52 protein-coding genes and 5 pseudogenes (2 of these 57 running past the window's edge) are annotated in these 55,380 nt (G+C 70.2%); 26 read left to right on the top strand and 31 right to left on the bottom strand.

The features are described 5' to 3' along the window. Window positions 1-256 carry the end of a cytochrome P450 gene (locus IPZ69_RS01075; RefSeq protein WP_235451680.1) on the top strand. Its footprint begins 950 nt before the window's first position, so only the last 256 of its 1,206 coding nucleotides appear in the window; its start codon lies beyond the left edge, outside the window; the stop codon is at window positions 254-256. Window positions 257-292: 36 nt separating this feature from the next. Here IPZ69_RS01075 and IPZ69_RS01070 read toward each other — a convergent pair whose 3' ends face one another. The 4 genes and pseudogenes from IPZ69_RS01070 to IPZ69_RS01055 form a co-directional block, all read right to left on the bottom strand. Next, the gene (locus IPZ69_RS01070) at window positions 293-1,762 is read right to left on the bottom strand and encodes a lectin (RefSeq protein WP_235451679.1); all 1,470 of its coding nucleotides are present in this window, start codon (window positions 1,760-1,762) and stop codon (window positions 293-295) included. A 103-nt stretch (window positions 1,763-1,865) separates the two neighbouring features. Further along, window positions 1,866-2,288 (bottom strand): annotated as a pseudogene (locus tag IPZ69_RS01065) (NPCBM/NEW2 domain-containing protein); the annotation flags it as partial. 36 nt (window positions 2,289-2,324) lie between these two features. After that, window positions 2,325-3,998 (bottom strand): annotated as a pseudogene (locus tag IPZ69_RS01060) (NPCBM/NEW2 domain-containing protein); the annotation flags it as partial. Window positions 3,999-4,192: 194 nt separating this feature from the next. Then, complete coding sequence (locus IPZ69_RS01055; protein WP_235451678.1) at window positions 4,193-4,618, bottom strand: DUF4345 domain-containing protein; 426 nt, start codon at window positions 4,616-4,618, stop codon at window positions 4,193-4,195. Between the two features lie 80 nt (window positions 4,619-4,698). Here IPZ69_RS01055 and IPZ69_RS01050 point away from each other — a divergent pair, with 80 nt between their 5' ends. Continuing rightward, entirely contained in the window at window positions 4,699-5,307 is a 609-nt protein-coding gene (locus IPZ69_RS01050; protein ID WP_235451677.1) for a TetR/AcrR family transcriptional regulator, read from the top strand. Window positions 5,308-5,500: 193 nt separating this feature from the next. Next, window positions 5,501-7,381 carry a propionyl-CoA synthetase gene (locus IPZ69_RS01045; RefSeq protein WP_235451676.1) on the top strand — a complete coding sequence of 627 codons (1,881 nt, stop codon included), beginning with the start codon at window positions 5,501-5,503 and terminating at the stop codon, window positions 7,379-7,381. Between the two features lie 47 nt (window positions 7,382-7,428). On the opposite strand, the gene sbnA is transcribed toward IPZ69_RS01045, so the two are convergent. Continuing rightward, window positions 7,429-8,406 carry a 2,3-diaminopropionate biosynthesis protein SbnA gene (gene sbnA, locus IPZ69_RS01040; protein WP_235451675.1) on the bottom strand — a complete coding sequence of 326 codons (978 nt, stop codon included), beginning with the start codon at window positions 8,404-8,406 and terminating at the stop codon, window positions 7,429-7,431. Window positions 8,407-8,728: 322 nt separating this feature from the next. On the opposite strand from sbnA, the gene IPZ69_RS01035 reads away from it, so the two are divergent. The 4 genes from IPZ69_RS01035 to sbnB all read left to right on the top strand — a co-directional run bounded on the left by IPZ69_RS01035 (window position 8,729) and on the right by sbnB (window position 16,135). Then, on the top strand, window positions 8,729-11,272 hold the full coding sequence (locus tag IPZ69_RS01035; protein WP_308407414.1) for a Pls/PosA family non-ribosomal peptide synthetase: 2,544 nt from the start codon (window positions 8,729-8,731) through the stop codon (window positions 11,270-11,272). Between the two features lie 71 nt (window positions 11,273-11,343). Next, on the top strand, window positions 11,344-13,959 hold the full coding sequence (locus IPZ69_RS01025; protein ID WP_235451674.1) for a non-ribosomal peptide synthetase: 2,616 nt from the start codon (window positions 11,344-11,346) through the stop codon (window positions 13,957-13,959). Between the two features lie 41 nt (window positions 13,960-14,000). Then, the gene (locus tag IPZ69_RS01020; protein WP_235451673.1) at window positions 14,001-15,005 is read left to right on the top strand and encodes a TauD/TfdA family dioxygenase; all 1,005 of its coding nucleotides are present in this window, start codon (window positions 14,001-14,003) and stop codon (window positions 15,003-15,005) included. A gap of 32 nt (window positions 15,006-15,037) precedes the next feature. Further along, window positions 15,038-16,135 (top strand): 2,3-diaminopropionate biosynthesis protein SbnB, encoded by a 1,098-nt coding sequence (gene sbnB / locus IPZ69_RS01015; protein WP_374292517.1) that lies wholly within the window; start codon window positions 15,038-15,040, stop codon window positions 16,133-16,135. Here sbnB and IPZ69_RS01010 read toward each other — a convergent pair. After that, on the bottom strand, window positions 16,047-16,529 hold the full coding sequence (locus IPZ69_RS01010) for a WapI family immunity protein (RefSeq protein WP_235451671.1): 483 nt from the start codon (window positions 16,527-16,529) through the stop codon (window positions 16,047-16,049). The genes sbnB and IPZ69_RS01010 overlap by 89 nt on opposite strands. Before the next feature lie 139 nt (window positions 16,530-16,668). Between IPZ69_RS01010 and IPZ69_RS01005 the strand changes: the two genes are divergently transcribed. After that, window positions 16,669-17,202 carry a MepB family protein gene (locus IPZ69_RS01005; RefSeq protein WP_235451670.1) on the top strand — a complete coding sequence of 178 codons (534 nt, stop codon included), beginning with the start codon at window positions 16,669-16,671 and terminating at the stop codon, window positions 17,200-17,202. 29 nt (window positions 17,203-17,231) lie between these two features. On the opposite strand, the gene IPZ69_RS01000 is transcribed toward IPZ69_RS01005, so the two are convergent. Continuing rightward, window positions 17,232-18,239 (bottom strand): NADP-dependent oxidoreductase, encoded by a 1,008-nt coding sequence (locus IPZ69_RS01000; protein ID WP_235451669.1) that lies wholly within the window; start codon window positions 18,237-18,239, stop codon window positions 17,232-17,234. Window positions 18,240-18,478: 239 nt separating this feature from the next. Here IPZ69_RS01000 and IPZ69_RS00995 point away from each other — a divergent pair, with 239 nt between their 5' ends. Together IPZ69_RS00995 and IPZ69_RS00990 are read left to right on the top strand one after the other, a co-directional pair. Continuing rightward, window positions 18,479-19,048: a DUF485 domain-containing protein gene (locus IPZ69_RS00995; RefSeq protein WP_235451668.1), complete on the top strand. Its 570-nt coding sequence runs from the start codon at window positions 18,479-18,481 to the stop codon at window positions 19,046-19,048. Continuing rightward, window positions 19,045-20,661, top strand: a complete 1,617-nt coding sequence (locus tag IPZ69_RS00990; RefSeq protein ID WP_235451667.1) for a sodium/solute symporter — start codon at window positions 19,045-19,047, stop codon at window positions 20,659-20,661. Before IPZ69_RS00995 ends, IPZ69_RS00990 begins: the two co-directional genes overlap by 4 nt. A 19-nt stretch (window positions 20,662-20,680) precedes the next feature. Here IPZ69_RS00990 and IPZ69_RS00985 read toward each other — a convergent pair whose 3' ends face one another. Further along, on the bottom strand, window positions 20,681-21,250 hold the full coding sequence (locus IPZ69_RS00985; RefSeq protein WP_235451666.1) for a maleylpyruvate isomerase: 570 nt from the start codon (window positions 21,248-21,250) through the stop codon (window positions 20,681-20,683). 251 nt (window positions 21,251-21,501) lie between these two features. Here IPZ69_RS00985 and IPZ69_RS00980 point away from each other — a divergent pair, with 251 nt between their 5' ends. Further along, a complete protein-coding gene (locus IPZ69_RS00980; protein WP_235451665.1) occupies window positions 21,502-21,951 on the top strand; it encodes an SRPBCC family protein in 450 nt (149 codons plus the stop codon). 61 nt (window positions 21,952-22,012) lie between these two features. Further along, a complete protein-coding gene (locus tag IPZ69_RS00975) occupies window positions 22,013-22,867 on the top strand; it encodes a GNAT family N-acetyltransferase (protein ID WP_235451664.1) in 855 nt (284 codons plus the stop codon). A gap of 33 nt (window positions 22,868-22,900) precedes the next feature. Here IPZ69_RS00975 and IPZ69_RS00970 read toward each other — a convergent pair whose 3' ends face one another. Together IPZ69_RS00970 and IPZ69_RS00965 are read right to left on the bottom strand one after the other, a co-directional pair. Continuing rightward, window positions 22,901-23,944: a PP2C family protein-serine/threonine phosphatase gene (locus tag IPZ69_RS00970; RefSeq protein WP_235451663.1), complete on the bottom strand. Its 1,044-nt coding sequence runs from the start codon at window positions 23,942-23,944 to the stop codon at window positions 22,901-22,903. Window positions 23,945-24,072: 128 nt separating this feature from the next. Beyond that, window positions 24,073-26,499: a SpoIIE family protein phosphatase gene (locus IPZ69_RS00965; protein WP_235451662.1), complete on the bottom strand. Its 2,427-nt coding sequence runs from the start codon at window positions 26,497-26,499 to the stop codon at window positions 24,073-24,075. A 306-nt stretch (window positions 26,500-26,805) separates the two neighbouring features. On the opposite strand from IPZ69_RS00965, the gene IPZ69_RS00960 reads away from it, so the two are divergent. Together IPZ69_RS00960 and IPZ69_RS00955 are read left to right on the top strand one after the other, a co-directional pair. Next, window positions 26,806-27,126 (top strand): DUF5959 family protein, encoded by a 321-nt coding sequence (locus IPZ69_RS00960; RefSeq protein ID WP_235451661.1) that lies wholly within the window; start codon window positions 26,806-26,808, stop codon window positions 27,124-27,126. A 153-nt stretch (window positions 27,127-27,279) separates the two neighbouring features. Next, window positions 27,280-28,470: a hypothetical protein gene (locus IPZ69_RS00955; protein WP_235451660.1), complete on the top strand. Its 1,191-nt coding sequence runs from the start codon at window positions 27,280-27,282 to the stop codon at window positions 28,468-28,470. 13 nt (window positions 28,471-28,483) lie between these two features. Here IPZ69_RS00955 and IPZ69_RS00950 read toward each other — a convergent pair whose 3' ends face one another. Genes IPZ69_RS00950 through IPZ69_RS47315 form a run of 3 tightly spaced genes read right to left on the bottom strand, consistent with a single transcriptional unit; the run spans window position 28,484 to window position 29,926 of the window. Then, window positions 28,484-29,263, bottom strand: a complete 780-nt coding sequence (locus IPZ69_RS00950) for a class I SAM-dependent methyltransferase (protein WP_235451659.1) — start codon at window positions 29,261-29,263, stop codon at window positions 28,484-28,486. A 9-nt stretch (window positions 29,264-29,272) separates the two neighbouring features. Next, entirely contained in the window at window positions 29,273-29,569 is a 297-nt protein-coding gene (locus IPZ69_RS47320) for a hypothetical protein (RefSeq protein ID WP_308407412.1), read from the bottom strand. Continuing rightward, complete coding sequence (locus tag IPZ69_RS47315) at window positions 29,570-29,926, bottom strand: isochorismatase family protein (protein ID WP_308407411.1); 357 nt, start codon at window positions 29,924-29,926, stop codon at window positions 29,570-29,572. Between the two features lie 161 nt (window positions 29,927-30,087). On the opposite strand from IPZ69_RS47315, the gene IPZ69_RS00940 reads away from it, so the two are divergent. Further along, complete coding sequence (locus IPZ69_RS00940; protein WP_235451658.1) at window positions 30,088-30,534, top strand: MarR family winged helix-turn-helix transcriptional regulator; 447 nt, start codon at window positions 30,088-30,090, stop codon at window positions 30,532-30,534. 109 nt (window positions 30,535-30,643) lie between these two features. Here the strand turns inward: IPZ69_RS00940 and IPZ69_RS00935 are convergent, their stop codons facing one another. Beyond that, window positions 30,644-32,269 carry a sigma-70 family RNA polymerase sigma factor gene (locus IPZ69_RS00935; RefSeq protein WP_235451657.1) on the bottom strand — a complete coding sequence of 542 codons (1,626 nt, stop codon included), beginning with the start codon at window positions 32,267-32,269 and terminating at the stop codon, window positions 30,644-30,646. Window positions 32,270-32,662: 393 nt separating this feature from the next. After that, window positions 32,663-33,148 (bottom strand): carboxymuconolactone decarboxylase family protein, encoded by a 486-nt coding sequence (locus IPZ69_RS00930; RefSeq protein WP_235451696.1) that lies wholly within the window; start codon window positions 33,146-33,148, stop codon window positions 32,663-32,665. Between the two features lie 207 nt (window positions 33,149-33,355). On the opposite strand from IPZ69_RS00930, the gene IPZ69_RS00925 reads away from it, so the two are divergent. The 3 genes from IPZ69_RS00925 to IPZ69_RS00915 all read left to right on the top strand — a co-directional run bounded on the left by IPZ69_RS00925 (window position 33,356) and on the right by IPZ69_RS00915 (window position 35,681). Continuing rightward, window positions 33,356-34,288: an RNA polymerase sigma-70 factor gene (locus IPZ69_RS00925; protein ID WP_235451695.1), complete on the top strand. Its 933-nt coding sequence runs from the start codon at window positions 33,356-33,358 to the stop codon at window positions 34,286-34,288. A gap of 121 nt (window positions 34,289-34,409) precedes the next feature. Next, a complete protein-coding gene (locus tag IPZ69_RS00920) occupies window positions 34,410-34,895 on the top strand; it encodes an iron chaperone (protein ID WP_235451656.1) in 486 nt (161 codons plus the stop codon). A 132-nt stretch (window positions 34,896-35,027) separates the two neighbouring features. Continuing rightward, window positions 35,028-35,681: a DUF6518 family protein gene (locus IPZ69_RS00915; RefSeq protein WP_235451655.1), complete on the top strand. Its 654-nt coding sequence runs from the start codon at window positions 35,028-35,030 to the stop codon at window positions 35,679-35,681. An 81-nt stretch (window positions 35,682-35,762) separates the two neighbouring features. Here IPZ69_RS00915 and IPZ69_RS00910 read toward each other — a convergent pair whose 3' ends face one another. Further along, the gene (locus IPZ69_RS00910; RefSeq protein WP_235451654.1) at window positions 35,763-36,707 is read right to left on the bottom strand and encodes an AraC family transcriptional regulator; all 945 of its coding nucleotides are present in this window, start codon (window positions 36,705-36,707) and stop codon (window positions 35,763-35,765) included. 127 nt (window positions 36,708-36,834) lie between these two features. On the opposite strand from IPZ69_RS00910, the gene IPZ69_RS00905 reads away from it, so the two are divergent. Then, complete coding sequence (locus IPZ69_RS00905; RefSeq protein WP_235451653.1) at window positions 36,835-37,611, top strand: MBL fold metallo-hydrolase; 777 nt, start codon at window positions 36,835-36,837, stop codon at window positions 37,609-37,611. 40 nt (window positions 37,612-37,651) lie between these two features. Here the strand turns inward: IPZ69_RS00905 and IPZ69_RS00900 are convergent, their stop codons facing one another. From IPZ69_RS00900 to IPZ69_RS00880, 5 genes and pseudogenes are all read right to left on the bottom strand, one after another. Continuing rightward, a complete protein-coding gene (locus tag IPZ69_RS00900; RefSeq protein ID WP_235451652.1) occupies window positions 37,652-38,692 on the bottom strand; it encodes a polyprenyl synthetase family protein in 1,041 nt (346 codons plus the stop codon). Between the two features lie 333 nt (window positions 38,693-39,025). Next, window positions 39,026-39,787, bottom strand: a complete 762-nt coding sequence (locus tag IPZ69_RS00895; protein WP_235451651.1) for a metallophosphoesterase family protein — start codon at window positions 39,785-39,787, stop codon at window positions 39,026-39,028. Window positions 39,788-39,808: 21 nt separating this feature from the next. After that, entirely contained in the window at window positions 39,809-41,833 is a 2,025-nt protein-coding gene (locus tag IPZ69_RS00890) for a HelD family protein (RefSeq protein WP_235451694.1), read from the bottom strand. 159 nt (window positions 41,834-41,992) lie between these two features. Beyond that, a pseudogene (locus IPZ69_RS47665) lies at window positions 41,993-42,515 on the bottom strand (PP2C family protein-serine/threonine phosphatase). A 20-nt stretch (window positions 42,516-42,535) separates the two neighbouring features. Then, complete coding sequence (locus tag IPZ69_RS00880) at window positions 42,536-43,000, bottom strand: PAS domain-containing protein (protein ID WP_235451650.1); 465 nt, start codon at window positions 42,998-43,000, stop codon at window positions 42,536-42,538. A gap of 210 nt (window positions 43,001-43,210) precedes the next feature. On the opposite strand from IPZ69_RS00880, the gene IPZ69_RS00875 reads away from it, so the two are divergent. Beyond that, the gene (locus tag IPZ69_RS00875; RefSeq protein WP_308407409.1) at window positions 43,211-43,993 is read left to right on the top strand and encodes a serine/threonine-protein phosphatase; all 783 of its coding nucleotides are present in this window, start codon (window positions 43,211-43,213) and stop codon (window positions 43,991-43,993) included. A gap of 168 nt (window positions 43,994-44,161) precedes the next feature. On the opposite strand, the pseudogene IPZ69_RS00870 reads toward IPZ69_RS00875, so the two are convergent. Beyond that, window positions 44,162-45,196 (bottom strand): annotated as a pseudogene (locus IPZ69_RS00870) (MFS transporter); the annotation flags it as partial. Next, window positions 45,193-45,783 (bottom strand): helix-turn-helix domain-containing protein, encoded by a 591-nt coding sequence (locus tag IPZ69_RS00865; protein WP_235451649.1) that lies wholly within the window; start codon window positions 45,781-45,783, stop codon window positions 45,193-45,195. The gene IPZ69_RS00865 and the pseudogene IPZ69_RS00870, both read right to left, overlap by 4 nt. Between IPZ69_RS00865 and IPZ69_RS00860 the strand changes: the two genes are divergently transcribed. Together IPZ69_RS00860 and IPZ69_RS00855 are read left to right on the top strand one after the other, a co-directional pair. Continuing rightward, complete coding sequence (locus IPZ69_RS00860) at window positions 45,782-46,303, top strand: GNAT family N-acetyltransferase (protein WP_235451693.1); 522 nt, start codon at window positions 45,782-45,784, stop codon at window positions 46,301-46,303. The genes IPZ69_RS00865 and IPZ69_RS00860 overlap by 2 nt on opposite strands. Before the next feature lie 73 nt (window positions 46,304-46,376). Further along, window positions 46,377-46,643 (top strand): annotated as a pseudogene (locus IPZ69_RS00855) (hypothetical protein); the annotation flags it as partial. A 64-nt stretch (window positions 46,644-46,707) separates the two neighbouring features. Here the strand turns inward: IPZ69_RS00855 and IPZ69_RS00850 are convergent. Genes IPZ69_RS00850 through IPZ69_RS00835 form a run of 4 tightly spaced genes read right to left on the bottom strand, consistent with a single transcriptional unit; the run spans window position 46,708 to window position 49,726 of the window. Further along, window positions 46,708-47,733, bottom strand: a complete 1,026-nt coding sequence (locus IPZ69_RS00850) for an alcohol dehydrogenase catalytic domain-containing protein (RefSeq protein ID WP_235451648.1) — start codon at window positions 47,731-47,733, stop codon at window positions 46,708-46,710. A 2-nt stretch (window positions 47,734-47,735) separates the two neighbouring features. Next, window positions 47,736-48,158 (bottom strand): nuclear transport factor 2 family protein, encoded by a 423-nt coding sequence (locus IPZ69_RS00845; RefSeq protein ID WP_235451647.1) that lies wholly within the window; start codon window positions 48,156-48,158, stop codon window positions 47,736-47,738. Window positions 48,159-48,215: 57 nt separating this feature from the next. Then, window positions 48,216-49,118 carry an MBL fold metallo-hydrolase gene (locus IPZ69_RS00840; RefSeq protein ID WP_235451646.1) on the bottom strand — a complete coding sequence of 301 codons (903 nt, stop codon included), beginning with the start codon at window positions 49,116-49,118 and terminating at the stop codon, window positions 48,216-48,218. 56 nt (window positions 49,119-49,174) lie between these two features. Beyond that, window positions 49,175-49,726: a TetR/AcrR family transcriptional regulator gene (locus tag IPZ69_RS00835; protein WP_235451645.1), complete on the bottom strand. Its 552-nt coding sequence runs from the start codon at window positions 49,724-49,726 to the stop codon at window positions 49,175-49,177. A gap of 259 nt (window positions 49,727-49,985) precedes the next feature. On the opposite strand from IPZ69_RS00835, the gene IPZ69_RS00830 reads away from it, so the two are divergent. After that, entirely contained in the window at window positions 49,986-51,074 is a 1,089-nt protein-coding gene (locus IPZ69_RS00830; protein ID WP_235451644.1) for an MFS transporter, read from the top strand. Window positions 51,075-51,087: 13 nt separating this feature from the next. Here the strand turns inward: IPZ69_RS00830 and IPZ69_RS00825 are convergent, their stop codons facing one another. Beyond that, complete coding sequence (locus IPZ69_RS00825) at window positions 51,088-51,924, bottom strand: oxidoreductase (RefSeq protein ID WP_235451643.1); 837 nt, start codon at window positions 51,922-51,924, stop codon at window positions 51,088-51,090. Between the two features lie 169 nt (window positions 51,925-52,093). Between IPZ69_RS00825 and IPZ69_RS00820 the strand changes: the two genes are divergently transcribed. Further along, window positions 52,094-52,768 carry a TetR/AcrR family transcriptional regulator gene (locus IPZ69_RS00820; RefSeq protein WP_235451642.1) on the top strand — a complete coding sequence of 225 codons (675 nt, stop codon included), beginning with the start codon at window positions 52,094-52,096 and terminating at the stop codon, window positions 52,766-52,768. Between the two features lie 48 nt (window positions 52,769-52,816). On the opposite strand, the gene IPZ69_RS00815 is transcribed toward IPZ69_RS00820, so the two are convergent. Continuing rightward, on the bottom strand, window positions 52,817-53,164 hold the full coding sequence (locus IPZ69_RS00815; RefSeq protein WP_235451641.1) for a thioredoxin family protein: 348 nt from the start codon (window positions 53,162-53,164) through the stop codon (window positions 52,817-52,819). A gap of 91 nt (window positions 53,165-53,255) precedes the next feature. Then, window positions 53,256-53,549 carry a hypothetical protein gene (locus IPZ69_RS00810; RefSeq protein ID WP_235451640.1) on the bottom strand — a complete coding sequence of 98 codons (294 nt, stop codon included), beginning with the start codon at window positions 53,547-53,549 and terminating at the stop codon, window positions 53,256-53,258. Window positions 53,550-53,770: 221 nt separating this feature from the next. On the opposite strand from IPZ69_RS00810, the gene IPZ69_RS00805 reads away from it, so the two are divergent. After that, window positions 53,771-54,337 (top strand): hypothetical protein, encoded by a 567-nt coding sequence (locus tag IPZ69_RS00805; protein ID WP_235451639.1) that lies wholly within the window; start codon window positions 53,771-53,773, stop codon window positions 54,335-54,337. Between the two features lie 318 nt (window positions 54,338-54,655). Then, on the top strand, window positions 54,656-55,153 hold the full coding sequence (locus IPZ69_RS00800; protein WP_308407408.1) for a low affinity iron permease family protein: 498 nt from the start codon (window positions 54,656-54,658) through the stop codon (window positions 55,151-55,153). Window positions 55,154-55,217: 64 nt separating this feature from the next. Here IPZ69_RS00800 and IPZ69_RS00795 read toward each other — a convergent pair whose 3' ends face one another. Next, window positions 55,218-55,380, bottom strand: partial view of a hemerythrin domain-containing protein gene (locus IPZ69_RS00795; protein WP_235451638.1) — the end only. Its footprint extends 401 nt past the window's final position; only the last 163 of its 564 coding nucleotides appear in the window; its start codon lies beyond the right edge, outside the window; it ends in the stop codon at window positions 55,218-55,220.

Here is a 55,380-nt window from a genome sequence, read left to right as displayed (position 1 = left end):
GGCCAACCGTGACCCCCGGCGGTTCGACGAGCCCGACCGGTTCGACCCCACCCGTCCGGACAACGAGCACCTCGGCTTCTGCAGCGGTATCCACCTGTGCTTCGGCGCCCCGCTCGCCCGCCTCGAAGCGGAGACCGCGCTCGGTGCGCTGCTGCCCCACCTGAGCACGGCCCGCCTGGTCCAGGATCCGCCGCCCTACCGGCAGAACGCCATGCTCCGCGGCCCCCGCCATCTGCCGGTCCAGCTCCAGCTGTGACACCGCGGGCGGCGGGGGATTCCCCCGCCGCCCCGCTCAGCGCAGGTGCCACTGCTGGTTGGCTCCGCCGTGACAGGGCCAGATCACCAGCTGGGTCCCGTCCGCCGTCGATGCCCCCGGAACGTCCAGGCACTTGCCGGACTGCTCCGAGACCAGCCGGCCCCCCGCACCCTGGGTCCAACGCTGGTTCGCGCCGCCGGTGCACGTCCACAGTTCCACCGGTGTGCCGTCGGCGGTGTCCCCGCCGGTCACGTCGAGGCAGGCACCGCCCATGCGCAGGGTGCCGTCGGGGGCGGCGGTCCAGTACTGGGCGGCGCTGCCGTTGCACGTCCACACGTCGGCCTTGGTGCCGTTCGCGCCGGAACCGCCGTACGCGTCCAGGCACTTGCCCGACAGACCCGAGGGCGCGTATCCGGACACGCCGCCGGGCTGGTGGCGGACGAGCGCCGCGATGAGGGCGTGTCCGGGGAAGTCGGTCATGACGATGCCGGTGTGGCCCCAGGAGCCTCCGCCGAGGAAGTCCAGCGTGCGCTGGTTCATCCCGGTGCCGCCGCCGTACCCGCCGGCCATGTCGGCCGGAGTCGCCCCGGACGGTGTGCAGTTGGCCGAGGTGTACGTCACGTACATCGCGCCCGAGGAGTCGCCGGCGGCCTCGGCCAGATTGTCCCTGACCCCGTTCCACTTGGTGCCGAGATCGCACTGGCCCCAGTCGTCGGTGACGTAGTGGCCCCAGTCGCCGCTCGTCAACTGGGTGAGCCCGTAGCCGGAGTAGACCTGGCCGCGGGGCCCGGTGAACCGGGTCAGCACGATGCGGCCGCGCACCTGGTCGAGGGTGGGCATGTCGGCGGTGGAGGTCCCGGTCACCGTCGGCGCGTAGAACAGCCCCGGGTAACGGGCCAGGTAGTCGCGGAAGACGCGCATACGGTCCGCGGCGGTGGTGTTGGACGGGTCGTCGGCGCAGTGCCCGATCGACGTGCTGCCGCTGCCGCCCTCGGTGGTGTCCCCGTCGCACTCACCGTGCAGGTTCATCAGGACGGTCTCGGTGGGGTGCGCGGCGAGGAAGTCGCGGGCCCGGGAGAGGACGTCGTCGAAGTTGGCGTTCTGGTAGACGTTGGTGTGGTGGATGGCGAAGGCCCCGCCCACCACCCGTACCCGGATGTCGATCGCGCGGATGCCCGCGTCGAGTTGTGCGCCGAGGGTCGCCGCGCCGTCGCCGTGGTTCTCCTGGGTCTCGTACGCCGACGGATAGAGCCAACCGCCGTGAATGGCCAGGGTGTCGTGGGTGCCGGGGACCGACAGACGGCCCAGGCTCAGCGCGCCGTCGACGCCGCCCATCCAGTCCGGATGGCTCTGCGCGGTCAGGCTGTTGAAGGCGTCGGTCGACGTGGAGGGCTGCGCCGAGGCGGAGCCGGGAGTCAGCATGCCGAGCGCGGCGCCCGTCAGGGCGAGGGAAACGGCGAGAGCGGCTCGGCGTCGGAGCCGTGCGGGTCTTGTTGACCGGAACATGCCAGCAATATAGGGCCGGGTTCTCGGACAGGTCCAGACCGGTGGCGGGACGTCCGAGCCCCCCGGCACGCGTGGTGCCGGGGGGAGAGGATAGCGTTTCCGTTCACGCGCAGGTCAGTTGTGGTGTCGCCCAGTCGGCGTGGTCGTAGTTGAGGCCGTCTCCGGAGTCGGTGGCGGCGAGGCGGAGTTCGATCCCGCCGGTGAGGTCCGCGGAGAGCGACTTGGCCGCGTCCGCGCCCGTCATACGGCCGCTGTCCGCGACGAGCGTGTCGTCCCGGTAGAGCCGGAAGACGACGGACCCGTTGGTCCCGCCCGCCTCGTCGTCCACGCCCACGTTCACGGTCAGGCGTGAGCAGGTGCCGCCGAGGTAGTAGGTGACGTCACTGGCGGCGTGGGTGCCGAGGCCCTTGGCGTAGGTGGTGCCGTTGATGGTGAGGGTGTGGCCGTCTCCGGCGGCCTTCTCGCCGTTGCTGCGGTCGGGTTCGACGGGGCCCCAGCCGTTGGTCGCCGAGGCCCACGACAGGTCGCTGAGCGCGTGCGCGCCGGCCGTCGGACCGTCGCCACAGGCGAGCCGGGCGTCGGCCCAGTCCGCGTGGTCGTAGTCGATCCCGTCGCCGCCGTCGGTCACGACGAGCCGCAGCGTCGTCCCGCCCGTCAGGTCCGCTGTGAGCCGTACCGGCGGATCATTGGCCGTCCGCACGCCGCTGTCCGCGACCTTGGTCGCATCCCGGTAGATCCGGAAGGCGACGGACCCGCCCGCGGTCGACTCGTCGTCGACGCCGACGTCCACGCGCAGCGACTTGCACTTGCCGCCCAGGTGGTACGTGATGTCGCCGGGGGCGTGGGTGCCGAGGCCCTTGGCGTAGGTGGTGCCGTTGATGGTGAGGGTGCGGCCGTCTTCGGCGCCCTGCTCGCCGTTGCTGCGGTCGCGTTCGACCGGGCCCCAGCCGTTGGCCGCCGAGGTCCACGGCAGGTCGCTGAGCTGATGGATGCCGGTGGGCGGCAGGAGGGGCGTGCCGGGTGTCACGCGGTACATCACCGTGCCGTGCGCGGGCACCGACGCGCTGATCGCACCGGTCGTCGTGGATTCCTGCCTGGACCAGAGGTCCTTGAGGGAGTACGACGTCGCCCCGCCCAGGCCGACGGCCTCCGCGGTCGTCGACACCGTCCGCGCGGTGCCGTTCTCGTTCGTCAGCGTCACCGAACGCCCGCCGTCCGCCAGCGGTTTGGACATCACGACGAGACCGCCGGACGACGACACCACCGCGCCTTGCCGGCCCAGCGGGTCCTGGTCGATGCCGATGACGTCGCTGTTCTTCAGGATGTCCAGCGACGCCGACGACACGCTGCGCAGATCCGTGCCGATCAGGAGCGGCGCCGCCATCTGCGCCCAGAGGCTGAAGTGGGTGCGGTACTCGGTGTCGGTCATACCGCCGTTGCCGACCTCCAGCATGTCGGGGTCGTTCCAGCCGCCCGGCCCGGCGTACGGGGCCAGGGACTGGTTCTGGTGGGCTATGCCGATCATGCTGGACCAGGAGTCGGAGATGTCGCCGGTGGTGCGCCACGAATTCCCGTACTGCGCGGCCCAGTTCCAGGGCCGGTTCTCGCCCCACTCGCAGATGCTGTAGAGAATCGGGCGGCCGGTGGCCTTGAGCGCGTCCCCCATGGCCTTGTACCGCTGCTTGGCGTCCGCGCCGGTGTTGTTGCAGTTGTCGTACTTGAGGTAGTCCACGCCCCAGTCGGCCCACAGGTTGGCGTCCTGCTGCTCGTGGCCGAGCCCGCCGGGGAAGCCCTGTGTGTCACAGGTCTTGGTGCCGGCGCTGGAATAGAGCCCGAACTTGAGGCCCTTGGCGTGGACGTAGTCCGCGACCGCCTTGATCCCGTGGGGGAACCGGACCGGATCGGGCACGAGATTGCCGTTCGCGTCCCGGTTGGGCAACGCCCAGCAGTCGTCGACGTTGACGTACGTGTAGCCCGCGTTCTTGAGTCCGAGGGAGACGAAGGCGTCGGCGATGCCTTTGACCATGTCCTCGTTGAACTCGGCCCGGCAGTGCGTGGAGTTCCAGTTGTTGAAGCCCATGGGCGGGGTGCGGGCGAGGCCGTTGTCGACGGCGGGCCCGGCCGCCGACGTGGCCGCGTCCGTCGGGGTTGCGGCCGTCGGCGTCGCCGCCGTGCCCGCGGCGGGCCTGGCGGCGATCAGGGTCGGGACGGCCAGGCACAGGGCGGCCACGGCTATGGCGAACTGTCTTCTGTGTACGCGTCGTTCGGCAGACACGTGCGGCTCCGAGGGGGGTGAGTGGTACACGGGAACACGCGATCACACTTCACACGTTCAAACACGGACGAACGAAAGCCACCACATCTCACCCGCTTGTTTGGGGCATGTCAATACCGTGCACGCCCTCGCCGGTCCGCCCCCGCGCGCTCACCTCACGCGTGCCGGCCTACGGATTCGCCCCCGGTCGGGACCTCAAGCGCTTTCTCCTCGGCGTCCGCCAGCCAGAAGAACACGGGGGACAGGGTCAGTTCGACGACCCCCAGCACCATCTGGAACGCCTGCGGCCACCCGACCGCGGCGAGCGAGAGCAACCGCCCGACGGCACCCAGCAGGAACACGGCGGCCAGCCACCGCACCGCCGCCGCGGGGATCGGCGACCGCCGGGCCGCCCAGAGCCAGGTGAGGCCGTAGCCGGAGAAGATCGCGCCGAAGAACCGCCCCAGGCTGTCGACGGTCGCCCCGGCCGAGCCCTCACCCGGGATCGCCGCGTTGCCGAGCAGTACATGGAAGAGCCCGATCGCCATGCAGGCGTACCCCATCGCGACGGCGAGTCCCCGCAGTGCCTTGGCTTTGGTCATGACGTCATCCCCCAGTTAGTAGACGTGTGTCAACTAAGCTAGGGCCTCTTAGTAGACATGTGTCAAGTAAGCTGCGAGGCGTGCCTCCCCGTCAGCGGCTCAGCCCCGCCGAACGCCGCGCCCAACTCCTCACCGTCGCGGCGCGGCTCTTCGCCGCGCAGCCGTACGACGAAGTGCTGATGGAAGACGTCGCCGAGCGCGCCGGAGTCTCCCGCGCGCTGCTCTACCGGCACTTCGCGAGCAAGCGGGACCTCTTCGCCGCGCTCTACCAGCAGGCCGCCGACCAGTTGCTCGCCCAGACCCGGCTCGACCCCGCCGAGACCCTGGTCGAACAGCTCGCCCAAGGCCTGGACGCCCACATCGAGTACTTCGCGGAGAACCGCAACACCGTCCTGGCGGCCAACCGTGTCCTGGCAGGCGACCGCCTGGTCCAGACGATCATCACCGGCGAACTCGACGCCCTGCGCGAGCGTCTGCTCGGCGTGCTCCCGCTCTCCGACGACAGCACCCGGGACGCCGTGTCGGGTGTCCTGAAGAGCTGGCTGGTGTTCGTCCAGGTGCTGTGCGTGGACTGGCTCACCGAGGAGACCTGCACCCGTGCCGAACTGCGCGACGTGTGCATCGGTGCCGTGCTGGGCGCCATCCGGCCCCTCCTGGCCGAGGACCCCGCCCCGGACTGGCCCCGCTGACGGCGACGTGCCGCCACCCTGCTCGCGCGGGACGCCGCGGGGGTGGGATGCTGATCGGGCAGGACGCGAGACGGGACGCAGCCGTCCCGACGAGGTGACCCATCGGCCTGTCGCGGAGCAGACCTCGTCTGTTCACCGCCGCCCACGGCGCGCGACGACGTACCGCCGAGGCGATTCGACGAGGAGGTGCCTGATGGGGAAGTACGCGGATGCCCATCGCCGGAGCCTGAGCGACCCGGAGGGGTTCTGGCTGGAGGCGGCCGAGGCCATCGAATGGTCCCGCACACCGACCCGGGCCCTGGACGACTCTCGGGCGCCGCTGTACCGGTGGTTCCCGGACGGCGAACTGAACACGGCTCACAACGCCCTGGACCGGCACGTGGCCGCCGGGCGGGGTGAACAGGCGGCGCTCATCCACGACTCCCCGGTGACCGGCACCAAGACCTCCTACACCTACGCCGAGTTGCGCGACGCCGTGGCCGTCTTCGCCGGGGCGCTGTCCGCACTCGGGGTCACCAAGGGCGACCGCGTGATCGTCTACATGCCGATGGTGCCGGAAACCCTCATCGCCATGCTGGCCTGCGCCCGCATCGGGGCCGTCCACTCGGTGGTGTTCGGCGGGTTCGCCCCCAAGGAACTCGCGGCCCGCATCGAGGACGCGCGGCCGAAAGTGGTCGTGGCGGCGTCCTGCGGCATCGAACCGACGCGCATCGTCGACTACAAGCAGATCGTCGACCAGGCCCTGCGGACCACCCGGCACCAACCGGAACACATCGTGATCCTGCAACGCGACGCCGCACGCGCCGAGTTGGGTGAACGGGACGTCGACTGGCAGGAGTTGATCGCCACCGCGAAGCCGGCCGACCCCGTGCCCGTGGCGGCGACCGACCCCCTGTACATCCTCTACACCTCCGGAACCACCGGCAGTCCCAAGGGCGTCGTGCGCGACAACGGCGGTCACGCGGTCGCGCTGGCCTGGTCGATGACCAACATCTACGGCGTCCGTCCCGGCGACACCTGGTGGGCGGCGTCCGACGTCGGTTGGGTCGTCGGCCACTCCTACATCGTCTACGCCCCCCTGCTGATCGGCGCCACCACGGTGCTCTACGAAGGCAAACCGGTCGGGACCCCCGACGCCGGTGCCTTCTGGCGCGTGGTCTCCGAACACGGTGTGAAGGCGCTGTTCACCGCGCCGACCGCACTGCGCGCGATCCGCAAGGCGGACCCGGAGGCCACCGAGCCGGCGCGCTACGACCTCTCCGCCTTCGAGGCCCTCTTCCTCGCCGGAGAACGCCTCGACCCGGACACCTACCACTGGGCCCACGACACCCTCGGCGTACCCGTCATCGACCACTGGTGGCAGACCGAGTCGGGCTGGCCCATCTCCGCCAACCTGCGCGGACTGGAACTGATGCCCGCCAAACCCGGGTCGGCCACCGTGCCCGTACCCGGGTTCGACGTCCAGGTCCTCGACCCCGCCACGAGCGGACAGCTGCCCCGCGGCCGGGAGGGAGCGATCGCGGTCCGGCTTCCCCTGCCGCCGGGCTCACTGCCCACGCTCTGGGGCGACGACCAGCGGTACATCGACGCCTACCTCTCCCAGCACGACGGCTACTACACCACCGGCGACTCCGGCTTCTTCGACGAGGACGGCTATCTCTTCGTGATGGGCCGCACCGACGACGTCATCAACGTCGCGGGACACCGCTTGTCCACCGGCGCCATCGAAGCCGTACTTGCCGCGCACCCGGCGGTCGCCGAGTGCGCGGTGATCGGAGTCCACGACGAGCTGAAGGGTCAACTGCCCCGCGGTCTGGTGGTACTCAAATCCGGCGCGCATCCGGACGAGGCCACGCTCCACGAAGAGTTGGTCGCGGCAGTGCGCCGGGACATCGGACCGGTGGCCGCCTTCCGCGACGTGACCGTGGTCGACGCCCTGCCCAAGACCCGCTCGGGCAAGATCCTGCGCAGGGCGATGCGCGGCATCGCCGACGGCCGGGACGTTCCGATGCCCTCCACCATCGAAGACCCGGCCGTCCTGGACGACCTCCGACCGATCCTGCGGCCCCACTGACCGCGGTGGGGCCGGGGAACGTCACAGGCTGAACGGGGTCAAGCCGCTCAGGAGGCGACGGTCAACGCCTGGGATTCGAGGACGTCTTCGCCGTAAAGGTCCTCCACCCAGGTGGACTGGTAGACGGTGTCCAGATACCGCTCACCCAGATCCGGGGCGATGGCCACGGCGGTCGGCTCCCGTCCCTGACAACGAGCCAGCCACTCCATCGCGCCGCTGACCACCGTGCCGGTGGAGCCCCCGAACAGGAACCCACGCCGGGCCAGCCGGTGACAGGCCCGGATGGTGTCGGCCTCCGGCACGCGCACCACGTCGTCGACCCGGGACTCGTCCAGCAGCGGGGGGCGCCTGCTGGTGCCCAGCCCGGGGATCATCCGCCGGCCCGGAGCGCCGCCGAAGGTCACCGAACCCACGGTGTCTACGGCCACGACGCGCACCGGCCGGTGCCACTCGCGGAAGTAGCGAGCGCAGCCCATCAGGGTTCCGGTGGTCCCGGCCCCGACGAACAGCACGTCCAGGTCCGGGAACTGCCGGGCGATGGCCGGGGCGGTCCTGCGGTAGTGGGCCAGGGCGTTGCCGCGGTTCGTGTACTGGTTGAGCCACACATGACGGTCGTCGGAGGCGCACAGCGCGCGCACGTGGTCGATGCGCGCGCCGAGGAAACCGCTCACGGGATGGGGTTCCGTGATGACGTGGACCTCGCTGCCCAAGGCCTCCATCATCTTCCTGGTCGCCAGATTGCAGCGGGTGTCGGTCACGCACAGAAACCGGTATCCCTTGTTGGCCGCGATCATGCTCAGGGCCACGCCCAGATTGCCCGAGGACGACTCGACCAGAATCGAGCCCGGCGTCAGCAGGCCGTCACGCTCGGCGGCCTCGACCATTTCCGCAGCGGCCTTGATCTTGATCGAGCCGGCGAAATTGAAGCCCTCGCACTTGAGGAACAACGGGTGCTCGAAGATTCCCTCCAGGTCGACATAGAGATCGTCCTCGTTGAAGGCCTGGGGCGCGGATATGACGGGCATGGTCGTCTCCTCGAACAATGAGCCGCGGCTCGCCGGAACGCCTCCAGTAGGCCCAATTCCGTGCGGTGATGTCATGCCACCGAAATTCGTGGCTTGACATGCGCCCCGATTTCCCATATTCATCGCGGCCCCGCGGCGCGCCGCCTGCGGCGGTTGATTCGGCGAGTTATCAAGATCGATGTTCTTTGTCAAGTTCCGAATTCCAGGGGCAGGACAGGAAAACCTCGGACGGGCCTACTGGAGAGGCGGGCGTCACGAATCCGTGCGCACCGACCGACGCTGACCGAAACGTCCTCCAGGAGTTCTCGTGCCAGACAAAACCATGGATGTACGCGCGGCCGAATCGGCGACCGGCACCGAAAGGCTGCTGGCCGAGGTGCTGGCCGGCGTCGTACGTGTCGAGCGGGTACCGGCCGACAGCCACTTCTTCAACGACCTGGGCGCCGACTCCTTGGTCATGGCGCGGTTCTGCGCGCGGGTGAGGAAGCGGGAGGACCTGCCGACGGTCTCGATGAAGGACATCTACCGGTACCCGACCGTCCGGAGCCTGGCCGCCGCGCTGGCCGAGTCCGTGGCCACGTCCGTACCGTCGCCGTCCGTGGCCGTGGAGGCGGCGGCACCCGCTACCCAGGCGTCGCCACCGGCCGCTCCGCAGACCCGAGCCGGGGCCCGCGCCGCCACCCGGCGATACGTGGTCTGCGGACTGCTGCAGTTCCTGTTCTTCCTGGGCTACTCCTACGTCGCCGCCCTCGCCGTCGCCGAAGGCTACGCATGGATCTCCGAGGGCTCCGGTCTCTTCGACCTCTACCTGCGGTCGGTCCTGTGCGCGGCCGTGGGCTTCGTGGGCCTGTGCACGGTGCCGATCGCGGCGAAGTGGACCCTTGTCGGCCGCTGGCGAGCGGGGGAGTTCCCCCTGTGGGGCACGGCCTATCTGCGTTTCTGGGTCGTCAAGACCCTGATCCGCACCAGCCCCCTGCGCCTGTTCACCGGCTCACCGCTCTACACGGTCTACCTCAGGGCGTTCGGCGCGCGGATCGGCAGAGGCGTCACGATCCTCACCCACACGATCCCGGTCTGTACCGACCTGCTCACCGTGGGGGAGGGCACGGTCATCCGCAAGGACGTCCTGCTGTCCTGCTACCGCGCCCACGGCGGCCGGATCCAGACCGGCCCGGTCACGCTCGGCAGCAACGTGCTCGTCAGCGAGCACACGGTCCTCGACATCGAGACCTCGATGGGCGACGGGGCCCAGCTGGGCCACGCCTCATCCCTGCACGCCGGCCAGGCGGTGCCCGCCGGCGAACGCCGGCACGGCTCGCCGGCGCAGCCGACCGACGTGGACTACGGGACGGTCGCCCCCGCCGACTGCCCCACCCCGAAGAGGATCGCGTACGGCGTCCTGCAACTGCTGAGCCTGCTGCTGGTGTGGCTGCCCCTGACGATGGGCGGCGTAGGCATCCTGCTGGCCGGCGTCCCCCAGCTGCACACCCTCCTGGAACCCAGGCCGGTGACCAGCCCGGCGTTCTACGCCGACGCCCTGGCCACCTCCCTGGTGGTCCTCGTCGGCTCCCTGCTCGCCGGTCTCCTGGTCGTGGGCACCGTGCCGCGTGTCCTCAACCGGGCCATCGAGCCCGGCAAGGACTATCCGCTGTACGGCTTCCACTACGGCATCCAGCGCGCGATCACGCTGCTCACCAACAGGAAGTTCCTCGCCACGCTCTTCGGCGACAGCTCCGGCGTCGTCCACTACCTGCGCTACCTCGGCTACGACCTGTCCCGCGTCGAGCAGACCGGGTCGAACTTCGGCACCGAGTTCCAGCACGACAACCCGTACCTGAGCTCCGTCGGCACCGGCACCATGATCGCCGACGGACTCTCGCTCATGAACGCCGACTTCTCCAGCACGTCCTTCCGCGTCTCCCGTACGTCGATCGGCCCCCGTAACTTCCTCGGGAACCGCATCGCCTACCCCGCGCAGGGCAAGACCGGCGACAACTGCCTGCTCGCCACCAAGGTCCTGGTCCCCATCGACGGTCCGGTGCGCGAGGGCGTGGGCCTGCTGGGCTCGCCCAGCTTCGAGATCCCGCGCACCGTGATGCGGGACAACCGGTTCAACCACCTGGAGACCGGCGACGAACTGCGCCGCCGTCTGGCGGCCAAGAACAGGCACAACGCCGTGACCGCCGGCCTCTACCTGCTGGCGCGGTTCATCCACCTCTTCGTGATCACCCTCGTCGCCATGGGCGCGGCCGGCCTCTATCCCTCGCTCGGCGCCCTGGCGATCGCAGTGGCCAGCGTGCTCACCCTCGGGTTCACCGTCGTCCACTTCGCGCTGATCGAACGGGCCTCCACCGGATTCAAGGCGCAGCAGCCGCTCTACTGCTCGATCTACGAGCCCTCGTTCTGGCGCCACGAACGCTTCTGGAAACTGGCGTCGGTCGACTACATCCAGGCCTTCGACGGCACCCCCTTCAAGAACATGGTCTGGCGGCTGCTGGGGGCCCGGATCGGCAAGCGGGTCTTCGACGACGGCTGCTTCCTCCCGGAACGCACCCTCGTCACCATCGGCGACGACAGCACCCTGAACGCCGGGACCGTGGTCCAGTGCCACTCGCAGGAGGACGGCGCGTTCAAGTCCGACCGCAGCGTCGTCGGCAGCGGCTGCACCCTCGGGGTCGGCGCCTTCGTCCACTACGGCGTCCGGATCGGCGACGGCGCTGTGCTCGCCCCGGACTCCTTCCTCATGAAGGGCGAGGAGACCTCCCCGCACGCCCAGTGGGCGGGCAACCCGGCCCGGGAACTGCCGGGCGCCGAACCGCCTTTCGCGGGCCCCCGGGAACCGGACGCCGGCCAGGCCGCCGCCTGAGGCCCCGGTAGCCGCCTGAGCCCCCGGTAGTCGACACCGCCACCCCACCGACAAGCAGAGGGAACGATCCCATGACAACGCATCCGAGCCCCACCCGAAGCGGCCTGGACCACTGGCGCGGCGTCCTGACCGCGGGCGGATTCACCCCGGCCCCGCGTTGGACCCGCCACCCGGTGCCGGGCGTGGGCCAGTACGAGACGCAGGCCCCCGAAAGCACCGTCACCAAGGTGCGCAGGCTGGCGGACGAACTGGCGATACCGGTGGATTCGATTCTCCTGGCGGCCCATGCCAAGGTGCTCGCGGCCCTGTCCGGAGAGCAGGACGTCACCACCGGCTACGTCACCGAGGACGGCAGCCTGCTGCCCTGCCGCCTGACCACCGCACCCGCCTCATGGTGGGAACTGCTGCGGACCGCCCACCAGTCGGCCGCCGAACTGCTGACGCACCAGGACGTTTCGGTCGAGGAATTCGACCGACTGAAACATGAACTCGGCCTGACCGGCCCGCTGTCCGAGACCGTCCTCGACCTCACCGCGATCGACGGGGAGCTCCCCGAGGACGCCGCGCTGTGCGTGGGCATGCGCAAGGTGCGGGCAGCGGGCCCCGCCCGCCACGACGACCGGCTCGTGCTGCGGCTGCGTTACCGCACCGAGCGGCTCGACGCCGACAGCGTCGCCCGCATCGCCGGCTATCACTTGACCGCGCTCGCTCTGATCACCGCCGACCCGGATGCCGAACACGCCCGCCAGAGCCTGCTGTCCACCGCGGAACTGCGGTTCCAGCGGGAGCAACTGGCTGGAAAGAAACGTGAGTTGCCGAGTGTGAGGGCGCATGAGCTGTTCGAGGAGCGGGTGCGGGCGCATCCCGAGGCTGTCGCCGCCGTACAAGCCGACCGGCAGTGGACCTACAGGGAGCTCAACTCCCGGGCGAACCAGCTGGCTCGCGCCCTTGCCGCTCGCGGGCTCGCCCGCGAAGGGGTCGTCGCGGTGGTGACCGAACGCAACCTGGACTGGCTGGCCGCCGTCATCGCGGTCTTCAAAGCCGGAGGCGCCTACCTCCCCATCGAGCCGCACTTCCCCGCGGAACGCATCGCCGCCATCCTCTCCCGCGCCGACTGCACTCTGGTCCTGACCGATCCCCGCAGCACCACCACCCTCGACCGGGCCCTGGCCTCGCGGCCCGGAGTCGAGAGGCTCTTCATCGAAGAGGCGTACGAAGAAGACCACGCGGACGACGACCTCGGTGTCCCCGTCACGCCCGACCAACTGGCGTACATCTACTTCACCTCGGGCTCCACCGGTGAGCCGAAGGGCGTGATGTGCGAACACGCGGGCCTCCTCAACCACCTCTTCGCCAAGATCGACGACCTGAGGATCGGCGAAGGCGCCGTGGTGGCGCAGACCGCCCCGCAGTGCTTCGACATCTCCCTGTGGCAGTTGCTGTGTGCCCTGCTGACCGGCGGGCGGACCCTACTGGTCGGACAGGACACCATCCTCGACGTCCCGCGCTTTCTCGACACCATCACCGACGGCAGGGCCACTGTCCTCCAGGTCGTGCCTTCGTACCTCGAAGCCGTCCTGACCGAGCTGGAACAGCGCCCCCGTGCCTTGCCCGACCTGCGGTACGTCTCGGTCACCGGTGAGGCACTGAAGAACGAGCTGGCCGAGCGCTGGTTCGCCGCGCAGCCCCGGATCGGGCTGGTCAATGCGTACGGACTCACCGAGACCTCGGACGACACCAACCACGACGTCATGCACCGCGCGCCGGACCGCATCCTGCTCGGGCGCCCGGTCAACAACGTGCGCGTCCACGTCGTCGACGAACACCTCGCGCCGGTGCCCTTGGGCGCCCCGGGCCTGATCGCGTTCTCCGGGGTCTGCGTCGGTCGCGGGTACATCAACGATCCCGAACGCACCCGAGCGGCCTACCTGGCCGATCCGCGCCGCCCCGGCACACGGCTCTACCTCGGCGGCGACTATGGCCGTTGGCATCCTTCCGGGAAGCTGGAGTTCCTCGGCCGCCGCGACGCCCAGGTCAAGATCCGCGGCTTCCGGATCGAGATCGGCGAGATCGAGAACGCCCTGCTCCGCCTCCCGGGTGTCCGTGACGGTGCGGTGGTGGTGGCCGAACAGGCCCAACAGGCCCAACGGGGCCAGCAGGCCCAGCAGGCCGATCAGAGTCAGAGCAAGCACCTGGTCGCCTTCTACTCCGCCCCGAAGCCCGTCGCCCCTGCAACGCTCACCGAACGGCTCGCCGCCACGCTCCCCGCCTACATGGTCCCGGCGGCCTTCCACTGGCGTGAAAGCCTGCCACTGACCGCCAACAGCAAGATTGACAAGAAGGCACTGACGGCGCTGGCCGGCCAACTCGCCACCGGCGACGTCGATCACGAGCCACCGGCCACACCCACCGAGCAGCGGCTGGCGGCCGCTTGGGCTCAGGTCCTCGGCGTGCCCCAGGACCGCGTCGGACGCCGCGACCACTTCTTCGACCGCGGTGGCAGCTCCCTCGCCGCGGTGAAGCTCGCCATCGCCCTGGACCGGGCCGTGTCCCTCAAGGACGTCACGGCACACCCGGTCCTCGCTGACCTCGCCGCCGTGGTCGACAACAGGCTGAGCGACCGGCTCGACGACCCGATCGGCGACCGGCTCGACCACCGCGCACCCCGAGCAATGACCTCCTCCTGAACCACGTGAGCCACATGAACCGCATCGAAAGGAAAGGCACCATGTCCTACGCAATCACCGCATCGCTCCTCAGGGTGGACCTGAAGCCCGGCAAGCCCCCGATCCTGTACGTGGACACCCCCGACAACGCGCCGGCCTGGGCCGCCGACCACCGGCACGCACTGCGCACCTTGGTCACCGAGCACGGCGCGCTCCTCGTCCGCGGCCTGCACCTGCGCGATGCGGACCAGGCCGGCGCCGTCCTCCAGCGCCTGGGCGTGGAGCTGATGACCGACAAGGAGTCCTTCGCTCCCCGCCAGACCTACGCACCGGGCGTCTACTCGTCCTCGCCATGGCCACCCAGCCAGCCGATGTGCATGCACCACGAACTCAGCTACACGCACCACCCACCCGGCCTCATGCTGTTCGCCTGCCTGACCCCACCCACCTCCGGCGGAGCCACCGCCATCGCCGACGCGGCCACCGTGCTGGAGGCACTGCCCTCCGAACTGGTCCACCGCTTCGAACGGGAGGGCTGGCTGCTCTGCCGTACCTACAACGACGAGATCGGTGCCTCCTACGGCGAGGCCTTCGGCACGGACGACCGGACGGCCATCGAGGCTTACTGCCGCACGGCCGGCATCGAATTCGCCTGGCAACCCGACGGCGGCCTGCGCACCCGCCAGCACCGCCCCGCCGTGACGCCCCACCCGGTCACCGGCCGCCCCTGCTGGTTCAACCAGATCGCCTTCCTCAACGAATGGACGATCGAACCCGAAATCCGCGACTACCTCATCGACCTCTACGGCGCCGAGTCGCTGCCCTTCAACACCCGCTTCGGCGGCGGCGATCCCATCGGCCCGGACGTCATCCGGCTCCTCAACGACACGTACGCCACCCACACCGCCCGCGAGCCGTGGCGGGCCGGTGACCTGATGCTCGTCGACAATGTGCGCACGGCACACAGCAGGGAGGCCTACGAAGGCCCACGTGAGGTGCTCGTCGCCATGGCCGAGCCACTGAGCCAGTCCTTCCGGCCCCCGGCCGACGAGTTGAGCCCCGGATGACCCCCGCCCGTTCCACGGCGATGGAGCCCGCCATGTCCCAGCCGCCCACCGTGCCGCCGTTCGCAGTGATCTCCGGCGCCCAGGTCCAGCACGCCCTGCGGGACCGGGAAGCGCAGATCGTGGACCTCGTCGAGGCCACCTATCTGCTGCACGCCGCCGGGGAGTCGGTCAACCCTCCTTCCCACTTCCTGCGTTTCCCCGACCGCCCCGCCTCCCGGATCATCGCCCTGCCCGCTTCGATCGGCGGGCAGGCGCCGGTGGACGGCCTCAAATGGATCTCCAGCTTCCCCGACAACGTCCAGTCCGGCATCCCGCGGGCCTCGGCCGTCCTGATCCTCAACGATCACGACACCGGCTACCCGTTCGCCTGCCTGGAGAGCTCCATCATCAGCGCCACGAGAACCGCGGCATCCGCGGCGCTGGCCGCCGACCGTCTCACCCGCGACCGGCAACGCCCCACCCGGGTCGGGTTCTTCGGTACGGGCCTGATCGCCCGCTACATCCACGCCTTTCTGACGGCCACGGGCTGGTCCTTCGACGAGATCGGCGTCCACGACCTGTCCCGGGACAGCGCCGCGGGGTTCCGGGACCACCTCCAACAGACCCGCACCGACGGACAGATCACGGTGCACGACAGTGCCGAGGAGCTCATCCGCTCCAGCGATCTCGTCGTGTTCGCCACCGTGGCGAGCGAGCCGCACGTCGGCGACCCGGCGTGGTTCCACCACAACCCACTGGTCCTGCACGTGTCCCTGCGTGACCTCTCGCCCGAGATCATCCTCAGCTCGACCAACATCGTCGACGACGTCGACCACTGTCTGAAGGCCGACACCTCCCCGCACCTGGCCGAACGGCTCACCGGAAGCCGCGACTTCCTGCGGGGCACCCTCGCCGACGTCATGACCGGGCGCGTCACCGTCCCCACCGACCGGCCCGTGGTGTTCTCACCCTTCGGCCTGGGCGTACTCGACCTCGCCGTCGGCAAGTACGTCTACGACGAGACCGCCCGCGCCGGTCAACTCCACGTCGTCGACGACTTCTTCAGCGGGACGGGAAGGAAGCCAGCGCAAGATTCCACTGCTCCACCGCCCGAAGCAGCGCGGGTGGGTCGACCCGCAGCTCCACGGTGAACTGGTAGCTGCCGGGGCGGTCTTCACCCCGCAGCCAGGGCGGAGCCGCCTCCATGGACAGGTGCACGCGAATCACAGCGCCGTCGTTTCTCTGATCGGCGAGGCTGAAGGCGAGGACCGGCTCGACGAACCATGTGTCCGGGGACAGCCAGCCTTCGGCGTCGGGCTCGGTCACCGCCATCGTCCCGGCCGCCACCGCACGCAGCCAGGTCGCCACCGCACGAGCCTCGTGGGTGAGCAGACATGGATCGGTGAAGGACCAGGTGCCCTCAGGAGTGGTCACCGCGCCTTCGATGACCAGCCAGTTGTCGTCGTACCTGTTCCCGGGGGCCGCGGGGAACTGATAGCCCACAGGGCGCAGCACGACGCTGTTCGTCTGATCGCTCAGAAGCACGGACACAGGATGTCACGCGCGCGTCCTCGGACGACCGGCACCGTCTCCGCGCCGACCACGCTCCTTGTGGAGGACGGGGGAGTCGGCGCGAGGCGTGCGCCGGACCGACCAGGTGACGGCGCAATGGCAGGATGGCCCGATGGTGAGGAACGAGTCGTGGGCCGGGCTGCCCGGTGATCTGCTGGCGGCGAAGGAATGGGTGTACGACCCGTGCGGCCTCGCCTGTTCGCCACCCGTGCCCGAACCGGAGAGTGCCGAGTACGCGGCTCACGCGTTCACGGTCGGCGGCCTCGCGGTCCGGTTCCGTGCGGCCAAGACGACGCCGACCAAGGTCGGTCAGTTCGTCACCGTGTGGCAGCGGTCCGCGGAGGGCCCCATCCGGCCCTTCGACGCCGACGACGGCGTGGATGTCTTCGTCATCAGCAGTCACGACGATGAGGGATTCGGTCAGTTCGTCTTCCCCCGGGACGTGCTGTGCGAGCGCGGCATCATGTCCCGGAACGGCTCCGCCGGCAAGCGAGGCTTCCGCGTCTACCCGCCATGGGTGATGACGAGCAGTCGCCAGGCCCGTACCACTCAGACCTGGCAGACCGCATACTTCCTGCACCTTCGAGAGGGCGGCGGACCTGTGGACCTCGCCCGTGCTCAAGCCCTCTATCGCCAGAGGCCTTGAGCACGGCGCGAGTTCGAGGTCGGCTCGGGTCAGGTCAGTTCCAGTACGAGCTTGCCGACGTTCTCGCCCCGGAAGAGCATCTGGAACGTGTCGGGGAAGTCGTCCAACGTGCCCTTCACCACATGCTCCTTGACCTGGATGTGGCCGGCGCCGATCCAGGCGGCGATCTCCTTCGCGGCCTCCGCGTAGCGCTTGGCGTAGTCGAAGACGACGAAGCCCTCCATGCGAGCGCGGCGCACCAGCAGCGAGAGGTAGTTCGAAGGGCCCTGCACCGGCGTGGAGTTGTTGTACTGGCTGATCGCGCCGCAGATCACGACGCGCGCGTGCATCGAGAGGCGGGTGAGGGCGGCGTCGAGGATTTCTCCGCCGACGTTGTCGAAGTAGACGTCGATGCCGTCGGGGGCGTGTTGGCGCAGCGCCTTCCTGACGTCCTCGGAGCGGTAGTCGATCGCCGCGTCGAATCCCAGCTCGTCGGTGAGCAGCGCGCACTTCTCCGGACCTCCGGCGATGCCCACGACCCGGCAGCCCTTGGCCTTGGCGATCTGGCCCGCGATGGATCCGACGGCGCCCGCCGCCCCGGACACCACGACGGTCTCGCCGTCCTTCAGCGCCCCGACGTCCAGCAGGCCGAAGTAGGCGGTCATGCCGGGCATGCCCAGCGCTCCGAGGTAGGTCGAGGGCGGGGCGAGGGAGGTGTCGATCTTCATGGCGCCGCGGCCGTCGGAGATCAAGTACTCCTGGACGCCGAACGTGCCCACCACGTGGTCGCCGGGCTGGAAGTCGGGGTGGTTGGACGCCGTGACCTCGATGACCGACCCGGCGCGCATCACCTCGCCGAGGCCGACGGGCGGCAGGTAGGAGGGGCGGTCGTCCAGCCACCCCCGCATGGCCGGGTCCAGGGAGATGACACGCGTCCGGCCCGCGAACCGACCCGGGCCCGGCTCCTCGACGGGTCCCGAGAAGTGCTCCCAGTCGTCGGGCTTCACTTCGCCGACGGGGCGGGCTGCCAGACGGATCTGACGGTTGGTCGCAGACATCGTGTCTCCTGTCGTTCGCGGCTACCCGCGACCATACCGACCAGTAGGTACGAGGAGGCGCGTGACGTTCGCCACACGCCCGCGGTGACCTGGTCCGCCGGCAGCCAACCGGATGCGTGATCGAGCTGAAAACGTAACGCCCAACGGTCTTACCAGCCATTCCAACCGGTCGGTAACGTGCGCCGCCACGCCGTTCTCCCCGCCCCCCACGGATCAGCGCCGCACCGGAAGGCCACGCGATGTCATACGCCGACGACCACCGGCATCCCCCGCCAGCACCGAGGGGATGGCCGCAGTCGCGCCCGCAGTCCCAGCCCTACGGCCACGCCCCTCGGCAGGAGTCGTACGGGCGCGACCCGTGGCAGGAGTCGTACGGACACGACGCCCCTCGCTCCGACGCGTACCGCTACGACGCCTCCCCGTACGACCCGTTCGACGCGTACCCCTCGTACGACCCGTTCGGGCAGGCCCCTCGGCGTGAACCGCAGGCGTACGAGACCGAGCGCCAGAGCGCCGAGCTCGCCTCCCTCCGCTCGGCCTACCGCGTGCTGCGGCGGGTCTCCACGCTCACCGCGCTCGGCTCGTTCGTGATCTACGTGGTGCTGTCCTGCTCCGCGCCGGACCTGATGGGCGCCGAGGTGGCCGGCGAGCTGAGCCTCGGCATGGCCCTCGGGATCATCCAGCTCCTCGTCACCTTCGCGGCGGTCCTCTGGTACGGACGCAGTGCGGAGCGTTCCGTGGACCCGCTGGCGCGGCTTGTCAGGGAGCGGGCGGCCCGGTCGGGCCGGGAAGCCGGGGTGGGGCGATGAACGACTTCGGCTCCGGGACACAGGCCACCGTCCTGATCCTGTTCACCTCCCTGGCCACGCTCACACTGCTGATGTGCGTGATGGCCGGACCGGACCGCGACGACCTGACGAACTTCTACACCGGCTACCTCTCGCTCACGCCGCTCAGGAACGGCCTGGCGATCGCGGGCGACTACATCTCGGCGGCGACGGTCCTGAGCACCACCGGCATCATCGCGCTCGCCGGGTACGACGGCTATGTGCTGGCGGTCAGCACCGCCATGTCGCTGGTGCTGCTGATGTTCCTGCTGGCCGAACCCCTGCGCAACGCGGGCAGCTTCACCATGGGCGACGTCCTGGCCCGCAACATCCCCGGTCGGGCGGTCCGTATCGCCTCGTGCGTGGTGACGCTCATGGCGACCCTCCCGTTCCTGGTCGTCCAGCTCTCCGGGGCCGGATCGCTGCTCACCTTCATCCTGGGCATCCCGCACGGGCCGGGCGCCAGGACGACCTGCATCGTCCTCGTCGGCAGCCTGATGATCATCTACGCGGCGATCGGCGGCATGCGCGGCACCGCGCTCATCCAGATGATCAAGATCGTGCTTCTGCTGGGCACCAGCCTCGCCGTCGCCGCGCTGGTCCTGAACCGCTTCGACTGGAACCTCGGCGACGTCATCCGGGCCGCCCAGAACGGCAGCGGCACGGGCCCGGCCTACCTCCGGCAGGGCCTGCAACTGGGCACCTCCGCCGCGGACCGGCTGGACTTCGCCAGTCTCCAGATCACCGTGATCCTCGGCGCCGCCTGCCTGCCGCACATCACGATGCGCCTGTACTCCGCGCGCGACGTCCCGGCCGTACGCCGCTCCATGTCCTGGGCGGTCGGCACAGTCACGACGTTCTGCCTGCTCGTGATCATCATGGGTACCGGTGCGGCGGCACTGGTCGGATCCCGGTACATCACCGCGGCCGACCCGCACGGCAGGACCGCGGTGCTCATGCTGTCCCGGGCCTTCGGCGGCGGAGCCGGCTCCAGCGGCACGACGGTTCTCTACGCCGCTGTGGCCGGCACGGTGTTCATCACCCTGCTGTCCTCGGTCGCCGGCATGACCCTGGCCGCGGCCTCGTCGCTCGCCCACGACCTGTTCACCCACGCGGCGCGGCGGGGACAGGCGGAGCCGCGTACGGAGATGACGGTCGCGGCGTGGGCGAGCGTGGTCGTGGGGGCCGTCGCCATCACGCTCTCCGCCCTGGTCCAGAACTGGGACGTGGCCGTGCTGACCACGCTCGCGATCTGCATCGGGGCATCCGCCGTGGCCCCGGCGCTGACCTACTCCCTGTTCTGGCGCGGATTCACCCGCACCGGCCTGCTCGCGAGCCTGTACGGCGGCGCGGCCTGCGCACTCGTGCTGATGGTCTTCTCCAAGTCGGTCTCGGGCACTCCGGCCTCGGTCTTCCCGAAGGCGGATTTCGGCTGGTTCCCCATGCAGTCCACCGGCCTGGTCTCCATCCCGGTCGGCTATCTGGCCGGCTGGCTGGGCAGCCGCCTCGACCACCGACGCCGCGCCGCCCGGAGCGGCGAGAACCGGCGCCTGTACGAGGAGAGCGAGGCGCAACTGCTCGCGGCAGCGAAGTGACGGCAGGCAAGCGCACAGGTCAGGCAGTTTGTCGGCATCGCCGCCCCCGGGCACCCGGGGGCGGCTGGGAACGCGCCGGATGACGCGAGTCGCCCGGCGCGGCCGTCTCCGCAGCGGTCGGCGTGCGGCGCCCGGTGCCGACCCGCAGTGCGTCCGCGTCGGAGAACGAGGCGGGAAACGCGGTCCCGGCTCTCTTCTCCAGCAACGCGCGTGCCGCCGCGAGGGTTTCGGCCGGCGGCTGGGCGGCGGAGGGCAGATGCGCGATCAGGTCGAGGTGGTGCAGGGACCATTCGAGGACGTACGCGGACAGGTAGTCGCCGACGGTCAGGACCTCGTCGCGCGTGCTGACGCGGGCGGCGGGATCGGCGAGTACGGCGGCTCGGCCCGCGGCGGAACCGACGTCGTCGAAATGGAACCTGAGCCGGCGGGGTTCGCCGTACGCGGCGGCCAGCCGGGGGATCAGCGCGTCGAGCGGGTCCTCACCGGTCGGGGGTTCGGCGAGCTGCCAGTAGGTGACCGCGTCCATGGTCGGTGCGGTGTCGGCGGGCGCCTCGCGTAAAGCCGTCCAGGAGCGGGAGAAGAGATCCACCGCGGCTCAGTAAGCCCGGTCCGGAGGGCGGACAAGGGGTCGGCCGGTCCCACGTGGAAATTCAGAATCGCCCGCATTGTCATTAATTAATGGCCACGGGAATTTGATATGTCCTGTGAAATCCCCGCGGCGGGCCGATGCGGAAGGCTTCGCGCGTCGTCGTGCGCCCCTTCCGGGTGCGGGCATCGCCCGAACGGCCGATGGTGGAGGGTGGGGCCTGCCCTGTGCGGATGATCACGGAGGTGTTGCACATGTCCACGGTCGAGAAGCAGATCGACGTCGACGTCCCCGCCGAGGTGGCCTGGGACTACCTGCACAGCGTGGAGAGCCTTCCGCGGTTCGTGGACGGTGTCCGGGAAGCACGCCCACAAGGCAAACGCCGGGCACATCTGGACCTGTCGCTGGACAAGGGGCCGCACGAACTCGATGCCGAGTTCATCGACCGCGCCAAGGGCGGTGCGCAGGGAAGCGTGATGATGTGGCACACCGCCAAGGGTGAGGCCGCCGACCTGAAGGGCGCGTTCACCGTACGGGCGATCGACGACCAGCACACGCAGATCCAGATACGGGTCGAGTACGACCCGGTGAAGACCCGCGAGACCTTCGGCGGACCCAAAGGCTTCGCCCAGTCCGACGCGATCCAGCAACTGATCCAGCACGACCTCGAACAGTTCAAGGAGCTCGTCGAAAGCAAGCGCTGAAACGCACGGTCCACCGCGCCGGGTGGATATGACGTGCGGTGGGACGCCGTGCCGTGGTGGGATGCTCCGCGTGATCGACTCGCTGCGTGCCCGGATCGAGCAGTACTACGCCACTGTGCCGTTGTCGTTCGCCGATGCCGAGGATTTCGGTTCGCTGCGGCTGTTCGTGCGAAGCAAGCCCGGCGCTCCGTATTACGGCGGTCCCAGCCATGCGCAGCCCACCGCCGCCGGAGCCTCGGTCGCCGCCGCCGACATTGCCCGGGTACGGGCTCGGCAGTGTGAACTCGGCGTGCCGGAGGCTTTCGAGTGGCTGGCCGAGGTGGCGCCCGGTCTGCGGGCCCGCATCGAGGCGGCTGGTCTGCCGGTGGCGGAGCGGCCGCTGATGGTGCTGGATCCGCACCACCGGTTCGACCCGCGGCCGCCGCTGCCGGACGGCGTGACGCTGCGCGTGCTGACGGCCGACGACCCCGCGTTGCCCGCGGCCCTGGCTCTGCCCCGGCTGGCATTCGGCGCGGGCGGCACGGCGGTGGGGTCCGGGGGCCGTGAGGAACTTTCGTTGGTCGCCGAAGAACTGACCGAGGACGGCGCCGTGGAATCGGTCCGCCCCACCATCCGCGCCGGGCACAAGACGCTCATGGCCGCCCTCGCCCCGGACGGCACCCCGCTGGCCGTCGGCCATTACCACCCGGCCGGCGGCGCCACCGAGATCGGCGGCATCGGCACCCTCCCCATCGCCCGCCGCCAGGGCCTGGGCGCCACGCTCACCGCGGCCCCCGCCGACCACGCCCGCGACCACGGGGTAAGCACGGTCTTCCTCGCCTACGCGGAGGACGCCGTCGCCCGGATCTACGCACGCCTGGGCTTCCGCCCCGCCGGCACGACTCTCCTGATCGCCAACCAACCGGCGCGATCGTGAGCCACGGGAGCGGAAAGCACGGCTTTCGGCCGCCTACGTCGTGATCTCCTGGGGCAGCGGATGCCTGGAGCGCACGGCGAGGGCCGCGATGTCGTCGCTGAGCCGTCCGCCGCTGTAGTGGACCAGGTCCTGGTGCAGCTGGTCCAGCAGCTCGCGGGGCGAGGTCGGGCCGACCTGTCGCATCCAGTCGGGCAGGGGGAAGAACTTGCCCGCGTTGTCCCGGGTCTCCGTCACGCCGTCGGTGTAGAGGAGCAGCTGGTCGCCGGAAGTGAAGGTGATGGTGTCGATGCTGTAGTGGTACCCGAGGAGCGTCGCCAGGTTGAGGGGCGGCGAGGGGCTGGTGGGCTCCAGGACGAGGATCTTCCCGCGCTGCACGAGCAGTGGAGGCGGGTGCCCGCAGTTCAGAATTCTGACCTGCCCGCCGTCGTACGGAATCTCGGCGATCAGGGCGGTGGCGAAGTGCTCGGGCTGATCCGGGCCGGGCGTCGCGATGCTGTAGCGGGCGATGCTTCCTTCCATGCGGCGGATGACGGCTCTCAGGTCGGGCTGGTCGTACGCGCTCTCCCGGAAGCAGTTCACCACCGCCGACGCCGCACCCACCGCCGCGAGCCCCTTGCCGCGCACGTCACCGATGAGCAGGCGTACCCCGTACGGCGTCTCGGCCGCCTCGTAGAAGTCGCCGCCGATCCTGGCCTGCTCCTGGGCGGCCAGATAGAGCGACTCGATCTCCACGTCGTGCATGCGGCGCGGCAGGGGACGCAGCAGCACCTTCTGGGCCGCGTCGGCGACGAGCCGGACCTGGAAGAGCGTCTCCTCCCGCTCAAGGCGGAGATGGCTCGCATAAGCGGCCGCCAGCGTGACCGCGATGATCGCGGCGGCCGTGTACGGGGTGCCCAGATCGGAGTAGACGAGGCTGAGTCCGATCATCACCAGCAGGCAGAACACGCCCAGCAGGATCGTCGGGAGGACGGGCCACATCGCGGCCGCGAGCGCGGGTGCCGCGGGCAGCAGACGGCTGAACGCGATTTCCCTTGGCGTGGCGAAGGCCAGGCCGGTGATGAGGAGAGTGAGGAACACCGGTGACAGCAGTACAGTCTCGCGTCGGCCACCGAACGGAGGGCGGCGATGCCGGGGCCGTCCTGACCTGATCACAAAGCCCATCCTATCGGTGCAAAGTGGACATCGCGCTGCGCGTGCGGGCACAGTCAGTCCGAGGGCAGCGCCTGCTCCGTCCAGATGGTCTTGCCCTCGCGGGTGTAACGCGTCCCCCACCGCAGAACGAGCTGAGCCACGATGAACAGCCCGCGACCGCCCTCGTCGTCGTCCGCGCTGTGGCGCAGGTGAGGGGCGGTGTGGCTGGCGTCCGCGACCTCGCACACGAGGGTGCGGTCGCGGATGAGCCGCAGATGCAGCAAGCCGTCGGCGTACCGGACGGCGTTCGTGATCAACTCGCTGACGATCAGCTCGGTGGAGAACACGAGCTCGTCCAGTCCCCAGTCGCTCAGCCGTCCGGCGACCAGTTCCCGCGCGCGGCCGGCGGAGACCGGCTCGGCGGGCAGGGTCCAGACGGCGACCCTGCGGCTGTCGAGCTCACGGGTACGGACCAGCAGCAGAGCCGTGTCATCGGTGGTCGTGCTGCCGGGGAGGAGTTCGGAGATGACCCGGTCGCAGAGATCCTCCAGAGGTCCTGAGTTCTCGCTGAGGACCTTCCCCAGGGTCTCCAGCCCCTTGTCGATGTCCCGGTCGCGCAGTTCGACCAGGCCGTCGGTGAAGAGGGCCAGCAGACTGCCCACCGGAAGTTCGACCTCAAGGGACTCGAACGGAAGCCCGCCCAGGCCCAGGGGCGGGCCGGCCGGCAGGTCCGGGAAGGTGACGTGCCCGCCGGGCTCCACGACCGCGGGCGGCAGATGGCCCGCGCGAGCCATGGTGCACCGTCGGGACACCGAATCGTAGACCGCGTACAGACAGGTGGCCCCGGCCGCGACATCGTCATCGGCGGATGCGTCCGAGGCGTCCGAGTCGGCCTCGGCGGACTGCCCCACGAGGTCGTCCAGCCGCTTGAGGAGCTCGTCGGGCGGAAGATCCATGGGGGCGAGAGCCCGCACGGTCGTACGCAGCCGCCCCATGGTGGCCGCCGCGTGCAGCCCATGCCCCACCACGTCCCCGACCACCAGCCCGACGCGCGCGCCGGACAGCGGGATGACGTCGAACCAGTCGCCGCCCACGCCGCTCAGATCGTCCGTCGGCAGATAGCGGTGCGCCACTTCGACGGCCGAGTTCGGCGGCAGGTACTGCGGCAGGAGCTGCCGCTGAAGAGCGAGGGCCGCGTTGCGTTCGCGGGTGTAGCGGCGGGCGTTGTCGATGGACACCGCGGCCCGGGCGGCCAGCTCGTCCGCCACCGCGACGGCGGCCCGGTCGAAGATCCCCGACCCGACGCGGCGTACGAAGGTGACCAGGCCGAGCGGGCTGCCCCCGGCCCGCAGCGGCACGACCAGCGTGTCGTCCTCCAGCACGAGACCGCCCGAGGCGAGGCTGCGGTGCTGGGGCGAGCCGATCGCGTACTCCACCGGACGCGGCTGGCGACGCGGTGACTCCGCGGAGTGCGCCGGGCCCCCGGAGGCGGCCGAGCGGGAGGCGGTGCGGACCAGCTCGCTGCCCTCCGGATCCCCGCCCTCCGGCACCTCGCCGCTCAGCACGGCCGGAGCCAGGTCCACCTCGACCAGGTCGGCGAACTCGGGAACTGCCACCGCGGCCAGCTCGTCCGTCGTGGCGATCACGTCCAGCGTGGTGCCGACACGACGACCGGCCTCGACCAGCAGATTCAGCTGACGCTGCGCCTCATGGCGGTCGGAGATGTCGAACGCGTCCTCGCACACCCCGAGCACCCGGCCGTCCGGGTCCTGCAGTCGGTAGTACGAACAGGACCACAGATGTTCCTTCCCGGGGTCGCTGGGCTGCTGGCCGCGGAAGTGCAGGTCGATGATGGGCTCACCGCTGTCCAGCACCTTGTTCATGACGCCGTGCAGGGTGTCCGGGTAGCCCGGTGTCACGAACCGTCCCTTGGGGTACAGGTCGTCGGCGTGCCGGCCCCGGACCTCCGCGAGCGGTTGCCCCAGTTCCAGCTCGGAGGCGGCGTTGCACCAGACGAGACGCAGCCGCGTGTCGTAGATGGCGAAGCCCAGGGGCGACTGGGTGGCCAGCCCGTCCAGCATGGCCAGCCGGGACTCCCACTCCCCGAGCTGCCCGCATTCGGTCGCCACCAGGACCCGCTGGAGGGCGCCGGTCCCGGACAGATGGCAGACGGCGATGACGAGGTGCAGCCGGTGGCCGTCACGGTGGACGGCAACGTGTACGTCCCGTTTCGGGTAGGCCAGGATCGACGCGTCGGCGGCCTGCTCGGCCGATGCGGACTCGCAGGTGGGTCTGGTGGGGGACGCGGACTCTTCGTAGCCGAGGAACGTGTCGACGGGGCGCCCGATGATCTCGGTCGGCAGGTAACCGAGGAGCTCCTGCGCCGCAGGGCTCCAGCCGATCACCATGTCCTGGCCGTCGACTACGAATGTGGCGGCCTTTGTCACGTCCAATGGGCCACGGAAGTCGGCGTCCCGGGTTGCCTGTCCTGCGTAGCTCATTACGCCCTCACCGGCCTGCCTCATCAGGTCCAGAGTCCGCCTGATGCTGACGCTGCGCAAGCGATCGGATCACTGGCGCGTCGGGCCGCTCCGCCGCCCGGGCGACGGCGTTGCGCGGCAGGTGGCGAATTCAGTGAATGGTCATCGGCCCATTGAGGAGAACGTTTGAGTTCGCCGAGAAATCCGAGGCCGTCATGAATTGGCGTGTGGGATATGAAGCACGAAGGGAACCGCCGTCCGCTCCGGCGCCCACGCCGACGCCGACGCATAGGGTGCGACGACACGCGCGAGCCGGGAGGAGCCGTCATGGCCGAGGAGTCGATCGACCTGATCCGCCTGGAGGGGGGCGGCAATACCGTCATCCTCCGGATCACCGGGAAGGAGACGCGGCAGGGCCTCACCGGAACCGACGTCCTGGCCGGGGAGTTCCACGTCGACACACCCTTCGTCCGGGGGAGCCTCAGGACCGGGCTCCTCCCCGAGGATCTGAGACAGTGGCAGCAGGCCCTGGACATGCCCGACGCGGGACATGACGTCGCATGGCGTGAAGGCACCGACACCTGGTTCGACGACGCGTACCGCCGCCTCGACCTGACCTGGGAGACCTGGAGCCTGAAGGAAGGCTGAGCGGGCCGGCGCCGAGGTGATGCCCTCGCAATGCCCTTTGAACAGTACGGTGTTGAAGTGACTGTCGTTGAGACCGTGGCACGTGTACGAGTCGATGGTGGGCCCTCTGTCGAGCGGTTGATGTGCCACCCGCGACTCCCCTTGGTCGCCGGCTTGGACTCGGAACGCCCGACGGTACACGTCTGGGACTGCGCGGCCGGGCAACCGCGCCGACTCGGCACGGTCGGCGCCGAGTCGAGCGACTACGCCGATGCCGGTTGGCGGCGCATGCAGCGGACACCCGCCGTCACCTGGCATCCGGACCAGCCCCTGCTCCTGGTCTCGGGCGAGAACGGACTGGTCCAGTGGACCCGTGCCGGGTTCTCGGAACCGGAAGGCCTGCCGGCCACTGCCCGCTACCGAAATCTGGCATTCAGCCCGGACGGCCGGACGTTGTGGGCCTCGCCGTCGTCCGGCGACGAGGAAGACGCATGGGAGCGGTCCGACGTCCTGGACCTCGCTTCGGGAACCGTCAGCACCGGACCGAGTTGGGACACCGGGATCGCGGAGCATCCCGCCGGCGGGTTGGTGGCCACGCTCTTCAGCAATCAGGGCGCGACGCTCGGGCTCTTCGCACGCGTCGATGACGACACCCGGCCGGCGGCGATGCGCGTGCTTCGCCGAGCGCTGATCCTTGATGCCGACGGCTACAGGACACCGATCTTCAGCCCGGACGGACGCCATCTCGCGATCCGCGGCAACGCGTACGGGAACACACCGAACGTATTCGAGTTCCCTTCACTTCACTGCGTACTGACGACCGCCCTCGGCGACCCCTACCCGGGCCACCCCTGCCCGCCGGAGTGGCTTGAGCAGATGCGCGCCTGGTCGCGACACAACATCGCGTTCGGAGCCCAACCCGGCGTGCTCTGGGTCGGAACGCCGACCGGCACCCTCATCGAGGTCGACCTCCACAGTCAGCGGGCGGTCGAGCACGACGTGCTGGCCGGCTCCCCGGTGACCGCGTTGACAGCGTTGACCGCCACGACGACAGGGCATCTCCTCGTCGCCGGCGGTGGAGGCGAGCTCGCGCTCCTGTCGCTGCGCGCCGACTCGCTGCGCCCCGACTCCGCAACGGCCCGAACCCTGGACGCCGACGGGTCGCGGGCCGCCGTCGCGTCCTTCTTGGCCGCCACCTCCGAGGTGCCCGACGTCGGCGATCTGGAGACCCACCTCGTCGTCACCGACGGCACTCGGACCTGGGAGCGGGACGACCTGGAATCAACGACCACCGCGACCGCGACGGACCCGTCCTGGCTGCAACTCCAGGCGGCGGTCAACACCGCACGCGCACAGGACGAGTAACCGCCGTGATGTGTCACAGCCGCCGGACGCGCAGTACGCCGGTCAGCATCGGGAGAGTGAACTCGCCGCGGGCCGTCTCCGGTCTGTCGGCGAGGAATGCGCGGATCCGGCCCAGCGTGACGTGCTGTTCGTGTTCCGGCATGACCAGCATTCCCGCGCGCGTCGCGATGGTCGCGACGAGGGAGTCGGCGGTGCGGCGCTGCCCGCGAGGGAACTCGGCCTGCTCCGGCGAGCCGAACCGGGCGGCCGCGCCGGTCTTGGGAAGGTGCAGGTCGGCCGTCTCGGCGCGCCAGCCGGTGGGCGTGTCGCGGGGGCCGATGGCCGCGCTCCCGCTGACCCGCGCGAGCCCGGCAACCCACTCGACCTGGTCGTCCATGAGGTTCCACAGGCCGGCCAGGATGCCGCTGGGCGCGAGGACCCTGGTGATCTCGGGTCCCGCGACGGCCATGTCGAACCAGTGCATGGCGTTGCCGGCCAGCACGGCATCGACGCAGGCGTCCGGCAGCGGTATCGCCTCGGCACTGCCCGACAGGGCACGGACATCCGGCAGTGAGCGGCGCAGCTCGGTCAGCATCCCCGGGTCGGGCTCGACGGCGATCACCTCGGCACCCAGGGCGACCAGCGTGGCGGTCAGCTTGCCGGTCCCGGCGCCGAGGTCGAGCACACGGGGGCCGGGCGCGGGCTCCAGCGCCCAACGCACCGCGGCCTGCGCATAGTTGGGACGGTGCGTGGAGTACGCGACCGCCGCCGCACCGAACGACGAGGCGTGACGCAGCCGTTCATTCTGATCCACGCGGTGACGCTATACGCGCTCCTGGCGGTCGGCTACCCCGCCCTGATAGGCCGTCGAAATCTGGCCGACCAGCACGGCGAACGGCATGTCCAGCGCGGCGTACAACGCGCCGGATTCGGGGGAGGCGTTGTCGGCCAGAGCCTTGACCATGAGGGTGCCGTCGTCGCTGACGATCACGCCCGCCTGCTGCATGCGCAACAGGCCGGCCTCCCGCTTGGTACGGCTGAAGGTGCCGGACGCGTCCACGGCGACGTACGCGTCGTACCCGGCGGCCGTCGCCGAGATCGCGGGCAGTGCCGCGCACACTTAGAGCGACACCCCGGCGAAGATCAGCTTCTGCCGTCCGGTGGTCTCGACGGCCTCGCGGACCCGGTCGTCGTGCCAGGCGTTGACCGTGCTGCGGTCGATGATCTTCTGTCCGGCCGGGAACGCCTCGACCAGCTCGGGTGCGGTCGGCCCCCACATGCTGTCGGCCGCGGTGGTGGTCACGACCAGCGGGATGCCCAGCACGGCCGCCGCCCGTGCCAGCGCGACCACGTTGTGCTTGAGCTCGCCGATCGGGATGTCCCGGACGCCGGTCAGCAGACCCACCTGGTGGTCGACCAGCACGACGACAGCGTTCCCCCGGGTGATCGACTCCGTGAACTTGCTGCGCTCGCTCATCTTCCGCTCCTTCGGGGGTGGAGCCACGCGATTGGTCACCGAACTTGATAGTCAATATTGGTGACTATTCGGGGCAATGCCTCGGTCTCGCGGAGCGCAAGCGCACTAAAATTGCCCGTCGGACAGCACTGCGGTGGCGGACCGCCGAGACGGGAGAGGCGTTGACCGGGCACGAGACCTCGGAGCCGGACCTCGGCGTGCTCGCCGCGCGGGTCCTCTTCTCCGTTCAGCGTGAGCTGTTCACCGCGCTCGCCGAGCAGGGCTTCGACGACATCCAGCCGCGCGCCGGCGCCGTCCTCGCCTACCTGCGTGCCGACGGCATCCGTGCCAGCGAACTCGCCCGCGCCTCCGGACAGCACAAGCAGGTCATCGGCTCCCTCATCGACGACCTGGAACGCCTCGGCTACGTCGAACGGAGGCCGGACCCGGCCGACCGCCGCGCCAAGCTGATCTGTCCCACCGAACGCGGACTGCTGCAGATGGAGGCCGCCACCTCCATCATGCGCGCCATCGAGGAACGTCACGCGAACGCACTGGGCAAGCGGGAGTACGCCGCCTTCAAGACGGCTCTCCATCATGTAGCCGATCTCCAACGCCAGGCTGATTGAGCCTGGGCATAGAGCCTGGGCATACCGGGAGTGCGCCCACGCGATGGAACGCGCGCACACCCCGGTCACACCGCCACGGCACTCACGAGGCGGAGTCGGCACGAGCGACTCACTGCTTGGCGCCGAAGTCCTGCGTCCACCACGGGCCCCCCGAACCGTTGTGCACGCCCACCCCGATGTTCTTGAAGGAGCAGTTGAGGATGTTGGCGCGGTGGCCGGGGCTGTGCATCCAGGAGTCCATCACGGACGCCGGGGTCTGCTGGCCCTGGGCGATGTTCTCCCCGTAGGTGGACCAGCGGTAGCCGGCGGCGGTGATGCGCTGCCCCGGGTCCCGGCCGTCGGGGTCGGTGTGGTCGAAGAAGTTGCGCGCGGCCATGTCGTCCGAGAGGCCCTGCGCCGCCTTGTCCAGCTGCGAGTCCTCGGTGAGCGGACCGCAGCCGGCGTTCGCCCGCTCCTTGTTCACCAGGGCGACCACCTGCGCCACCGTGCCGGACGGGGCTGCTTGTGTCGGCGGCGTAACGACGGACGTACGAGTGGGCCGGATGGTCTGCCGGGGGGTCGGGGTGCTCTTCTTGGTGGGCTTCGGGCTCGGCGACGCCTTCGCCTTCTTCGACGCGGACGGGGAAGGCGACGCGGAGGCCGAGGCGGACGGTGTGCTCTGGGCGGTGCTGCGGGCCGAGAGGTCCACGACGGGAGCGTCGGCGGAGTGCGCGGTGGTCGTTTCGTCGTTCCCGGAGCCGAAGTACCAGAGGCCGCCGCCCGCCACGCAGACCGCCACGACGGCGCCTCCCACGGCACGTCGCCGTATTCGACGGCGCCGGCGGGCCTCGCCCCGGGAGGCACCCCGCACGCGCGAGGCGCGGTGCCCGGCCGCCGGGCCGGATCCGGCGCGGCCCGCGGAGGCATCCATGCGCAGCGCCGAACCGGCCGGAACCATCCCCCTGGTGGTCGAGCGGATGCCCGCGACGAGCGCGGACGACGCCGCGACCAGCCCCAGACCGGCCAGCAGCCCTTCCGCGGGCATCAGCCCGCTCCACAGGCCCGAGCAGCGCGCGCAGCCGCGGGCGTGCCGGGCTATGCGCTTGCGCCACAGCGCGGAGGGCCGGCCGTCCCAGGTGCCCAGCATGCCGCGCAGTTCCGCGCACGGCGGCTGCGCGGCGAGCGCCCGTACCACCACACGAGCGGCTTCCAGCTGCGCCTTCATCCGCTGCACCCGCACCGCCGTGTGCTGGGGCGTCAGTTCCAGGGCCTCGGCGACCTCGGCCCGGGTCAGCTCACCGGCGCACTCCAGCCACCACAGCGACAGGAGCCCCCGGTCGTCCGGCTCCAGCCAGCGCGTGGCAGCCGCGGTTTCCTGGCGCTGGCCGGACAGCTGCAGCTGCACGATGGTCAGATCCACGAAGTCGGCCCCCGGGTCGGCCAGATCGTGGGCCTCCTCCACCGCGTCGGGGGCGACCTGCCGGTCCTGCCAGTGCGCCCGGACCTGGTTCATCGCGATCGCCACGAGCCAGGAACGGAAGCTTTCGGGCGTACGCAGGCCGCCCAGCGCGTCCAGGGCACGCAGCATGGTCTCCTGCACCACGTCGTCGACGTCGACCGAGCCGTTCAGAGCCCGTCCCACGATGTTGTAGACCAGCGGGAGGTAGGCACTGACCAGGGCGTCCTGAGCCTCCGGGTCGCCGTCCCGGGCGGCCATCACCAAGGCCGCCGACTCCGCCGCGTGCTGTGTGCTCATCTAACGCTTCCCTGTCCTAGACGCCGAACGATGCTGTCCGATACCTGGGAGACCGCCGGGGGAGCCTCGGATAACAATTCTTCGGACGCGCGTTCCCCGAAAGATTCACCGCACCCGCCCTTCGTCCGCAAGGAAGAACGTCACATCGGTCACATGCGCGACCCACGCAACCCTTGAAGACGCCCTCCTCGGCAGGGTGTTGAAGCGGGCGAAGAAGCAGGATCCGGGCGAATCGACCGGAACATACGCCCCAGTTCGCCGGATCTGCGCTGCCCGTCCCTGTTTCCGTCAACGTCTGCCTCTCCACGCCGACGACGGCTACGACCGGGACATGCACGGGCCCGGCCCGGATCGACTGATCCCGGGCCGGGCCGGGCCGGCCGCGGCCGCCGGTCAGTTGACCGCCGTGGCGAACGCGCCGGGCTCGTACGAGCTGCCCCGCTGGTGCACGATCACGGCGAGCCGGTTGGCCGCGTTGATCAGGGCGACCAGGCAGACCAGTGCCGCGACCTGGTCGTCGTCGTAGTGCTTGCGCACCTGGGCCCAGGTCTCGTCGGACACGCCCTCGTGGGCGTCCGCGAGCCGGGTGCCCTCTTCGGCGAGGGCCAGCGCGGCCCGCTCGGCCTCCGTGAACACCGTGGACTCACGCCAGGCGGCGACCAGGTTGAGGCGGACAGCGGTCTCGCCGGCGGCCGCCGCCTCCTTGGTGTGCATGTCGACGCACCAGCCGCAGCCGTTGATCTGGCTGGCGCGCAACGACACCAACTCCCGTGTGGACTTGGGCAGCGACGACTGGTCGATCACCATGCCGGAGTTGGCGAACCGCTTGGCGAACTTGCTGGAGATCTCGTTGTCGAGCAGGTTGAACCGGGCGTCCATGATCTCGTCCTCACTCGTGGTGGTGCGTTTGCCGAACACGAGATGCCGGCGCCCCGCTCCTTGTGACGGCACGGTCGTGTGACGAGCGCCACCGTGCAGGGGTGTCACAAGGCAACGGGGGGCCGACGTCTTGTGCGCGTGACACTGTCGAGAGCGAACAGGCAGGAGCAACAGGTGAAGAGCGCGCACAGCGAGCACACGGCGGACATGGAGGACGCGGAGGGCGCGGAGGGCGCGGCCGGGCGGCACGCCGACGGCGGACGCACGGACGCCGCCACCGAGGCGTTCATCGCCCATCGCAACCTGCTGTTCACCGTCGCCTACGAGATGCTCGGCTCGGCCGCCGACGCGGAGGACGTGCTCCAGGAGACCTGGATGCGCTGGGCGGGTGTCGATCTCGGCACCGTGCGGGATCAGCGTGCGTACCTGGTCCGGATCACCACGCGCCAGTCGCTGACCCGGCTGCGTACGCTCGGCCGCCGTAAGGAGTCCTACGTCGGCGCCTGGTTGCCCGAGCCGTTGCTGACCGCCCCGGACGTCGCCGAGGACGCCGAGCTGGCCGACAGCGTCTCGATGGCGATGCTTCTGGTGCTGGAGACGCTCGCGCCGACCGAGCGGGCGGTGTTCGTGCTGCGCGAGGTGTTCGACCTCGGGTACGACGAGATCGCCGAGGCCGTCGACAAGAGTCCGGCGGCGGTCCGTCAGATCGCGCACCGCGCACGGGCACATGTCGCCGCGCGCCGGCCGCGCGGGATCGTTTCCCGGACCGAGACCCAGGACGCGCTGGACGCGTTCCAACGGGCCGCCGAAACCGGCGACTTGCAGAGCCTGCTCGACCTCCTCGCGCCGGAGGTGGTCTTCCTGGGCGACGGTGGTGGAGTCAAGAAGGCCGTCCTGCGGCCGGTCGTGGGAGCCGACAAGGTGGCCCGTCTGCTGGCCGCCGGGATGGGCACCCTCGCCGCGGCGTCGATGCGACCGGCACAGGTCAACGGCTACCCGGCGCTGGTTCTCCGGTTCGACGACGCGATCGACACCGTTGTGGCGGTGCGCATCGACGACGGACTCATCACCGGGCTCTACGCCGTACGCAATCCCGAGAAGCTGTCCCACATGGAGCGGGAGACCACCCTGCGTCGCTGAACCCGGGGTGGTCCCGGCCGTGTGACATCCGATCAGTTTCGGAGAAGCGGCCGTCACGGCGGTTCCCTAGCATGGAATGGCCGCGATCAAGTGCCGCGAGTCCGCCGGAGAGGAACCTGCCATGAAGGCCACCCAGACGTCCGCCCAGAGCACCAGCACGACGGAGAAGACCGACACGAAGTACGACGGCTTCACGGACGAGGAACGCGACGCGATGAAGGCGCGCGCCCAGGAGCTGAAGACGACCGCGCGTCGCGGCTCGCGCGCGGCCAAGGCGGACACCGAGGGCGAGGTGCTCGCGAAGATCGCCGAGATGCCGGAGGCGGACCGTGTCCTCGCGGAGCGGATCCACGACATCGTGAAGGCCAGTGCGCCGGAGCTCACGCCGAAGCTCTGGTACGGGATGCCCGCGTACGCCAGGAACGGCAAGGTCGTCTGCTTCTTCCAGAGCGCGCAGAAGTTCAAGGCGCGTTACGCCACGCTCGGTTTCAGCGACCAGGCGAACCTCGATGACGGCGCCATGTGGCCAACCGCCTTCGCCGTACGGGAGTTGACCCCCGCCGACGAGGCCCGGATCGGCGAACTCATCAAGCGCGCGGTGAACTGAGGCCGGTCCTCCGCACGGGGCCAATGCGCGCGGCGGTGCGCGAACGGCACGAATCCCCGCGGTGTATACATGCCGTGTATAGAGGCTGTGTATAGTGCGTCGCGTCTTGGGACCGTGACTGTGGAGGCCACGATGACGACGACCACTACTCCGAGCCGGCCGGCCGCGCCGGGGATCAGGCTGCGGGCGTGGGGCGGCCGCATAGGGGCAGCGGCGGGCGGCGGTCTGCTGTTCGGCGTGCTCACCAACCTGGCCCAGGGATGGCTCCCCGGGGCCTGGAACCAGATAGCCAACTCCGGCGCCGTCTGGTCCGCTGCCGCGTTCGCCGCCGGAGCCCTGCTGCAGTGGCAGGGCCGGTTGTCGCAGTCCGCGATCGCGGGCCTCGGCGCGGAGGTCGGCCTGGTCGTCGGCTACTACGGATACGCCGAATTCGGCCGCGACGGCATCGGGGACCTCGCCTTCCCGCTCGTCTGGCTCGGCATGGCCTGCGTGGCGGGCCCGCTGTTCGGCGTCGCGGGCCACTGGTGGCGGCGCGGACAGGATGCCCGCCGCCGCGTCGCCGGCCTGGCCGCGTTCGCCGGACTCTTCGGCATGGAGGGCCTGGCCTACGCCTGGAACCTCCACTACGCCCCACAGGCGTGGACATGCCTCGCGCTCTTCGTGCTGATCCCGCTGCTCATGGCCCGTACACATAAAGAGCGCGCCCTGACGCTCGGCGCCGCCGCACCCTGCGCACTCCTCGCCTACGCCCTCATCGAGCTGCCCCTCCAGGCCATCTCCGGCTGAGACTCCGACTGCGGGCGCACGTCTGTCGGCAGCGGTCCTGGCAGCGATCCGCCCCGGCCTCCACCCAGGGATGCGAACGGATCACGCCGGACGATGGTCGGCCCGGTGGTGGCTCGGCGGCGTGCCCCATTGACGTGCGAAGGCACGGGAGAACGCCGATACCGAGGTGTAGCCGACGCTCTCAGCGACGACCGTCAGCGGGTCGGCGGTGTCGCGGAGCCGTCGGCCGGCCAGTTCGAGGCGCCAGCGGGTGAGGTAGGCCAGCGGTGACTCGCCGACACGGTCGGCGAAGCGCCGGGACAGCGTGGCGCGGGAGACACCGACCCCGCGAGCCAACTCCTCCACGGTCCACGGCCGGGCCGGGTCCTCGTGTAGGAGTGAGATCGCGGCGGCGATCTCCGGATCGCGCAGGGCCGGCACCCATGAGGTGCCGTGCTCGCCGTGCTCCGCGGTCCATCGACGCAGGATATGGACGAACAGAACGTCGGTGAGCCGGTCGATGACCGTCCGGGATCCGGGGCGGGGCTCGGCGAGTTCGGCCGTGAGCATCCGAAGGGTGTCGGCGAGCTCGCGCCGCTCGCGCGATTCGCCTGCGGCGTGCAACACGAGCACGGGTGGAAGCGCGAGCAGTGGGCGCGAAACGCGGCCGTCGAAGCGGTAGCCGCCGCAGATGATGCGCGTGCGGGGACCCGGTCCGGCGACGTGGATCTCGGATTCCCGGTTTCCGTTTCCGTTCCCGTTGTCGGGGAGCGGTGCCACGAGTTCGTCGTACGGAGTCGCCGGACCGGTCGGGGCACCGGACATCACATGGCCGGCCCCCACGGGCAGGAGTACGAGATCGCCGGTGACGAGCCGCAGCGGCTCGGCCCCTGGTCGCCGTAGCCAGCAGGAGCCGTCGACGACGGCGTGGAAGACGGCGATCGGCATGCGCGGAAACTCGATGCCCCAGGGCGACGCCGCGTCGACCCGGGCCAGCACGGTCCCGCCGACCTTGGCGGCGGCAAGGACATCCGCGAGCGCGTCCATGACGGCAGCGTACTCGACGCCGTGAGACGTACGGCAATGAATGTGCGCGCAACAAGCATGGATCGGCTCATTCAGCGCCCATAGCGTCGAGACGTCCGAACAAGTTTCACCCTGAACGGAGAACTCCGTGCCCCGCACGAAGGTCATCCCCCTCCCGGTCCTGGGGAAGCGGAACGTCAACGCCTACCTGCTCCTCGGCCGTCGGCCGGTCGTCATCGACGCCGGCGTCCCCGGCAGCGGCCGCAAGATCCACGACCGCGTCGCCGAGCACGGCGTGGACCCGAGCGACATCTCCACGATCGTCGTCACCCACGGCCACATCGACCACTTCGGCGGAGCCGCCGAACTGAGCCGGCTGACCGGCGCGCCGATCGCCGCACATGTCGGCGATCTCGGGCCGTACACCAGTGGCCGGGTACGCGAGCCCTACCTGCCGACCGGCATGCTGGGCAGACTGTTGTCCCCGCTACCGCCTTTCCATGCCGAAGCCGAGCCGTTCACACCGCGGATCCTCGTCCGCGGCGAGATGCGGCTGGAGGAGTACGGCATCGAAGCCCGCATCGTCCCCACTCCGGGCCACACTGCCGGGTCGATATCCGTCCTCACGGACGCGGGCGATCTCGTCGCCGGCGACCTGGTCGCGACGCCGCTGCTGGGCTTGTTGCGCGGCCGCCCCTCGGACCCGCCGTTCCACGACGACCCGCTCGGCAATCTGGCCAGCCTGCGGCGGATGCTCGCACTGGGACCCGCGCGCCTGCATGTGGGCCACGGTGGCCCGTTGGACCCAGGGCGGGTGGAACGGTGGGCGGTGAAGGAGCAGCGGCGGCTGGATCGCCTGGCGGCGCAGGGGCGGTTGCGATTGCGCGCGGATGGCGGCGCCCGGGATGGCGATCCATCTCAGTGACGGAGCAGGCAGGACAGATGACCTGAGGGGTCGGCGCGCGTCAGTGATCCCGTCCGGTGACGAACTGCGTCAGAGCGATCAGCTCCGCCGCGGCGGTCGGGTCCGGGCCGGCGGCGTTCAGCCGGTCCATGGCCCGCTGGATGTGCTGGTCGGCCTGTTCGACGGCCCAGGTGAGGGACCCTGTCGCCGCCACCAGGTCGGCCGCCCTTGCCACCTCGGCCGGTGAGAGCGGTTCGGGGCGGGCGTAGAGCCTGCGCAGTTCATCGCCCGCAGTCCCGCCGCTGCCCAGCGCGGCCGCGATCGGCAGGGACTTCTTGCGCGCGGCCAGGTCCGACCCCGCCGGCTTGCCCGTGCGGACCGGATCTCCCCAGATCCCCAGGCAGTCGTCGACCAGTTGGAAGGCCACGCCGACATGGGTGCCGAACGCCCGCAGATGCCCCACCCGCTCCTCGTCCGCGCCCGCCGCCAGCGCCCCCAGACCGCACGCCGCGGCGATGAGGGAGCCGGTCTTGCCCGCGGCCATCGCCTCGCACTCCGCCACGGACACCGCCGCACGGGACTCCAGGAGGATGTCGGCGTACTCACCGTCGATGAGCTGCTGCACCGCGGCGGTCAACTGGCCGGCCGCTGCCTCGCCCAACGGCGGTGGGGTCTCGGCGAGGACCCGGGTGGCCAGGAAGAACAGCGCGTCCCCGGCCAGGATGGCGGCGGGTACCCCCAGCTGGGCCCACAGGGCGGGCCGGCCCCGGCGCAGCCGGTCCTGATCGATGATGTCGTCGTGCAGCAGCGAGGCGTTGTGGACCAGTTCCACCGCCACCGCCGCCGGTACCCCCGTCTCCGGGCCGCCCCCCGCCGCGGCACTCGCCAACAGCGCCAGCGCCGGGCGCAGCGCCTTGCCGTCGCTTCCGGCGGACGGTGCACCCGTCAGGTCCCACCAGCCGAAATGCACACCCACCAGATGCCGGATCCTCCCCGGCAGCCCGTCGACCGCCCGCCGCAGTGCGGGCAGCGTCACCGCACCTGCCTCTGCCAGCACCTGCCGGGCGGTCCGTGCCGACCGCTCAGAGGAGGCCACCGTCATCTCCAAACACCTCTCCAGCGCGGAAACCGAGGCATCATGCCTCACTCAGTGGACGGGAAGCCCGCCCCGGGCGCCAGACGACACAGCGCCACGGACAACGGGGCAGCCCCACCCGGAGCGTCCTCGACATGAGGAGAAGCGTCCCGTACGGCCCCCGCCACCACCGCCGACGACTTGCCGAACGGGTGAACTGCACCCTGGGCGGGCAGCACCGGGAACTGGTGATCGGGGAGCCGTATCTCGACTGCGCACAGGCCGAGCCGGTCATGGTCTGCGACAGCCGGAACGCCCTGGGCTGCCGGGAGAACGCCGCCCGGCTGTGGGTCGGGGGCTTCACTCCGTGTGCCTACGTCCGTCCCGTGGGCCGAAGGCCGCGAGGGCGTCCGTGTCCGTGGCACGCGCGTGCAGGAAGTAGTCGGTCCATTCCGCGATGTCCGGGTAGGACGAGTCCCGGGTGACCTGGGCGACGGCGACCTCGATGTCGAAGTCGGTGTGGCGCAGTTCGGTGCCCGGGCCGAGCATGGCCCAGTGGGCTCCGCTTCGGCCGTAGGGCATGCCGACGCTGCCGGGGTTGATCACCAGGCGGCCGTGGGCGAGGCGCACGAACGGCATGTGGGTGTGGCCGCAGACCACGGTGCGGACATCGGCGTCGAGCCCGCTGAAGACTTCCGCCCAGCGGTCGAGGGACGAGTCGACCAGGACGACCTCTTCGTCGTCCCGGGGAGTTGCGTGGCAGAAGAGCACCTTTCCCAGACCGCGGACGGGCAGGGAGAGCGACCGGGGCAGTCCGCCGAGGAGTTCGAGGTGGTCCTCGCGCAGCTGTTCCGCGGCCCAGGGCGCGATGGGGTCCGGGATCGAGTCGCGTTGTCCGCGGCGGTACTCCAGGAGTTCACGATCGGCGTTGCCGCTGATCCAGGCGACCCGGTCACCGAGGCTGGTCAACAGGTCGAGGACCTGAGCCGGTTGCGGGCCGGCGGTGATGTCGCCGGTGAGCACGATGCGGTCAGCGGCGCTGACGTCCGGCTCGGCGAGCACTGCTTCCAGCGCGGGCAGGACCCCGTGAATGTCGGACAGGACGGCTACTCGATTCAGCATGGTCACCACTGATACCTCCACTCACGACGTCCGGACGCCGATCGTGCGCAGCCTCTTGGTGGCACGCGTGAGGGCGACGTAGAGGTCTCTTTCGCCGCCGGGCCTGGCCGTGGCGATCTCGTCCGGCAGGGCGACGATGACGGAGTCGAACTCCAGGCCTCGGCACTCGGATGCCGGGACGAGCCGTGCGTGTTCGGTGATGGGGGAGGCGGCCAGTTCGTCGGTTCTGGCGTCCGGGCAGATCACCGCGAGCAGTTCGCCCGGGTGCGCGGCGGCCAGGGCCCGGAGTTCGCGGGCCAGGATCGCGGTCAGTGTGTCGGCGCACGCCGTGACGTGGCGAGGGGCCTCGCCGTGTCGGATCGACCGGCTCGGTGTCTGATCGGGGGCGATCCGTGCGAGCAGGTTCCGCGTGCTGGTCAGGATCTCTTCTGTGGTGCGGTAGTTGACGGTCAGCGTGTGCACGGTGAACCGCGTGCCCAGGTGCGGGCCCAGCGCCTCGGGCCAGTCGCGTGCGGTGGGAGCCGGGCCTGCCTGGGCGAAGTCACCCACCAAGGTCATCGACCGCGCCGGGCAGCGCCGCAGGACCATGCGCCATTGCATGGCGGTCAGATCCTGGGCCTCGTCGACGACGACATGGCCGAAGACGCGGTCCGGTGGTCCGTCGATCAGGGCGGCCGCCTCGTCCAGCAGCGCGGCGTCCGCTTCCGACCACCCGCCGCCCGGAGCGCGCAGCGACCGGGAACGTTCCCCGGGGGCGAGGTTCGGCAGGTGCGTCGCCAGGAGGTGAGGGTCCGTCAAGAGCCTTTGTACGAGGGCCTCGGAAGTCAGGCGGGGCCACAGGTCCTGGACCGAGCGGTCGACCTGGGCGTCGTCCAGCAGCGTCGCCCGTAGCGCGTCCGCGTCGAACTCCTCGTCCGGATCCTCGGTCGGCGCGCCGTCCAGCCCGAGGGCGCGCAGGTCTGCCTCGACGGCCTGGTCGAGGTTCATCCCGGTGCTCTGCGACACCTCGGCGTCGATGCGCGCCAAGTCCTCGGCCATGGCGCGTCGCAGCTGAGCCACGACCGCGTCGACCAGGTGCCCCTTGAACAACTCGCGTGCCCGGTTGTGCGGCAGGCCGTCGGCCACGGCCGCGTCCCGTGCCCGTGCGACGACTTCGTCCGACAGCCGAGTCCGCTCCTGGCCCACACGTACCGTGAAGTCTCCGCGCGGCGCCTGCAGCGAGCGCACCAGCCCCGCCAGCGCGTCCGCCATCATGAGGTCGCCCTTGAGCCGCGCCGAATCGAACGGCTCCCGCTCGGCCGACCGTACGCCGGCCAGCTCCTGGCAGGTCGAAAGGACCGCGTCGTTCTCCCCGAGCGAGGGAAGCACGGCGGAGACATACTCAAGGAACCGCGCGTTCGGCCCAAGGATGAGGACGCCGTTCTCGGCGGCCCGTGGAAACGCGTACAGCATGTACGCGGCCCGGTGCAGCGCCACCACGGTCTTGCCTGTTCCGGGACCGCCCCGCACCACCGTCACCCCGCGATGCCCGGACCGTACGATCGCGTCCTGCTCCGCCTGCAGCGTGGCCACCACCGCACCCATGCGTCCAGTGCGCCCGGCCTCCAGCGCCTCCACCAGCGGTCCGTCGCCCACCACGTCGTCGGAGGCGGGTGCGGAGCCGTCCAGCAGCTCGTCGTTGACCGCGCGTACCGTACGACCCTCGACGCGCAGGTGACGGCGCCGACGCAGGCCCATCGGGTGCGGGGGCGTCGCCGCGTAGAAGGGGCGCGCCGCTTCCGCGCGCCAGTCCACCAGCAGCGGCAGGTCCCCGTCGTCCGAGCGGAGGCCGAGCCGGCCGACGTGCAGCGTCGTACCGTCCCGGCTGTCGACCCGGCCGAAGACCAGCCCCTCCTCGGCTCCCTCCAACCGGTGCAGCATTCCTGCCAGACGCCCCGCCTCCACCTCGCGCCCGTGCGCCTCCGCGGGGCTGTCGACCGGAGTCTTCAGCACGTCCGCCAACTGCGCACGCGCGTCGGCAAGTTGTTCGTCCAGCAGGGCGTACATCGCCGACACATGTGCCTGCTCTGCCTCCACTTGCCGCGCGGCACCGTGATTGACCTGGGGCAACAGTCCACCTTTCCCGTAATTCGCGCCCCTACTATGCAGTCGAATTTCCGAGAAAGTAAGGCTTGACTTACCTGCGGGCGTCAGCCCTCGGTGTCGTCAGGTGCGTCGGACGACCAGTACGGCCACGTCGTCGAGGTGGTCCACCGCGACCGCGGAGTCGAGGATGCGGTCGGCGATCTCCTCGGCGTTCAGTCCGTCATGGAGGGCCGCGCCGGCCTGTGTCCCGGCCAGCTCCAATCCGGCGTCCAGCGTCAGGCCCGGTCCCTCGACCACACCGTCGGTGACGATGACCAGGGCGCTGTCCTTGTCCAGGGTGAAGGTCTCCTCGCCGTACTCGGTGTCGGGCAGGACTCCGAGGACCGGACCGCCCGGCAGCTCGTGGATGTCGTAGCTGCCGTCATCGTGCGCGCACAGCACCGGCACATGGCCGGCGCTGGCGCCGGTGACCTGCCCGTCTGGCGAAGCGTGCCGCGCCCATCGAGACGAGCAGTTGGTTGATGCGGGTCAGCACGGTCGCGGGATCCGTTTCGGCGGCGGCGATCGCGCGTATGGAGGCGCGCACCTGCCCCATGGCCGCGGCGGCGTCCACGTCGTGCCCCTGGGTGTCGCCGATCTCCATCGTGACGGTGCCGTCGGGCATCACGAAGGCGTCGTACGAGTCGCCGCCGATGTCCAGCCCGTCCCGGCTCGGTCGTACATCCACAGACCGAGGTCGGCGGACTTGGTGGCCAGCCGGAACGGGATCAGCAGACTCGCCAGGACGTTACGCGTATCCAGAGCGTGCAAGAAGACCAGCTGCTCGTCACCGGCGGGATCCTTGACCTGCCGCGCCTCAAACAAACGGGCGACGGACGCTCCGCCTCGCCCGGAGAACTCCAGCACTCGCATCGCGACCGCCGTCGTCCTGGCGGCGTGGGTCACGAGTCTCTCGACCGACAACCGCTGGCCTGCTGGCCACAGCTCCGCGAAGTCATCTCCCAGGCAGTGCTGTGTCGGCTTGCCCAGGGCCTTGGCCATCGCCGCGTTGATGCCGGCGATCGTTCCGGCCAGCGTCAGAAGAGCCGCCGGGTCAGCCACTCGGAGAAGTTCGTCGGAGGCGTCCATCTGTGACGCCTTGGCCCATATGAACGTGGCCTCACCACCGATTCTCGCGTTTCCTTTCTGTGAGTATTTGTTTCTTCAGTACCAATATCATCCAGAAAATAGTGCGCTGCGCCCAATGGCGGCTCTGCTCGCCGCTCCTAACCTCGTGCGTACGACGACACGGTCCGGCGGCTGGCCGAGGAAGACGCCGACTCCCAGGACCCGACCCGCGTGTCCGGCGCGACCTGTCTGTATGCCGTCTACGACCCCATCACCCGCACGTGCGCCATGGCACGGGCCGGACATCCACCGCCCGCGATCATCGACCCGCACGGCAGGGTCACCTTCCCCGACCTGCCCGCCGGAACCCCGCTCGGCGTCGGGATGGGTGTCCCTTTCGAGGCCGTCGAGCTGGAACTGCCCGAGGGGAGCCGGCTCGCCCTGTACACCGACGGCCTGATCGAGAGCCGCGACCACGACATCGACGCCGGCATGGAACACCTGGGCGGTGCCCTGGCACACCCCGGCCTGTCCCTGGAAGACCTCTGCTCTTCGGTGATCGAGACCTTGCCGCCTCAGTCACCGTGCGACGACGTCACCCTGCTCGTCGCCCGGACCCATGCGTTGAGCCCGCGCCAGACCACGTGCTGGGAACTGCCCGCCGAGCCGGCCGTCGTCGGCCGCGCTCGTGCCTTGGTCACCCGACAACTGACCGAGTGGGGACTGGATCGTCTGGAGGCGTCCACCCAGCTGATCGTCAGCGAACTGGTCACCAACGCCGTTCGCCACGCCGCCGGTCCGATCCTCCTCCGCCTGACCCGGCACCAGGTCCTGACCTGCGAAGTGTCCGACAGCAGCAACAGCTTCCCCCGGCTGCGCCACGCCTGCAGCGCCGACGACGGCGGCCGCGGCCTCTACATCGTCGCGCGCCTCTGCCGGCGCCACGGAGCCAGGTACCTGACGAGCGGCGGCAAGACCGTCTGGGCCGAACAGGACCTCGACCCCGGTGTCTGAGACAGCGGCCATGCCGAGAGCTGATTCCCGGCCGTGACCATGGGTCCGTCGGGTGCCGGTGTGTCCGAGCGCGGCGGCGAGGAGCAGCGCGGCCAGGGCGGTGAGGGTGGTGCCCCGCCAGCCGAGGATGTCGAGCAGGGGCGCGGCGAGGGCGGTGCCGACGGCGCCGATCGTGAAGTAGAGCACGAGGTAGACGCTGCTGAGGCTGCCGGAGCGGTCCGGGTCCAGGGCGATGATCCGGCTCATGTTGGCGGCCTGGGCGGCGAAGCAGCCGGCGTCGAAGAGGGCGAGGCCGAGGGCTGTGACCGGCGGGGTGTCCAGGCCGGTGGCCAGCAGGATGGTTCCGGCCGCGGCGGCCAGTAGGCCGGCCGTGATCACCGCGGCCGGAGTGAACCGGTCGGCCAGGCGTCCGGTGAGCGGGAGCGCCGTGAAGCCGAGGAGTCCGGCCAGGCTGTACAGCCCGATGGCGGTCGGGTCGAGCGAGTGGGGCGGTCCGGCGAGGGCCAGGGCCAGGCCGACCCACAGCAGGTTGAAGGCGAAGTACCACAGACCGCCCGTCGCCACCGCGTGCCGCAGTTGCGGGAATCGGCTCAGCAGCGGGGGGAGTTGGGCGAGGGCGGCGCGGTAGCCGTGGTCGGCGTGCGGGCGCTGCCGGGGGAGGAGTGCGGCGGCGGCGACAGCGCCGAGGAGAGCGAGTGCGGCGAAGACGAGGAGCATGCGCCGCCAGCCGAGGAGGTCGGTGAGGGCTCCGCCCACGAGGCGGCTGAGCAGGATGCCGGCCGACATGCCCGCGGCCACGGTGGCGACGCCGGTCGCACGGTGCCCATGCGGGGCGTGGCGGCCCGCGATGCTGCTGGCCTGGGCCGCGACCCCGGCGGCAGCGCCGATGAGCAGGTAGGCGGCCAGGAGCACGGCGGCGTTCCGCGCGGCCGCGGCCAGCGTGAGGGCCGCGGTCAGGGCGGTGAGCTGCGCGGCCACCAGGCGGTTGGGGGCCAGGCGGTCGGCGAGGGGAAGCAGGAGCGCGAAGCCGGTCATGCAACCGACGAGCGCGGCGGTCGGTACGAGTCCGATCACGGAGACGGGGACGTCCAGTTCGGCGCCGACACGGGTGAGCGCGGGCTGGATGGCGTAGTTGTTCGCTATCGCCGTCCCGGCTATGCAGGCCAGCAGGAACGTACCGCCCCGGGGGAGCGCGCCGGTCACGGCCGTGCGCCGCGGGTGAGGACGACGGCGTAACGGCACTCGGTGTCCGTGGTGTTGGCGAAGACGCGGTCGGCGGGCTCGCCGAGTTCGATGGTGTCGCCCGCGTCGAGCTCGTGCACGACATCGCCGTCGTGGAAGGTCAGGTGGCCGTCCAGGACCCAGACGAGCTGGCGTACGAAGGCGAACGCGGCCGCCGGATAAGGCACTTGGGCGCCCATGGGCAGGCGGATCTCCGCGACCTCCGCGGGGAAGTGCGGGCCGGTGATCTGGCGGCGCCGATAGCCGGTGCCGGGGTCCCGCCACTCGGCCGTGTCGGTGCGGCGCCGTACGCCTGTCGCGCCCTCGGTGTCGTCCGGCGCGCCTTCGGCGAGGGCGAGGAGGGAGGCGATGCTGAGCTGGAAAGCGGCGGACAGCTTGCCGAGGACGACGGCGGTGGGGCTGCTCTCACCGCGCTCGATCCGGCTGATCATGGCCTGCGACACCCCGGAGGCGTCCGCGAGCTGGGACAGGGTCCACCGGCGGCGTTCCCGTTCGGTGCGGACTCGGGCCGCGATCTGCCCGACCAGAGGATCTACTATGTTGGACATGAATCCAATATACGAGAGAAGCGCTCCGGTCGTGACGGTGCGCGGGGCGGAACCGGGCGACGCGGAAGCGGTCCGCGCGATTCGTAACCATGCGATCGAACACTCCACGGCCCTGTGGACGCAGACCCCGCAGTCCCCCGCCGAGGGAGCGGCCTGGCTGGCGGCCCATCTGGAGCGCGGCTCGGCGTTCGTGGCGGAGGCGGAGGGCGAGGTGGCCGGATTCGCGGTCTATGGACCGTGGCGCGAGCTGGACGGCTACCGGCACACGGTCGAGGACTCGGTCTACGTCCGCGAAGGCCGGCACGGGCTGGGTGTCGGGTCGGCGCTGCTGACCGCGCTGATCGCGTCGGCGCGCGAGGCGGGCCATCACGTGATGATCGCCGGCATCGAAGCCGAGAATGCCGCATCGGTTCGGCTGCACGAACGGTTCGGGTTCCAACATGCCGGAACCGTGCGAGAGGTGGGCACCAAGTTCGGCCGCTGGCTCGACCTGACGATCATGCGGCTGTCGCTCGACTGAGTCGCGCGAACCCGGTCAGGACGTGGGCGCGGGACCCGGCGGCAGATGAACCATCATGACCAGGTGGCAGGTCTCGGTGCCCGAGCCGCGGCCCGGCGAAATCATCTACGCGGACACCACCGGGGTCCTGACGCGCCACTGGAACCACCGCGACGCCCACCGCACCCGAGTCACCGAGGACTCCAGGCGCGTCGTCTTCGTCCTCGAAACCCTGCACGCGACACGCGACGGCGACCTCCTCAAGGTCGCTGCGGACGAACTGCAGGGCCTGCTCGCCCCGCACGCCGAACAGACCGTCGCGCACCGTCTCGGCCCGGCACAGCCCCAGGTCGCCGCCTGAGAGCGCCCCGATTCCCGACGAGAGGCCGTACCGGCCGAGGGGGAGCCGTACCCGCCGACGGACGTCAGCCGGTGGTGAGCACCATCCGGAAGCGGGCCTTGCCGGCGAGCATCTTCTGGAAGGCCTCGTCCACGCGGTCCAGCGGCACGGTCTCGGTCATCGGCCGGATGCCGTGCAGGAGGCTGAACGCCATGGTGTCCTCGATGTCCTGTGCGGTGCCGGCCGGGTGGCCGCGGAGGACTCGGCCGGTCATGAGCAGCTGGACGGGGTTGACGCCCAACGGTGTGAAGTCCGCCCCGATGACCACGAGTTCCCCGCGCGGGGCGAGCCCCTCCACGGTGGCGGCGATGGCCTCGGAGTTTCCGGCCGTGGCGATGACGACCCTGGCGCCGCCGAGGGACTGCAGCGCCTCGCCGACCGGGGTGCCGGAGGTGCTGTCGACGTAGTGGTGGGCGCCGAGCTGCTTGGCGAAGTCCGCCTTCTGGGGGCCGCGGGCGATGGCCACGGTCTCGAATCCCATCGCGACCGCGTACCGCACGCCGAGGTGTCCGAGGCCGCCGAGGCCGAGCACGGCGACCAGGTCTCCGGGCCGGGCGGGGCTGCGCCGCAGCCCGTTGAACACGGTCACGCCCGCGCAGGCCATGGGCCCGGCGTCGGTCGCCGCCAGTTCGTCGGGGATCAGGGCCAGGGCGTCGGCGGGCACGACCACCTTCTCGGCGAACCCGCCGTCGTACGTCCACCCGGGGACCTTCAGATTGGCGCAGACCATGAAGTCGCCCTGCCGGCAGGGCTTGCAGTGCCCGCAGCTGCCGCCGAACCAGCCGACCGCGACCCGGTCGCCGATCCGCAGGCCACGGTCCTGGGCGCCGTCGCCCAGCTCCTCGACGCGTCCGGCGATCTCGTGCCCGGGTACCTCGGGGAACGAGACGCCCGGCAGTCCGGCGGTCACGAATTCCGCGTCGGAGTGGCAGATGCCGCACGCCTCCACAGCGATCCTGACGTGGCCGGGTCCCGGCTGCGGTACCTCGCGCTCGGTGAGCTCGAGTGTGCCGTTCGGGGCGGTGACCTGTGCGGCTCGGTAGGTGCTCATCTTCAGCGCTCCTCGGGGAAGTCGTCGCCGTACATGGGCAGGCCGCTCACGGACTGTTCCCGGGAGGCTTCCTCCTCGATCACGTCCCAGTGCTCGGCCAGGATGCCGTCCTCAAGGCGGAGGAAGTCGGCGGCGATCCACGGGGCGGGCTCGCGGTGCCCCGAGAATCGCCCGCGCACCATGACCATGTCTCCGTCCGCCATGACCAGTTCGCATTCGTGCCGCAGCTCCGGCGGGAGGCCCTTGACCATGTCGAAGAGGCCGTCCCTGCCGGGTGCGATGTGGGCGCTGTGCTGGATGTAGTCGGGGGACCAGAACCGCTCTGCGGCGGCGTAGTCACGCCTGTTGAACAGGGTGTCGAAAGCTTCGCGGACGATGTCCTTGTTTCTGTCTTCGACGACGTTCCTGTCTTCGACGACGCTCATGGGGTGACCACCTTCCGTCTGTCGTGGGAGGAACCTTTGAGTCGGCGGGGCGGGTGTCTAGTCGATGAACACGCTCCATGCGACGGCGTTGAGGTTGTCGGCGAGGAAGATGTCGGTCCCGCCGAGGCGCTTGTCCCAGGGCGGCATCAGCTCCGCCGCGTGAGCGACGACCGCGTCCATCCAGACCTTGAGTTCCGCCTGCCGATTGCTCTCCGGCACGGCGGCGGCCGCGGTCTGCTTCAGGTCCACCGTCCGCAGCGCCTCGGTGGCGGCGGCTCTCAGGTCGCGCAGGTACTCGCGGTTCGTCTGCACGTCCTCGGGAGTGCCGTACAGGGACATGTGACCGGTCACGATGGTCTCGAAGTCGTACTCCAACAGCTCGTCCATGGCCTGGAAGTAGGCGGGTACGTGAGCGGAGAGGAGGAGACGGAAGAACGGCGCGTTCTTGACGGTGAAGCTGTCCATCGCGGCCATGGCCTTCTGTTCCGGGAGGTGGATGAACAGATTGCCCGCCTGGTGCCAGTCGCCCGTGTAGTCGAGGACGAACCTGACTCCGTCGACACTCAGCTCTTTCCTGGTCCCGCCGAAGGTCTCGTTGGGCAGGGGCCGCCGGTCGTCCTGCGCTTCCTTGATGAACCGGGCGGTGAGCTCGTGGGCGATGATCTTCAGGCCGCTGCGGTCCAGCAGGTGGGCCGCGCCGATGTGGTCGGCGTGCGCGTGGCTGTAGATGAGGTGGGTCACCGGTTTCGGGGTGACCTCCTCGATGGCCGACAGCAGGTGGTCACCCAGGACGGGAGGGGCGTCCACGAGGACAACGCCCTTCCCGGTCACCAGGAACATGGTGTTGATCATTCCCTGGGTGATGCCGTGGACACCGCCGCCGAGGTCGGTGACGACGAAACCGCCTTCGAGGATGTCAGGGCCCCGAGCGAACTCGGGCAGAGGAGCGAATGCGGTCATCTCGCTCTCCTTTCCGCTGGTGACGGCCTCAGGCTCGCGATCCGGCGGGTGGGCGATCAGCCGGACCGGTCGCAGAGATCGTCGACGTACGTGCGCGCGTCCACCTCGGACAGCGTCCAGGGCAGGAAGATGACCCGGTAGATGATCGGGGCCACCACCCGGTCGATGACCTCGTCGCCGGTGAAGCCGCTGCCGGGCCGGGTGGCGAAGCCGGCCGCTTCCGCCCGCCGGTCGCGCAGGCAGTCCGACTCGCTCTCACCGGCCGCGGCGGCCCCGCCGCGCAGGAGCGCGGCGTTCACCGGCGTGCTGTAGTGGCTGATCAACTCCTGTGCCCATACGGTCAGATCGGCACGCAGGTCTCCGGTGTCGGGCAGGCCGCGGTCCGGGTCGAGGCGGTAGGTCGCCAGGTCGTTGATCATGGTCCGCGCGTCGCCCCACCGTCGGTAGATGCTGGAGTGATTGACTCCCGCGCGCTCCGCGACCATCGGGATCGTGATCGCGTCGCTGCCCTGTTCGGCGATCAGTTCCTCGACGGCCTTCCTGATGGACATCAGCACCAGGGCGCTGCGTCCGCCGGTACGCCGCCGCGGGGGTGATTCTGCAACCATGCCTCCACTGTAACGCACATTTCTTGGCTTTAACTCTCGGACGGGTCTATGGTGGCCCTAGGTGTTAACGCACAAAGCTTGGCATTAGGAGGCTCTGGGATGTTCCGTACCGCATCGACACACGAACGCGGCCCCGGCCTCGCGGCGTTTGGGCCCGCCAGGTCCCGCCGGCTGCTTCCTTCCTCCGTGGCGTTCGCCGGCTCGGCCGCCGTCTTCGCGGCGCTCTATCTGGCCGCGGGCGCACCCCACCCCGCTGCTCGTGGTCTTCGAGCAGCAGTGGCACTTCCCCGCCGGGGTGCTGACCGTGGCCTTCGCTTCGTACGCACTCGGCCTGCCGGCCGCCCTGCTGGTCGCCGGATCGCTCTCCGACCACGTCGGGCGCCGGCCGATCCTGATCGGGTCGCTCCTGGTGGAACTCGCGGCGATGCTCATGTTCGTCCTCGCGCCCGACATCGGCTGGGTCATCGCGGCCCGCACCGTCCAGGGCGTCGCCACGGGTGCGGCCACCAGCGCCTTCTCGGCCTCGGTCGTGGAGCACGCCCCGGAACGGCGCAAGAAGCTGGGCACGATCGTCACCAGCATCGCTCCGGCCGGCGGACTGGGCCTGGGTGCCCTGTTGACCGGCGCGGCGATCCAGTTCAGCTCCCATGCGACGGTGATCGTGTTCACGGCCCTGGCGGTGATCATGGCCGTGGGCACGGCTGTCGCCGCCTTCTCCGCGGAGACGGTTTCCCCGCGTCCGGGCGCGGCACGCTCCCTGATTCCCCGTGTCTCCGTGCCCCGGGCCGCGCGTCGGGAGTTCTTGGCAAGCATCCCGGTTCACATGGCCGCATGGATGCTGGCCGGACTGTTCATGGGGCTCGTGCCCACCATCATCCGCGACCTGCTGGGCCTGCACAGCGGTCTGTTGAACGGTGCCACGGCCTTCGTCGAGCCTGCCACGGCCGCCGTGGCAGGCCTCTTCCTCGGCCGGCTGACCTCACGCCGCACCATCTTCGTGGGCGCCGCGGGCGTACTGCTGGGAACCGCGGTCATCGAGGCCGGCGTCGCCGCCGGAACGCTCTCCCTGCTGTGGGTGGGAGGCGTCATCGGCGGCCTGGGCTTCGGCGCCTCGTTCTCCGGCGCCGTCCGTACCGTCGCCCCGCTCGTCCAGCCCCATCAGCGGGCCGGGCTCTTCGCATCTGTCTACCTGGTCGCCTACCTGAGCTTCGGCGTGCCGGCGATCGTCGCGGGACTCCTGATCGCCCCGCTCGGACTGCTGAACACCGTCCTCGGCTACGGGGTCGCCATCCTCGTCGCGGCGGCCTTCGGGCTGGTCGCGCAGTACCGCGTCGAGAGGCGCCGCTGACAGCGCGTGCCCGTCAGGCCGGGACCCCGGAGGCGCGCTTGATGAGCGCGTCGAACGTCCGGTCCGGGAGGATCCTGCTGAGGAAGACCAGGGGAGTGGCGCCGAATCCGGCCCGGTAGCGGGTCTTCGGGCGGCGGGCGGTCGCGGCCTTGGTGACGGTCCTGGCGATGACCGCGGGCGGCGAGGTCATACGGCCGCCTCGGGAACTGCCCTCCAGCGTCTTCGCCATCGCCTCGGCCTGCTTCGCGTAGGGACCCTGGCCGCCTGACGTGTGGCGGAGCTTGTCGGCGGCGATGTCGCCCCATTCGGTCTGGATGGAGCCCGGTTCGACGACGGTCACATGGATGCCGAACGGTCGGGTCTCCATGCGCAGGGCGTCGCTGAGAGCCTCGACGGCGTACTTGCTGGCGTGGTACCACGCGCCCAGGGGCGTGGTGAACTTCCCGCCCATCGAGCTGATGTTGACGACCGTGCCGCTGCGCTGGGCACGCATGTGCGGCAGGACGAGCTGGGTGAGGCGGGCGAGGCCGAAGACGTTGACCTCGATCTGGGCGCGGGCCTCGTCCAGGGGGACGTCTTCGAGGGCGCCGTACGATCCGTATCCGGCGTTGTTGACCAGGACGTCGATACGGCCCTCCGCGTCGATGACGCGTTTGATCGCCGCCGTGAGCGAGGCCTCGTCCGTGACGTCCAGGGACAGGGTGTGGACGCCGTCCTCGGTCAGGGCGGCCATGCGATCCACGCGGCGGGCGGCGCCGTACACGGTGTAGCCGGCTTCCTTCAGATGGCGGGCGATGGCTTCGCCGATGCCGGACGAAGCACCGGTGACCAGGGCAACCTTGCGAGACATGATCGAAAACCTCATTGGGCGTAGGGCGCGGCGGTGAGGCGGCGCTCACAGGGGTTTCATCGCCGTGCCGGGGTGCGGGCCGCAATTACAGACCTGCGGTCTCTTTCGACTCGAACGTAAGAGACCGCAGGTCTGCTGTCAAGAGACCGGTGGTGCGTAACATGACCGCATGACCTTCCAGCGCGCGCGCAACCAGGAGCAGCGAGAGATCCGACGCCAGGCGATCCTGGACACCGCGGCCGCGATGCTCGACGAGATGCCCGTCTCGGCCATCAGCCTCAACGAACTGAGCCGCCGCGTCGGCCTGGCCAAGTCCAATGTGCTGCGGTACTTCGAGTCCCGCGAGGCGGTCCTGCTCGACCTCCTCGTCCTCGCCGCCCGGACGTGGCTCGACGAAGCCGCCGAGCGGCTGCCCACCCGCATCGACGCCGGAGCCGGCCCGCGGGAACGCGCCGAGACCTTCGCCGCCGACCTGGCCGATTCCCTGGCGAGTCAGCGCGTCCTGAGCGACTTGATCAGTGCCCAGGCCGGTGTGCTGGAGCACAACGTCTCCACCGAGGTCGCCCTGCGCTACAAGCGCGCCGCCCTGGAAGGCCTCATCGGCTTTGCGGATCTGATCCGTCGCGCGCTTCCCGAACTCGACCAGGACGCCGCCGCCGAGGCGGCGCACACCGTCATCGTGCTCATCGGCGCTCTGTGGACGCACAGCCACCCGGCCCCCGCCGTCAGGGCCGCCTACGAGGCCGACCCCTCACTGGTCGTCCTGCGCCTGGACTTCACCGAGGCTCTCGGCCGGTCGCTGGCCGTCTACCTCACCGGACTGCTCGCGCGGGCCGGGTACTGACCCGCACGATCACCAAAGCCGGGGGAGAGGCCTCAGGGGGTCGCACCGTCATGCGCTCGGCACGTCGTCGCTGGGACAGCCGGCGGGCAAGCCCGCGGCCGCCAGCGCCTGCCGCAGGTCGTCCACGGTCGGAGCGCCCTCCAGGGGCCTGCCGTTCGGGCCTCGATAGAGCCGGCAGGACACACTCGGCTCGGCACCCGGAACGGCGAACGGGTCCACGCCGTCAAGCAGTACGGTCGGCGAGCCCGTCATGCCCCGCCGCACGGCTTCGGCCTCGTCGGCGACCTCGACCAGCTCCACGACGGCGGGGCGCCCGGCCAGCGCCGCCGTGATCCGCTGCCGGACCAGCGGGGTGTTCGGGCAGCCGGGAACCGCCAACACAGTGACTCGCATCATCTCGCCTCGTCCTCGTTCAGTACCTCAGTCGACGAGGCGGCGGTCAAGGCGCCCGTTGCGCGGGTTGCCGGCCACGGGCGCCACCACCTCGCTACGGCTGGGCCGTCTCCAGGCCCTTGAGGTTCTTGTCCACGGCGTCGCCGATCTGCTTCTGCATGATCTCGGTGGCGTACCGCTGGACGGTCTTGTCGTCCACGCCCTCGCACGAGTCGGGACGGTCGGAGGCGTCGGCCTTGTCACCGGCGGCCATGGCGTCCTTGAACTGCTTCTCCATGGCGGCCTTGCAGGCGGCGGGGTCGGCCTTGGAGTCGCCGCCACTGCCGCAGGCGGTGAGGGCCGCGGTGAGGACGAGCAGGACGGTGCAGGCGGCTGTGCGGGTCTTCATGTTTCCCCCAGGTTCGGCTGATGCTGCTGAAGGATCATGATGCACACCGTGAGGTCACTGTCCGGGCGCTGTGGCAATCCTGTGACTGAAGGGTGGCAGGGCGCGGATCACGTCGGCGGTTGTGGCTCGACGTCCGCCCGAGGGATGGGCGTCGGGCGGGTTCTCGGCCACAGTGGACGTACTCGGTCGAGGGGGAAGCCGTGGCGGGGGAAGGAAGAGCGATGACGGAACCCGGGCTGTTCGAGCTGGAATCTGTCGTGGTGGGCCAGCCGAAGCGATCACGGTGGCGCAGATACGTGGGCCCCGCCCTGGCCGTGTCCACCGTGGAGGGGACCCCGCTCGCCTGGGTCACGTTCACCGACGACACGTACTGCGTCCTCATGACGACGTCCGGCGAGTTCATCGTCCGGATCGAGCAGTTCGGGCCGGTGGAGTTCCGCTTCACCGACGCCGCGGACCGGGAGGTCGGCGCCGCCGGTGCCAGTGGACTCGTCAAGACCCGGCAGTTGAGCCTCCGGACGGAGCAGGGACGCCAACTCCTCCTCACGCGGCTGGGCCTCGTGGCCGTCGAATGGCATCTCACGGAGACCGATCCGGAAGGGGGCCCGACGCCGGAGGTTCTCGGCCGGGTCACGGTGAGCACCATCGACTCGTGGATCGGGCTGCAGCAGTACGTCGTCGAAATGGCCCCGCGCCTGGACACCTCCGAACGGCGGACCGTCGTAGCCTCGGTCGTCTGCCTGCACCAACTCCGCCGACCTCCGGGCGCCGGCGCCTCGCCGGCGTAGGAGGGGGCAAGGAGCTGGGCTGGTCGGCAAAGGCCGCCATCAGGGTGTCCGCAACCGGCCGCCTCGCCCGTCCTGAGCACGGTGCCCACCACCTTGCGAAGGAGTAGCCGCGCTTCGGGTACCCGGTGGACCCCACGTTGTGCAGGGTGTCGTGAGCTGTCGACGGGGTACCGGGGAAGGGATTCCGAAGCATCTGTGGGGAGGTCACGGAGGTTTCCATGGCACTGCGCTGCCCGCCCCGCACGGCGTCGACCGACGTGGGGGACTCCAGTCGGCCGTTCGTGGAAGAGCCGATCGAGCTCGCCCACCGTACGCATTGTGGCGCAGCCCGTCATCGCCCATGCCTTCCCTGTCTACCGGCTGACCGGACCGGCTCGACGGGCGCCGTCCGGCGGAACGGCGAGGCTTCACGATCCGGGCCCCGCCCCCGCACCACAGGATGATCGAATGACCACCCCGCACCCGGCGGAGCGCTCACGCAACGGCCGGGGCTGGTTCGAGCGGTTGGCCGAAGAGGCCTCGAACTTCACCAGCTCCATGGTCTTCTACGGCCTGTGCCTCGCGCTCGTAGCCGCCTTCATCGCCATTCATGCCGCCGGACTCGCGCTGGGCTGGCAGTTGTTCATCGGTGACGTCATGACGTCGGTCAACCTCCTCCTGCTGGCCTTGCTGAAGAACTCCGAACGCCGTGCCGAGCATGCCATCCAGCGCAAACTCGACAGCATCGCCGCCGCCCTGCTCGAACAGAAGGAGGGAGAAGCGGGCCAGGCCCATGAGGACCTGCGCAAAGCGATCCGGATGGAGGAGAAGCTCTGACGCCGAAGGAGGCGAAAGTCCGGCGCCTGGGCCGGCTCACGCCTCCTTCGCGTGCGCTCTGCCGTCAGTCGAGCTTCCCGCGGCCGCTCATCGCATCACGCAACCGGTCGACCAACCCCACACCCGGTGCCAGCAGTTTGTTCGCCGGCGGCTCGTCCGGGGCGGAAGGGTGTGGGCGGGTCGGCGCGATCTTCTTCGCCCGGCGGACCTTGTCACCCAGATCGTCG

It is taken from the genome of Streptomyces olivochromogenes (assembly GCF_021538895.1).
GTDB lineage: Bacteria > Actinomycetota > Actinomycetes > Streptomycetales > Streptomycetaceae > Streptomyces > Streptomyces olivochromogenes_A.
The sequence above is the reverse complement of the archived record's forward strand: the minus strand, read 5'-3'. Positions and strand labels throughout refer to the sequence as shown.

Excerpts from the sequence above, each read along its gene's own strand:
- IPZ69_RS01070 (WP_235451679.1), bottom strand. The coding sequence starts at position 1,762 with ATGTTCCGGTCAACAAGACCCGCACGGCTCCGACGCCGAGCCGCTCTC.
- IPZ69_RS01055 (WP_235451678.1), bottom strand. The coding sequence starts at position 4,618 with ATGACCAAAGCCAAGGCACTGCGGGGACTCGCCGTCGCGATGGGGTAC.
- IPZ69_RS01045 (WP_235451676.1), top strand. The coding sequence starts at position 5,501 with ATGGGGAAGTACGCGGATGCCCATCGCCGGAGCCTGAGCGACCCGGAG.
- sbnA (WP_235451675.1), bottom strand. The coding sequence starts at position 8,406 with ATGCCCGTCATATCCGCGCCCCAGGCCTTCAACGAGGACGATCTCTAT.
- IPZ69_RS01035 (WP_308407414.1), top strand. The coding sequence starts at position 8,729 with ATGGATGTACGCGCGGCCGAATCGGCGACCGGCACCGAAAGGCTGCTG.
- IPZ69_RS01025 (WP_235451674.1), top strand. The coding sequence starts at position 11,344 with ATGACAACGCATCCGAGCCCCACCCGAAGCGGCCTGGACCACTGGCGC.
- IPZ69_RS01020 (WP_235451673.1), top strand. The coding sequence starts at position 14,001 with ATGTCCTACGCAATCACCGCATCGCTCCTCAGGGTGGACCTGAAGCCC.
- sbnB (WP_374292517.1), top strand. The coding sequence starts at position 15,038 with ATGTCCCAGCCGCCCACCGTGCCGCCGTTCGCAGTGATCTCCGGCGCC.
- IPZ69_RS01005 (WP_235451670.1), top strand. The coding sequence starts at position 16,669 with ATGGTGAGGAACGAGTCGTGGGCCGGGCTGCCCGGTGATCTGCTGGCG.
- IPZ69_RS01000 (WP_235451669.1), bottom strand. The coding sequence starts at position 18,239 with ATGTCTGCGACCAACCGTCAGATCCGTCTGGCAGCCCGCCCCGTCGGC.
- IPZ69_RS00995 (WP_235451668.1), top strand. The coding sequence starts at position 18,479 with ATGTCATACGCCGACGACCACCGGCATCCCCCGCCAGCACCGAGGGGA.
- IPZ69_RS00990 (WP_235451667.1), top strand. The coding sequence starts at position 19,045 with ATGAACGACTTCGGCTCCGGGACACAGGCCACCGTCCTGATCCTGTTC.
- IPZ69_RS00980 (WP_235451665.1), top strand. The coding sequence starts at position 21,502 with ATGTCCACGGTCGAGAAGCAGATCGACGTCGACGTCCCCGCCGAGGTG.
- IPZ69_RS00975 (WP_235451664.1), top strand. The coding sequence starts at position 22,013 with ATGCTCCGCGTGATCGACTCGCTGCGTGCCCGGATCGAGCAGTACTAC.
- IPZ69_RS00965 (WP_235451662.1), bottom strand. The coding sequence starts at position 26,499 with ATGAGCTACGCAGGACAGGCAACCCGGGACGCCGACTTCCGTGGCCCA.
- IPZ69_RS00960 (WP_235451661.1), top strand. The coding sequence starts at position 26,806 with ATGGCCGAGGAGTCGATCGACCTGATCCGCCTGGAGGGGGGCGGCAAT.
- IPZ69_RS47315 (WP_308407411.1), bottom strand. The coding sequence starts at position 29,926 with ATGAGCGAGCGCAGCAAGTTCACGGAGTCGATCACCCGGGGGAACGCT.
- IPZ69_RS00935 (WP_235451657.1), bottom strand. The coding sequence starts at position 32,269 with ATGAGCACACAGCACGCGGCGGAGTCGGCGGCCTTGGTGATGGCCGCC.
- IPZ69_RS00930 (WP_235451696.1), bottom strand. The coding sequence starts at position 33,148 with ATGGACGCCCGGTTCAACCTGCTCGACAACGAGATCTCCAGCAAGTTC.
- IPZ69_RS00925 (WP_235451695.1), top strand. The coding sequence starts at position 33,356 with ATGGAGGACGCGGAGGGCGCGGAGGGCGCGGCCGGGCGGCACGCCGAC.
- IPZ69_RS00920 (WP_235451656.1), top strand. The coding sequence starts at position 34,410 with ATGAAGGCCACCCAGACGTCCGCCCAGAGCACCAGCACGACGGAGAAG.
- IPZ69_RS00915 (WP_235451655.1), top strand. The coding sequence starts at position 35,028 with ATGACGACGACCACTACTCCGAGCCGGCCGGCCGCGCCGGGGATCAGG.
- IPZ69_RS00910 (WP_235451654.1), bottom strand. The coding sequence starts at position 36,707 with ATGGACGCGCTCGCGGATGTCCTTGCCGCCGCCAAGGTCGGCGGGACC.
- IPZ69_RS00900 (WP_235451652.1), bottom strand. The coding sequence starts at position 38,692 with ATGACGGTGGCCTCCTCTGAGCGGTCGGCACGGACCGCCCGGCAGGTG.
- IPZ69_RS00895 (WP_235451651.1), bottom strand. The coding sequence starts at position 39,787 with ATGCTGAATCGAGTAGCCGTCCTGTCCGACATTCACGGGGTCCTGCCC.
- IPZ69_RS00890 (WP_235451694.1), bottom strand. The coding sequence starts at position 41,833 with ATGTACGCCCTGCTGGACGAACAACTTGCCGACGCGCGTGCGCAGTTG.
- IPZ69_RS00880 (WP_235451650.1), bottom strand. The coding sequence starts at position 43,000 with ATGGACGCCTCCGACGAACTTCTCCGAGTGGCTGACCCGGCGGCTCTT.
- IPZ69_RS00860 (WP_235451693.1), top strand. The coding sequence starts at position 45,782 with ATGAATCCAATATACGAGAGAAGCGCTCCGGTCGTGACGGTGCGCGGG.
- IPZ69_RS00865 (WP_235451649.1), bottom strand. The coding sequence starts at position 45,783 with ATGTCCAACATAGTAGATCCTCTGGTCGGGCAGATCGCGGCCCGAGTC.
- IPZ69_RS00850 (WP_235451648.1), bottom strand. The coding sequence starts at position 47,733 with ATGAGCACCTACCGAGCCGCACAGGTCACCGCCCCGAACGGCACACTC.
- IPZ69_RS00845 (WP_235451647.1), bottom strand. The coding sequence starts at position 48,158 with ATGAGCGTCGTCGAAGACAGGAACGTCGTCGAAGACAGAAACAAGGAC.
- IPZ69_RS00840 (WP_235451646.1), bottom strand. The coding sequence starts at position 49,118 with ATGACCGCATTCGCTCCTCTGCCCGAGTTCGCTCGGGGCCCTGACATC.
- IPZ69_RS00835 (WP_235451645.1), bottom strand. The coding sequence starts at position 49,726 with ATGGTTGCAGAATCACCCCCGCGGCGGCGTACCGGCGGACGCAGCGCC.
- IPZ69_RS00825 (WP_235451643.1), bottom strand. The coding sequence starts at position 51,924 with ATGTCTCGCAAGGTTGCCCTGGTCACCGGTGCTTCGTCCGGCATCGGC.
- IPZ69_RS00820 (WP_235451642.1), top strand. The coding sequence starts at position 52,094 with ATGACCTTCCAGCGCGCGCGCAACCAGGAGCAGCGAGAGATCCGACGC.
- IPZ69_RS00815 (WP_235451641.1), bottom strand. The coding sequence starts at position 53,164 with ATGATGCGAGTCACTGTGTTGGCGGTTCCCGGCTGCCCGAACACCCCG.
- IPZ69_RS00810 (WP_235451640.1), bottom strand. The coding sequence starts at position 53,549 with ATGAAGACCCGCACAGCCGCCTGCACCGTCCTGCTCGTCCTCACCGCG.
- IPZ69_RS00805 (WP_235451639.1), top strand. The coding sequence starts at position 53,771 with ATGACGGAACCCGGGCTGTTCGAGCTGGAATCTGTCGTGGTGGGCCAG.